Here is a 57,671-nt window from a genome sequence, read left to right as displayed (position 1 = left end):
GGCATTTTCTTCCTGCTCTCGGCGGTATTTGTCATTGCCAGCCAGACAGGGTCTTTTGTACAGATCGGGTTTGCCAGCGTTCTGGCGACGGTTCTGCTCGCGGCGCTGCTGATCAGCAGCGCGGTTCACCGCAATTACTTCGGCATTTTCGTTCCTCTGGCATTTCTTTATGTGATCTACCAGCAGCCGCTTCACTTCGTCCGGATTTCCCTCTGGCTTTTGATTCTGGCCGCCATTTTTGCCAGCACGGGCTTCAGCTTTCTCTTTCACAGGCACCCGAACAGCCACATGTGCTGGCACCATGGAGAGTCCATTCAGCCGACGACGGAAAACATCGACGACAACAACCCCTACGCAAAAGTGAACTTCGGCGCATCCAGCAAGTATCTGCACGGCGACAGCCTGAAAAGCGGACAGTTCTACGTCTCGTTCGGCGCGCTGGAGCTGTTCTTCGATCAGGCTCAGCTCAGTCCGGACGGCGCGGAGATTTTCCTTGACTGCAGCTTCGGCGCCATTAAGCTCTATGTTCCCCGCTCCTGGCAGGTCATTGACCATGTAAGCACCAGCCTTGGCGGCGTGGACAACGACATCCGTCTGGCACAGCCCGCGGAAAACGCCCCGCAGCTTACCCTGACGGGCAACGTACAGCTCGGCGGCATAGAGATCCATTATATCTGAGCCGGCTTTGCACCCTCACGAAAGAAGATGTTGACTTGTATTTTTATGGCGATACGTATTTTCCCGGGCCGGTTCTGAAAAATGTTTTTCAGATTTTACTGATCGCGGTATTGCTGATGGAAACGGCGATCCTGCTGCTGACCGCCCGGAACAATCAAAAGGGTGAAAAAAGGAACGGTGAGGACAGAGGGTCCATGCTGCTGATTATCGTCGGATTCTGGCTGTCCGTTCTTCTGAACCCGCTCTATATCCGACTTTTTCCGGTCGTGCTGCCTGTGCCCGTTTTCTGGCTGGGATTCGCGGCTGCCGTTTCCGGCATGATTCTTCGGCTGTATTCCGTCTGGACACTGAGAAAATTTTTTTCCATGGTGGTGCGGGTCGGTTCGGAACAGAAAATCGTACAGAATGGACCGTACAGGCTCATCCGCCATCCGGCGTATACCGGAAGCATCCTGACGCTGTTGGGAATCTCGCTGGCCTTCCGGTCCGTCCTTGGGATCCCGGCCACCCTGCTGATTGCCGCCGCCGTGTACGGCTACCGTATCCGCACGGAGGAAAAAGCGCTGGAAAAAAGCTTCGGCGCGGTTTACAGGGACTATGAACAGCGTACCTGGAGACTGGTTCCCCACGTCTGGTGACATTGAAAAAAGAAAATTTTGCTGTGCTTTTTTTCGGCTGCCTGAGCGGCAAAGCATAGACGCCGTCTGGCTGTCAATAATAGACCGGAAGGTGATAAAATGTACCCGGAACGCGTCTATTATGAGCCGGACGCTCTTTCCTATGAATTGGGGGAGCAGCTGCGGCAGAAATTCAATGAAGTGCCGTGGATACCGATCCGCAGCCATAACAATATCGAGGAGCTTCGTGGCAATTCCAACCGGGAATTCGGCCATATGAAGCGATACCTGATCGTCGGCGTCCGCAAAACGCACAAATATGTGGAAAACCATAAGATTTCCGATTTTCTGGTGCCCTATACCTCCTCCGGCTGCAGCGCGGCGTGCCTTTACTGCTATCTGGTCTGCAACTACAACAAATGCTCGTATTTGAGGCTGTTCGTCAACCGGGAGCAGATGCTCGGCAAGCTGATGAAAACGGCCGCCGCCGCGGACCGCGATCTGACCTTTGAAATCGGCAGCAACAGCGACCTTGTACTGGAAAACACCATTACGGGAAACCTCGTCTGGACGATCGAGCGCTTTGCAAAGAGCGAAAAGGGCTTTCTGACGTTCCCGACCAAGTTCGACATGGTGGACCCCCTGCTGAATCTGGAACACCGGGGCAGGACCATTTTCCGTATGAGCGTCAATCCTCAGGAAATCATCAGCAGGGTGGAATTCGGGACCTCTCCGTTAAAAAACAGGATACGGGCTTTGAATAAGATGTGCGAAGCCGGGTACCGGGTGGGGCTTTTGATTGCCCCGGTGGTTCTTCTGGGCGACTGGCGGGGGCTCTACGCGCAGCTGATTCAGCAGCTTGCCGACGAACTGTCTCCGAGGGCAAAGAAAGAGCTGACCATTGAGATCATCTTTATGACCTACAGCTATGTTCACCGGGCGATCAACAACGAAGCGTTTCCCAACGCGGCGGAGCTTTACGACGCTTCCCTGATGACGGTGAGAGGGCGCGGAAAGTACTGCTACCGCAACGAGCTGCGCGCGCAGGGGGAAGAACTGCTCCGGCGGGAGATCTCGGAAAAGCTCGGCGGCTGTTCCATCCTTTATGTCGTGTGATAAAATCCTGAATCCTTACCGCTTTTTCCGGCATATGATGGGGCGGAGGGATGAAAATGTACGAACCGAATTTCAGCGCGGAACTGACCGCTCAGAAGGTCGGGCGGGAATTCCAGTATGAGAATACCGTGATGATCACCATGACCGCCGAATTCCCGGAGGTAAGGCTCGGGGGAAACCGGGCGGCCGAAAGCCGGATCAACGGCATGATCCGGATGCAGACGGAAAATTTCTACCGCTATGTTGCAGGAACCCTGTACCGGCAGGCCGTTCAGGAATACCGCGATTCCCAGACAAACGGATTCCCGTTCCGGCCGTATGACGCCGTTTTGAAATATGAAACGGCCTACAACGAAAACTGTTTTCTGAGCCTTTACCGCGACCAGTACGAATATACGGGCGGGGCGCACGGCAACACCGTCCGGCGTTCCGACACGTGGAGCCTGCAAAACGGCAGGCGTTATCCGCTCGCGCGGTTCTTCGGGCCGCACAGCAATTACCGGTACCGGCTTCTGCAGAATATTTTGAAGCAGGCCGACCGGAATATGGCGGAAAATCCGGGGATCTATTTTGATGATTACCGCAAGCTGATCGCCCAGTACTTCAATGAGGAGCAGTATTACCTGACCCCGAAGGGCGTCGCGATCTATTATCAGCAGTATGAAATCGCGCCGTATTCCACAGGGATCGTCGTTTTTACCGTTCCGTATGACGTTTTGGGCTGGAAGCCGTCCTGTATGCTCCGCTGAAAAAATTCAATAAAAACACACGAAAAAGCTGCAGTCCGCGGCTTTTTTCTTTTTTCAATATTTTCTCCCCACCCCCAACCCCTCCCATTCTTATACAAAGCCCTTCCGACTGTGGGGTGACTATTCGACAAAACGATACAAACAACCGCAAAATCGGACAGGCTGCGGCGTCCGGCGGAAAAATGCTTTCCGGAGGATGCTAAAAAATGATACAAACAGGTTTTGTTATTGTAAAGACTTAAAAGGGAGGATGCACTACAATGGAAACGAAATAAGGGGGGCGATCCCCCGGAAGCGGAGGAGAAAAATTTGAAAAGAATACTTGCTGCAATTTTAACCGTATGCATCGCGGGCCTTGCGTTGGGCGGATGCGCCGGCACGCCTGCGGCGAACACCGCGTCGGCGGGTACACAGTCCGGCGCCGAAGTCGTTTCCAAGGCGGAGGGCAACAAAAAGCTGACGGTCGGCTTCGCGCAGATCGGACAGGAATCCGGCTGGCGCGACGCGGAAACGGCGTCCATTCAGTTCTATGCCGGACAGCATGTGGACACCATCGATTTCAAGTTTGCGGACGCACAGCAGAAGCAGGAAAATCAGATTAAGGCGATAAAATCCTTTATTGAAATGGGCGTTGACGTCATCGGCCTTGCCCCGGTTGTGGAAACGGGCTGGGACGCCGTGTTTACAGAGGCGAAGGACGCCGGGATCCCAATCGTTCTGCTCGACCGCAGGGCGAAGGTTTCCGATGACCTGTACGCCACGTTTATCGGCTCCGACTTCATCACGGAAGGGCAGAACGCCGCCGACGAGCTGGCAAAGCTGCTGAACAACAAGGGAAACGTCGTTGAACTGGAAGGAACCGTGGGCGCTTCCGCGGCGAATGACAGAAAGAAGGGCTTTGACGATCAGCTGGCCGCGAAATATCCGGATATGAAGGTTCTCGCTTCCCAGACGGGCGATTTTACAAGGGCCAAGGGCAAGGAAGTCATGGAATCCTTCCTGAAAACCTACGGCAACCAGATCAACGCGGTTTACGCGCATAACGACGACATGATGCTCGGCGCGATCGAGGCTATGAAAGAAGCGGGAATGAAGCCCGGCAAGGACATCAAGACCGTTTCCTGCGACGGCGTCAAGGGTATTTTCCAGGCCATGGTCGACGGGGAAGCGAATGTCACCGTAGAGTGCAACCCGCTGCTCGGTCCCCAGTTCTTTGAGACCTGCCAGAAGCTGAAGAACGGCGAGACGGTTGAAAAGTGGATCAAATCCGATGAAAGCGTTTTCCGCGCCGATACCGCCGCCAAAGACCTTCCCACCCGCGTTTATTAACCTTTTTCATACAATTCTCCGACTCTCTTTAAAATCCGCTCCGTCTTTGTTCGGCGGAGCGGATTTTGCTTCACGGCACACGGGAAAACAATATCACAAAGGAGGAGTCCGCTCATGAGCAGCGAAAATATGCTGATTCGGATGGAACATATTTCCAAGAGCTTTCCGGGGGTGGCGGCGCTGGACGATGTTCCCCTCGAGCTGAAAAGCGGAGAAATCCATGCCCTTCTGGGAGAAAACGGCGCGGGGAAGTCGACTTTGATCAAGGTCCTGACGGGCGTGGAGGAACGGGACGGAGGGTCCGTCCTGCTGGAAGGCGTCCCCATTTTTCCCCAGAGCCCGCAGGATGCGCAGAAGCTGGGCATCAGCACGGTCTATCAGGAAGTCAACCTCTGCCCCAACCTCTCGGTGGCGGAAAATATATACATAGGAAGGGAACCGAAAAAAAGAGGAAGCATCGACTGGAAAAAAATCAATCAGGACTCGCGCGACTTGCTGAAACGGTTCAATCTTACGATCGACGTGACGAAAAATCTGGATTTTTATTCGGTCGCGGTGCAGCAGATGGTGGCCATTGCGCGCGCGGTCGACATCTCCGCGAAGGTGCTCATCCTCGACGAGCCGACTTCCAGCCTGAGCAGCGTGGAGGTGGAAAAGCTTTTTGAAGTGATGAACATGCTGAAGGCGCAGGGAATGGGAATCCTTTTCGTCACGCATTTTCTGGATCAGGTGTATGCGGTTGCGGACACCATCACCGTGCTGCGCAACGGGCGTTACGTCGGCACCTACGCGGCCGCCGAGCTGCCGAAAACGCAGCTTGTCGGCAAAATGCTGGGCAAGGAGTACGCCGAGCTGGACCTTTCCTCCGAAAAGGAGGAGCTGACCGGCGGGGAGCTCAGCCTGCTGGAGATGAAGCGGGCCTGCGGGCCGGGGACCGTCAGCGGCGTCGACCTGAAAATCTACAGGGGGGAAGTGCTCGGCATTTCCGGGCTGCTCGGTTCGGGACGCTCGGAGATCGTCCGCCTGATTTTTGGAATCGATCCTCTGGAGCAGGGGGAGATCAGCCTGAACGGCCGGAAGCTGGCGGGGAAAGGGCCCCTTCCGGCGATTCGCCGCGGCGTTGCGTTCTGCCCCGAAAACCGGAAAACAGAAGGAATTATCGGGGACCTGAGCATCCGGGAAAACATCATTCTCGCCCTGCAGGCGAAGAAGGGCATGTTCAAGGCGATTTCCCGCGCGCAGGCCGAGCGCGTTGCCGACAAATACATCAAACTGCTGGACATCAAGACCCCGTCCCAGGAGCAGCGGGCGAAAAACCTGAGCGGCGGAAACCAGCAGAAGGTCATTCTGGCAAGATGGCTTGCCACGGACCCCCAGCTTCTGATGCTGGACGAACCCACCCGGGGCATCGACGTGGGGACCAAGGCGGAAATTCAGAAAATGATCGTCGGGCTGGCCGAGCAGGGGATGACGGTGGTCTTTATTTCATCCGAAATCGACGAAATGCTCCGCTGCTGCAGCCGCATGATCGTCCTGCGCGACAAAAAGAAGGTCGGCGAGCTCAGCGGGAAGGACATTGCCGAAAGCGCGGTCATGAGCTTAATTGCGGGAGGGGTTAAAAATGGAGAAGATCAAGAAGCTGTCTAAATACCAGGGGTTCTGGCCGGTCGCCGTGCTGCTCGCCATTCTGCTGATCAACGGGATTCTTTCGGGCGGAGCCTTTTTCGAGATCAAAATCGTGGATGCGCACCTGTACGGAAGGCTGATCGATATCCTGCGCAACGGCAGCAAGCTGATGCTTCTGGCGACCGGAATGACGTTCGTCCTCGCGACGGGCGGGACGGATATTTCCGTCGGCTCCGTCATGGCGATCAGCGGCGCCGTCGCGTGCAGCATTGTGGACGGCAGGATCCTGCCGGGCGCGGGGCAGAGTGTCCAGACGGCTATTTTGCTGGCGCTTCTGGGCGGCATGCTCTGCGGCGCGTGGAACGGCTTTCTGGTGTCCAAAGTCAAAATCCAGCCCATCGTCGCGACAATGATCCTGATGGTGGCGGGCAGAGGCATTGCCCAGCTGATTACCGACGGGAAAATCGTCACCGTCAATTCGGACGCGTATTACTTCATCAACGGCGGCTATATTCTGGGCCTTCCGTTCCCGCTTTTCATCGTGCTTTTCGCGGTGGCGCTGGCGCTGCTTTTCACCAAAAGGACGGCGTTCGGGCTTTTCCTGGAATCCACGGGGTGCAACCCGGTCGCCGGCCACTTCGCGGGCATTAACGTCAACGGCGTGAAATGGATGGTCTACACCTTCTGCGGCATCACGGCGGCGGTCGCCGGGCTGATCGAGAGCGCGGGTATCAAGGGCGCCGACTGCAACAACGCCGGGCTCTTTATGGAGCTGGACGCCATCCTCGCGGTGGCGATCGGCGGGACCTCGCTCAGCGGCGGGCGGTTCTCCGTTCCGGCCAGCCTTGCCGGCGCGCTGATCATCCAGAGCATTACGACCTCCGTCTACGCCATGGGGGTAGCGCCGGAAATCACCGCCGTGGTGAAAGCAATCATCGTCATCTGCATCTGCCTCTTCCAGTCGGCGGAATTCAAGGAGAAAATGCGAAAAAGATTCTCCGGTCATAAACAGGAAAGGACGGTGAAACCGGCATGAGCGAATCGGGAAAAACAACAAAAAGGTTCCGGATACGGAATGTGTCGCTGCTGGTCACTGCCCTGCTGTTTATCGGCCTTTTCACGGCGGGCTCGGTCGCTTACGACAGATTCCTTTCGCTGTCCACGTTCTGCAATCTGCTGAACGACGGCTCCTATATGATGATCGCCTCCATCGGCATCACGTTTGTTCTGCTGACGGGCGGCATCGACATCTCCATCTCGTCCACCATTGCGTTTACCTGCGTGTTCTCGGCGTTCCTGCTCAGAAGCGGGGTGCCAGCGGGCGCGGTGATTCCGCTGGTGCTGCTGATCGGCCTTCTGTTCGGCGCGCTGATGGGCTTTATGATCCACTCCTATCGGCTCCAGCCGTTCATCGTCACGCTGGCGGGGCAGTTTTTCCTGCGCGGCCTGTGCGCCGTCATCAGCACGGAATCCATTCCGATTACGGATGATTTCTATAAAAAAATGGCGCTGAACAAAATTGCCTTTGCGGGCGCGAAAATCTATTATTACGTCTTTATCGCCGCCGCGGTCCTGATCGGAGCGATGTTCGTGCTGAAATTCACCCGGTTCGGCAGGACCGTTTACGCGGTTGGCGGCAACGAGCTGTCCGCTTCGCTGATGGGCCTGCCCGTGGGGAGAACCAAGGTGGCGGTTTACGCGATCAGCGGCTTCTGCGCGGCGCTGGCGGGCGTGGTGTTCAGCTTTTATACGCTGGCGGGCTATTCGCTGCAGAACGTGGGGCTTGAGATGGACGCGATTTCCTCCGCGGTCATCGGCGGCACGCTGCTGACCGGCGGCGTCGGCACCGTGATTGGCACCACCGTGGGCGTGATGATCCAGGGCGTTATCCAGACCATTGTGACGTACCAGAACCTGAACACTTGGTGGACGAAGGTGTTCAGCGCTGCTCTGCTCTGCCTGTTCATCGTCATTCAGCGTATTCTGGCGGGCAGGTCGGAAAAAATCAAGGATGGAAAACTGGAAAAAACCGCATGAATATGGCAAAATAATTTGATATTTTTTCTTAAATATTATATAATATACACAACTCTTGATTCAAAAATCAGCAGCCGATGAGGTGAGCGTCTTGCGAAAGATATTGGACAAATTTTTGAACATCCGGTTCCGGAACAAAATGGTACTGTCCTATCTTTTTATGGCGCTCATTCCGTTTGCTGTTTTTTCCATTGTCAGCGGACTTGTGTTTGTCAACCAGGCGCAGCAGACCGCAATGGACCACACCGCCCAGACGATCAATCAGGTGTGCGACTCCATCGACGTATACATCGGGACGATTGAAAAAACCGCGAATTATATTTCGGTTGAGCTGAAAAACAACGAGTTCTGGAACCTTCAGTCGGAGGAAGATCCGAAGTGGAAAACGCAGACCGGCCAGATCAGGGAGCTTCTGCAGAATATCGCTTCTTCCCACGACGAGATCGCCGGAATCCTGATCGCCACCAGAAACGACCTCTATGTCAGTACCGGCATGTCCCGGATTTCCCGCGATTCGTTCCGGAACGAGTCCTGGTACCGTCAGGCGGAGCAGTCCCCGGAGGAAATCCGCCTCATCAGCGACGCGACGGGCAGGAACATCGTCACCAATCAGGACTACAGCGTGGACGACGTTTTTTCGCTTACCAAGGCGGTCAGGGACCCCAAAACCGGGGAAGTGCTGGGCGTGATCCTGTTCGATATCCGTCACGACATCATCAAGAAGTCCATCAACAGCGTCACCATCGGCGAAAAGGGCTTTGTGTTTGTCACGGATGTGGACAACAGCATTGTCTATGCTCCGGTCAACGACGTGGTGTACCGCGTCAGCCCGCTCTGGCTCGGCGGCAGCGGAAACGCGTTTGTCACCGCGAATATCCGGGGCGGGAACTACCAGATTCATTCCGAGAAATCGGAATACACCGGCTGGCGCACGGTGGGGGTGTTTTCCAACGACGAGGTCATGGCGGGCGTCAACACCATCGTTTATATCCTGCTCGGATGCGTCCTGTTTACGGTGCTGTTCGTGCTGTTTTCTTCCTTTGAGCTCGCCAAAACCATTACAAAACCCATTTTCAAGCTGCAGACCCTGATGAAGCAGGCGGAGGGCGGCGACCTTTCGGTGCGCTTCAACAGCAAATACAACGATGAGATCGGCGAACTGGGCCTGAGCTTCAACCATATGATCGACCAGATCGGGAACCTGATCCGCATGGTGTACGTCGAGCAGCAGAACAAGCGGTTTGCCGAGCTGAAATCCCTGCAGGAGCAGATCAAGCCGCATTTTCTGTACAATACGCTGGACACCATCAGCTGGATGGCGAGGGACTACGGGGCAGGCGACATCGTCCGGCTGGTCGACGCGCTGACCAGCATGTTCCGCATCGGGCTGAGCCACGGCAAGGATATGATCACCATCCGGGAGGAAATCACCCACGTGTCCAACTATCTGTATATTCAGAAAATCCGCTATAAGGATAAGCTGAATTACCGGATCGAGGTGAATGAAAAGCTCGCCGGCTGCAAGGTCCCCAAGCTGATTCTGCAGCCTCTGGTCGAAAACGCCATCTATCACGGCGTCAAGGAAAAGCGCGGGGGCGGCACCATTGCGGTGACCGCGCACAGGAAGGGGAATCTGGTGGTTTTCAGGGTGCACGACGACGGCGCGGGGATTCCCGCCGACCGGCTGGAGCTGCTGAACCATCAGCTGAACAACCATACGGAGCTGGACCAGAAACAGAGCTTCGGCCTCTTTTACATTCAGGAAAGGATCCAGCTGTGCTACGGAAAGGAGTACGGAATCTCCATAGAGAGCCGGGAGGGCGAGGAGACCACGGTGACGGTGATCCTTCCGGCGGATGACGGCGGCTGAGCGAAAGGAGAGGAGATATGTATAAGGTGCTGATCGCGGACGATGAAGAGATCATCCGCAGAGGGATCGCCGGCCTTTTGAAGCAGGACCGGGAAATGCAGGTGGTGGCGCAGGCGGAGGACGGGGAAACCGCGCTGGAGCTTGCGGGAAAATTCGCGCCCGACCTGCTGTTCGTCGATATCAACATGCCGTTTCTGAACGGCATCCAGTTTATTGAAAAGCTGAAGGGCGTTTTAGAGGACGCGCTCGTCGTCGTCATCACCGGGTACGACGATTTTCAGTATGTCCAGAGTGCGCTGCGGCTGGGCGTTTACGATTATCTGCTGAAGCCGATCATGGAGGATGTGTTTTATCGGTCGCTGGACCGCGCCAAGGAAGAACTGAAAAGGAGCCGGGAGCAGACGAAGTACCTGGAATGGGCGAAAGTGCTCCTTGAAAAAAACAAGGCGAAGCTGACGGAGAATTTTTTAAATGACTGGCTCGGCGGCCATTTCTGTGAAGAGGAAATCGACGAGCGGATCAGCTTTCTGAAATTGAAGTTCCCGGAAGCGTTCGGCGTCGTCGTCGCCGGGCTGGACTATAAAAACAATATGGAAATCGGCGGGGACTGGAACGACGACCTGCTTTATTACGCGGCGGAAAATATTGCGCGGGAGCTTTTCCAGCCGTTTTGCCCGGCCGCCCTTTTCCGCAATCCGGCGGGGAACCTGGTGATGATTTCCTCCTGCCAGCCGCAGGACGCCTGGCAGGACACGGTGAAGCAGCTTCGCAGCCTGCTGGAGCAGCATCTGCCCGTGCGGGCGACGCTGGCGCAGGCGGAGGGAACCGGACGGCGGGAAATTCCCGCGGAATATGAACGTGCCCTCGGTCGCTTTTACGAACTGATGGAGGTCCCCCAGCTGATCAAGGACGTTCAGAATTACATTGACGAAAATTATAAGAACGAGGAATTTTCGCTTCAGGACGCGGCCTGCGCGTTCCATGTGTCCCCCCAGCATCTGAGCCGCGTTTTCCGCCATTCCATGGGGATCACCTTTGTGGATTACGTGACCCGTGCCCGTATCCGCAAGGCGATCGAGTTGCTTTCCAACGAGGAAATGAAGATTTATGAAATCGCCGAGCTGACGGGGTATTCCAGCCAGCACTATTTCAGCAGCGCCTTTAAAAAGGTGCTCGGTGTTTCCCCGGCGGAGTACCGGAAGAACGGGCAGAGTAAAATGTCTGTGGCAATGTGAGGGTAAGGGAAATGAGAAAACGGATGCGAGGCTTTCTTGCGGCGCTGCTCTGCGCCGCGGTTCTGCTTTCCCTGTTCCCCGGCTGCAGCAGGCGGGAGCCGGAGAAGGTGGAGTACCTGATCGGGGTTTCCCAGGCGAACATGAGGGAATCGTGGAGGCTGGCGCTCATCAGGGAGCTGAAGGAGGAAGCCGGGAAGCATCCCGGAGTCCGGCTGATTTTTACGGACGCCACGCAGAACAGCGACAAGCAGATCGCGGATATCCGGCGGCTGCTCGCGTGCGGGGTCGATCTGCTGATCGTATCGCCCTGCGACGTGAAAAAGATCACCCCTGTGGTCAGCGGCGTGTACAAATCGATCCCGGTCATCGTGATGGACCGTGTGGTGGAGGGCTACGATTATTCCCTGTTTATCGGGCCGGACAACCGCAGCATCGGCAAACAGGCGGGGGAGTCCGTGCTGCGTATGCTGGACGGGATTCCGGGCGGCGTGCTGGAAATCTGCGGAAGCACGGGCTCCCAAACGAGCGCGGAGCGCAGCGAGGGCTTCCAGAGCTTTCTGAAACCGTACCGCCAGCTCGGCATCCGCAAAATTTCCATTGAGAACGAATCGCGCGACAGCACGGAGGACTATCTGCTGGCAAACAGGGAGAAGCTGAACGGGGTGCGGGTCATTTTTGCGCACAACGATTACATGGCCTTAGGCGCCTGCCGCGCCATTGAAAAGCTGGGGCTGAAAAATATCCGGATTATCGGGGTGGACGGCTTCACCGGGGAAAACGACGGGATCGGGCTGGTCAAAAAGGGCATGATCGACGAGACCATCACCTGCCCGACCGGCGGGCGGGAGGCGATCCGGTTTTCCCTGGATATCCTTCAGAATGTGGCCGGCGTGCCGAAGCAGGAAATCCTGCACAGCCATAAAGTGACGAAAGAAAACGTGGACGCGTTTGAGGAAAACCTGAACAAGCCGCAGATTCCTCCTCCGCAGACCATCCGCGTGGGCTACGCGCAGGTGGGGACGGAAAGCGCGTGGCGCCTTGCCAATACGGAATCCATTCAGTCCGCGGCAAAGGAATTCGGAATCCAACTCTTTTATGAGAACGCCGACCAGTCGCAGCAGCGGCAGATAGAGGCGCTCCGGAAATTTATCGCCATGAAGGTGGACGTGATCGTCCTTTCCCCGGTGATCGACAGCGGCTGGGACGAGGTGCTGCGGGAAGCGAAGGAGGCCGGCATCCCGGTGATTTTGTCCGACCGCGAAATCACGGTGAAGGACGACGGCATGTTCCTGACCTTTATCGGGGCCGATTTCGTGGAGGAGGGCCGCCGCGCCATGCGCTGGATCGCGCAGAACGTTCCCTCCGGCGGGAAAAAGGGCGGAGTCCGCATTATGGAGCTTCAGGGGACGGTGGGCGCGTCGCCCGCCGTGGAGCGGACCGTCGGCTTTGAGGAGATTTTAAGGGAATATTCCGGATATCGGATCGTTTATTCGCGCAGCGGGGACTTTACCTACGACGGCGGAAAGCGGATTGTGGAGGAGTACCTGAAAAACCGTAAATGGGATATCGACGTGGTTTACGCCCACAATGACGATATGGCGCTCGGCGCGGCGGAGGCGCTGGAGAAAAACGGGATCGCTCCCGGAAAGGACGTAAAGATCATTTCCATCGACGGCACAAAGAACGCGCTGAACGCCATTCTGAAAGGGAAAATGAACTGCGTGGTGGAGTGCAACCCCCTGCTCGGCCCGCAGCTGATGAAAGCGATTACCGACCTGATGTCCGGCAAGGAGCTTCCCCTGCGGATCATTACCGACGAAAAGGTCTTTACCAAAGAAAATACGGAGGAAACCATTCAGAGCAGGAAGTACTGAAACCGGTCTTTACAGGAATATAATATAAGCAGCGGTTCCGTTGTCGGCGGGGCTGCTGTTTTTACCATTTAAAGGATGTTAGGGGGAAATACTTGACAAATATGCGGGGGGAGCATACAATCAATTGTATTAACTGATTAGTACAGTTTGGAGAATCATTGAAATCGAGGGCTCCGCAAAGCGGAGAAAAGGAGAAAGGGAAAATGAACAAAAAGCAGATCGCGGGATTGGTTGCGGCGGCATTGGTCTTCGTCTTCGTATGCGGCGCCAATTTGCTGGTCAAAAACGCCGCGGAGAGCCAGAACAAAAAGGCGCTTGCCGAAAGCCTGCTGGATTCCGTCGGCTCAAAGGTGACGCTTCCGTTCGAGCCGTTTGTCGGGGTGGTCAAGGTGGACGGCACGATCATGAAGTCGTCCTCTTCGTCGTCTCTGTTCCCGACGGAAGGGTACGACCATGAAAAGACGCTCAGCCTGATCGACCAGTACCAGCAGTCCGGAGAAAACAGGGGCATCCTGCTCTATGTCAACACGCCGGGCGGAAGCGTGTACGAAACGGATGAGCTGTACCAGCGGCTGCTAAAGTACAAAAAGGACACCGGCCGCCCGGTCTGGACCTATATGGCCAACGAAGCCTGCTCAGGCGGATACTATGTTTCCATGGCTTCGGATAAAATCTATGCGAACCGGAACACCTGGACGGGTTCCATCGGCGTGATTCTGTCGCTGTCCAACTACAAGGGGCTGATGGATAAGCTCGGCGTGGACACCATCCTGTTTACCAGCGGGCCGAACAAATCCATGGGTAATCCGGGCGTGGACGTGACACAGGAGCAGAAGAAGATTTTTCAGAGTCTGGTGGACGAATCCTACGAGCAGTTTGTGGGGATCGTCGCGCAGGGCCGGAACATGAGCGCGGAGACGGTCAAGCCGATCGCGGACGGGCGCATCTATACGGCGCAGCAGGCGCTTGACCTCAAGCTGATCGACGGCATACAGAACTATGAGGATACGCAGTCCCGGATGGAAGAAGAACTTGGGGAAGACGTGGCTTTCTTCACACCGAAAAACAGCGAGCTTGCTTTGAGCTCCCTGTTTTCCATGGCGAAAAGCTACACCAGCACCGATGTGGATAAGGTGAAGGAATTCCTACAATCACAGGAGAGCGGGGTGCCGATGTATTATGCAGTCACAGGAAAATAACAACCCGGCCTGCGGCGGATTTTTCGTCCGCCTGGCGGCGTACCTCATCGATCTGCTGCTTGTGGGAACGATGCTGCTGATCGTGAAGATTCCCATGTTTTTCGTGCGGCTCAGTCACCCGGACAATTTCCTGACCAGCCCCCTGCTGTTCCGGTTCAGCCTGCTGGACATTCTGCTGTATCTGGCCGCTTCCGCCTATTTTGTGATTTTGACCTATCAGACGGGCGCTACCGTGGGAAAACGGCTGATGAACCTTCGGGTCGTTTCGGTTGACGGCGGGCCGCTCACCCTGCTGAACGTCCTTTACAGGGAAACCGTCGGGCGGTATCTGTCGTCCCTGCTGTTTGTCGGCTATATCCTGGTGGGATTAAACAATGAAAAACGAGGCCTGCACGACATGATCTGCGACACCAAAGTGGTTTATGTCTGCAAATGCATGCAGCTGCCCCCCAGGCGGGCGTATCAGCCCATGCCCGCGTATATGCCGTATTACGGGCAGCCCGTGGCCCCGGTGCCGCCGCAGCAGGTGCCGGCCGCGCCGGAACGGAACCCCGCGGATGACGGGAGCGCGGACAGCGGGCAGGAGGGTGCCGACGGCCCAGCCGATGGCCCGCAGGAATGATGCGGTCCCTTTCTGTGATAAATTTTCAAAATGGAATGACATTCCGGGGATTTTGCCTTATAATAAAACCATACAGACATCGGTCTTTTTGAGTACAACGGCAATGCGGTCGCTACGGCGGCCGCATTTTGCTTTTCAGGAGGTAGTGAGATGAGTATCAGATGGGTTCCCAACCGGATTCCCAAAACGGACGACCGTTATCTGCGGGTCATGTCCCTGCAGAATGTGGAAAAGGCCGCCGCCTTCCACAGGAGCTTTCCGCAGTATGCCCCAACGCCGCTTTTGCCGCTTACCCATATGGCCCGGCTGCTTGGGCTGGGCGGAATTTATGTCAAGGATGAATCCCGCCGCTTCGGCTTAAACGCCTTTAAGGTGCTGGGCGGCTCCTACGCCATAGGGCGGTTTATCGCGCAGAGGCTGAAAAGGGATGTTTCGGAGCTGCCGTATGAGGTGCTGATTTCCCAAAAGCTGAAGGAGGAATTCGGAAGCTTTACCTTCTTTACCGCCACCGACGGGAATCACGGGCGCGGCGTGGCCTGGTCGGCCAATCGGCTCGGCCAAAAGGCGGTTGTGTTTATGCCGAAGGGGTCCTCTCCGGTCCGGCTGGAAAACATCCGCAAAGAGGGCGCCGCGGCGACGATAGAGGACGCGAACTACGACGAATGCGTCCGCATCGCGGCCGCGCAGAGCGCAAAGACGCCGAACAGCGTGGTAATTCAGGACACCGCGTGGGAAGGCTACGAGGAAATTCCGACTTGGATTATGCAGGGGTACGGCACCATGGCTTCGGAAGCGGACGCGCAGCTGAAAGGGTTCGGTGTGGAACACCCGACCCACATTTTCATTCAGGCCGGGGTAGGGTCCCTTGCCGCCGCCGTGCAGGGATATTTTGCAAACCTGTTTCCGGGGCATTGCCCGGTTACGGTGATTGTGGAACCGGACGCCGCCGACTGCATTTACCGCTCCGCCGCCGTGGGCGACGGACAGATCCGCGCTGTCCGGGGGGACATGAAGACCATCATGGCGGGGCTCGCCTGCGGCGAACCCAACACCATCGGCTGGGATATCCTGAAAAACCACAGTGCTTATTTCGTTTCCTGCTCCGATGAAATCACGGCGAAGGGGATGCGCACTCTGGGCGCGCCGCTCAGAGGGGACCCCCAGGTGATTTCGGGGGAATCCGGCGCGGTGACCATGGGCCTGCTTTGCGCGGCTATGGAGCGCGAGACGCTGAAGGATCTTCGGAGGGCCCTCGGGCTGGATGAAAATTCACGGGTGCTGCTGTTTTCCACCGAGGGGGACACGGACCCGGAAAAATACCGCAGGATTGTCCACGACGGGGAATACCCGTCGTTCCTGTGACGGCTGCGGGGAACGCATACCAAACGACCAATTCAACCACAGGAGGGAACGGATATGATACCGGACTATCGGGAGATTCGCCGCAGGGCACAGGGCTATGAGGCCGCGATGACCGCATTTCTGCGCGATCTGATCGCAATCCCGGGGGAAAGCGGAAAAGAAAAGCAGGTGATTGCGCGCATTGTCCGTGAGATGCGCGCGCTGGAATTTGACCGGGTCGACGTCGACCCGATGGGAAACGTTCTGGGCCGCATGGGCGCGGGGGAAAAGCTGATCGCCTATGACGCGCACATCGATACCGTGGGGACCGGCGACCGGAGCAACTGGAGCTTTGACCCGTATGAGGGCTATGAAACCGATACGGAGATAGGCGGGCTCGGCGCCTCCGACCAGCTGGGCGGGATGGTCAGCGCGGTCTACGGGGCGAAAATCATGAAGGACATGGGCCTTCTTTCCGAAAAATACACCGTGCTGGTGACCGGCACGGTGCAGGAGGAGGACTGCGACGGGCTCTGCTGGCAGTATCTCCATCAGGAGGACAAAATCACCCCGGAGTTTGTCGTCAGCACCGAGCCGACCGGCGGCATCCTCTGCCGCGGGCAGCGCGGGCGGATGGAAATCCGGGTGGAGGTAAAGGGCGTGTCCTGCCACGGCTCCGCCCCGGAGCGCGGGGACAACGCCATCTACAAGATGGCCGACATCCTTCAGGACATCCGCGGGCTGAATGAACGGCTTCCCGCCGACCCGTTCCTCGGGAAGGGGACCGTCACCGTTTCGGAAATTTTCTTTAACTCCCCGTCCCGCTGCGCGGTCGCGGATTTCTGCGCCGTTTCGCTCGACCGCCGCCTCACCGGCGGAGAAACGTATGAAACGGCGCTGGAGGAGGTGCGCGGCCTGGAGTCCTGCCAAAAGTACGGGGCGTCCGTCACGGTGTATACCTATGAGCGCCCCAGCTACACCGGCCTGACGTATCCCACCGACTGCTACTTTCCGGCCTGGGTGCTCCCGGAGGACGCGCCCGCCCTGCGGGCCGCGGTGGAAGCGCACAGGGGCCTTTACGGAGAGCCGGAGGTCGGAAAATGGACGTTTTCCACGAACGGCGTTTCCATCATGGGCCGCTATGGCATCCCCTGCGTCGGCTTCGGCCCCGGGAAAGAGAAAGAGGCCCATTCTCCCGACGAGAAGACCTGGAAGCAGGACCTTGTCCGGTGCGCCGCCGTCTACGCGGCGATCCCTTCCGTTTACTGCGGATAACCGCGCCCTGTTTGTACGATCAAAAGTCCTGTCCGGCTGAAATCGCCGCGTCAAAAACACCCGGAGTACATAGTACTCCGGGTGTTTTTTTTACCGGGGACAATGCTGTCCACGACAGTTTCTCCAAACAGGCCCGAAGACCTGTTGATTTTTGTCGAAGGTATGCTATGATAGAAATATCACGACGCAGGCGGGTCCCTCCGCCCTCCGCTGGAGACGGGGAGGGAGCTTGCCGCAGAAACGGAAGGACAGTATGATCGATATTCAGATAGGCTCCTTTAAGGAAGCACAGATATTATTTCTCTATGAGGACGCGGACCACACCTCGCTGCCGGTCCAAAAAATGTTCCGGGCGGAATTTCTCGAAAGCTTTCCGTTCTGTCAGGATTCCCGCCTGACCCTCTATATCGGGCTGGGGAAACGCGGGGAACTGAGCGCCCGCAGAATGACGGACGCCGTCGCCAAGGGTGCCCGGGAGCTCCGGAGGCTTCATCAGTACGAGGCGGAAATCAATCTGTCCGCAATGGTGCCCGTCTGCGGGCTGGATTGTATCCGCAGCGCGGTTTTGGGCGTCAAGCTGGGTCTGTATGATTACGCCCCGTACCGGGCGGACAGCCGGGAGGATTCCTTCCGCTTCTTTCTGCACGGGATTCCGCAGCGCCTGACGGAAACGGCGGAGGAATACCTGGAAAAGGCCGTCAATCTGGCGGACAGCGTGGTGCTGGCCCGCAACCTTGTCAACGCCCCCGCCAATCGGATGACCCCGTCCATCATGGCGGACACCCTGAGACGGGAAGCGGGAAAATGCGGGGTGCAGGCCGAGATCCTGGACGAAAAGGAGTCCGGGCGGCTGGGAATGTCCGCGTTTTTGACGGTCGGCAGCAGCAGCGCGAACCCGCCGCGCCTGATTGTTCTGCGCTATCTTGCGGATCCCCAGTCCCCGCTGAGGACCGCGCTGGTGGGAAAGGGAGTTACCTGCGACACGGGCGGATACTGCCTGAAAAGCAAGGACTCCATGCTGGGCATCAAGGGGGATATGGCCGGCGGCGCGGCGGTGGCGGGCGCGATTTTCGCCCTTGCGCGAAATCAGGTGAAAACGAACGCCGTGGCTGTGATCCCGGCCTGTGAAAACCGTATTTCCAGACAGAGCTTCCTTCCGGGGGACGTCGTTCGGTCCATGTCCGGCAAGACGATCGAAATCCGGAACACGGACGCGGAAGGCAGGCTGATTCTGGCGGACGCCGTTACATACGCCATCCGTGCGGAGGGTACGACCAGGGTGCTGGATATCGCTACGCTGACGGGCGCGGTTGTGGGCGCGCTCGGCTTTACCACGGCGGGCGTCCTGACGGACAGCGACCAGCTGTGGGACGACCTGTCCGCGGCGGCGCGCGTTTCCGGCGAACAGTACTGGCGGCTGCCTATTTTCCCGGAGTATGAGGAAATGGTGAAAAGCAGGATTGCCGACGTCAAAAATATGGGCGAGCATTATTGCGGGACGATTTCCGCCGGTTTATTTATCCGGGAGTTTACGGAGCATCTGCCGTGGATCCATCTGGACATTGCCGGAACGGCGTGGGTGGACAAGCCGGTTTTCGAGCATCAGTCGGCCGGCGCCACCGGCGCGGGAGTCACCACGCTTTACGACCTGCTCAATACGGAAGGACAGTGCAGCGGGCAGAAAATATAAAAAGAACAGGAGCCGCACCAGTTGGCGCGGTTCCTGTTTTCGGGGACTCTATCAAAATAAGGGAATATTCAAAACTTTGCGGCATTCAGCCGTTTGGAAAAATCTCGCGGATTTTCTGTTCGATCAGCTCCGCCATCTTCCGGTGGCCCGCCTGCGTGTAATGGATGCCGTCTTCCGGGCCGACTTCCACGCTTCGGCCCGGATTCAGAAAATGCACGCGGTTCCGTTTTGCGGTCTGCTCATACTCTTCCGCCAGCAGAAGGCTGTTTTTCATTCCTTCGCCGAACATCAGGCGCCAGGCGCGGATCCCCACGTCGGCGATGGGGACCGGCGCGACCAGAAGCACCTGCGGGGCGCCTCCTTCGCTGCCGGACTCCGATTTTAAAATCGTCCGGATCAGATTTTCCATACCCGACGCAATGTCGCACACGGGCAGGGAAAAACGCTTTTTCAGATCGTTTGTGCCCAGCATGATGACAACCAGGTCCAGCGGCTTGTGGCTTTCCAGACAGGGGAGAAGGTAAGTTTTGCCGTTTTTATATTCCTCAATCGGGTCGTCCCAGACGGTCGTTCTGCCGCCCAGCCCTTCTTCGATCACATCGTACCCGCCGCCAAGCAGCTTTTGCAGCAGGCCGGTCCAGCGGACGTCCCGCGCGTATCTGCCCGTCATGCCGGGTTTCATCCCGTAGGTATTGGAATCGCCGTAGCAAAGAATATTTCTCATTTCTTCAGCCCCTGTTTGCAGTATTGGCCGACGATTTTGGCCATAACGCCCCACTGCCGGTCCATTTCCTCCACCAGCCGGAACTGGGTCCGGGCGCGGTCAAGGTTGTGGCTCCCGCGGCTGATCTTGAAATAGGTGTCGCCGGCAAGATAATCCGCCAGAAAGCGGATACCGCATTCCAGCGTCATCATCTTCGCGCCGTCGGGCAGCCTTCTGATTTCCTCGTCGGTCAGCACCTTTCCCGCGACTTCCAGAAAGCCTTTGGTATACGCTTCAAACAGCCCGAGGTCAAAATGTACCTTGGACAGATCCCGTTCGTCCTCCGCCGCCGTGCTCGCCCCGAAGCGGATGGAGTCGCCGAAATCGTACAGGGAAAGGCCGGGCATCACTGTGTCCAGGTCAATGACGCATACGCCTTTTCCGGTTTCGCTGTCGACCAGCACGTTGTTCAGCTTGGTGTCGTTGTGGGTGACCCGCAGGGGAAGCTCCCCCCGCGCCTGCATATCCACCAGAAGACGGGTGTAGTCCTCCTGCCCGAGCACGAAAGCAATTTCCTCTTTCACACCGGCCGCTCTGCCTTTTACGTCCGCGGCGAGCGCCTCTTTAAACTGGAGGATGCGGTTCGGCGTGTCGTGGAACAGCGGGATGGTTTCGTGGAGCGTAGCCGCCGGATAGTCGGCTAAAAGCAGCTGGAACCGGCCGAAGGCCCGGGCGGTGTTGTAAAATTCCTCTTTGGTCCTTGTCTGCTGAAGGGTCACGGTGTTCTCGATAAAATAATAGGAGCGCCAGTAGCCGCCGTCCCCGTCGACATAATAGTACGCGCCGTCCCGTGTGGGAATCAGGTTCAGCGTTTCGCGGTAAGGGTCGCCGCCGGCAGCGGCGATGGCTTTGTGCAGGTAACGGGTAACGCCTATCACGTTTTCCATCAGCTCCGCCGGCTTGCGGAACACGTTGGTGTTGATCCGCTGAAGGATGTATCTGCGGGTTTGTTCCTCAAGCTGGAAAAAGACGGAAAAGGTGTCGTTGATATGTCCGCTTCCATAGGGCAGGATTCCCACATACTGGCCCTCGAACTGAAATTTCTCCGCGATCGCGGGAAGAAGCTCCTTTTTCACCGGTTTCATGTATTGCCCTCCCAAAGCTTATCAGGATAGATCCCCTGTTTTCTCATTTTACGGATTGCTTCCGCCACCACCGGTTTGTCCTCGCGGTAGGTGACCCCGTACCATTTGTCCGGGGACCGCAGCACTTTTACGCTGGCTTTTTTGCCCTTGAGCAGCTCATCCACCACGGTGGGCAGGAAGAACTCTGCTTTCAGCGGGTCCTTTTCTAAAGCGCTGTCCAGAAACGCGGGAAACCTTGCCGCGATTTCCCCAAGGATCGATTCGGAAAAGCCCCACAGATTCATGGAGACGACGCTTCCCCCGGGGATGGTTACCCACGTGTTTCCGCCGTCCTCGGTGTACTGGGCCGCGTTTCCCCGCTTTTCAATGTGGGTGCGTTCGTGGATATCCTCCAGAAATCCGTCCGGGGTGGCGACGCAGACGCCCCTTGCCACATGGCCGTGGTCCGTCAGCGTGTTTTTTAGCGTGTAGCCCACCATCGCGTAACGGTACAGCCCGTCGTCCCGGCTGTGGAGAAGAGTATCGTAAATCAGGCGGAACGCGTTTTTTCCGTAATAATCGTCGGCGTTGATCACCGCGAAGGGCCCGTCGATCGCGTCGCGGCAGCAGAGCACCGCGTGCGCGGTGCCCCAGGGCTTCCCGCGCCCGGGCGGCACCCGGTACCCCTCGGGCAGTACGCCGACCTCCTGATACGCGTATTTTACCTCTATGATTTTGGACATTCTGTCCCCGATAATTTCTTTAAAATCCGCCTCAATGGATTTCTTGATCAAAAAAACAACCTTTTTGAAGCCGGCCTTTACCGCGTCGTAAAGCGAAAAATCGATGATGATCTCCCCGTTGTCCCCCACGGGGTCAATCTGCTTCGGACCGCCGTATCTGCTGCCCATTCCCGCCGCCATGACAACGAGTACAGGTTCCTTCATGCTGCATTCTCCTTTGTACATTTGCTTTTTTACACTCTCTGCCCTTATTTTAGAGGATGATTGCTTTAAAATAAATATCTTATCCATCACAAAATTTGCACAAAAAATCATTTTTGCACAAAAAGAATCCGCCCGGGATTCCCGGACGGGCCGTATTTTCTGCTGTTCTGTTATGGATCGGCATCACTCAAAATGGGGCGGGCGGCCTTTTTGGCTGTCGGTCCGCAGCTTGACGGAGGAAGAGTACTCCGAGGGGGTCATCCCGGTCACCTTTTTGAAATGGCGGGAGAAGTAATGGATGGACGAGTACCCGAGGTCGTTCGCGATTTCGGTGAAATTCTTCGTCCCCTCGCGGATGGACTGCTTGGCGCTGTCCACCTTCATTTTCCCGAAGTATTCCATCACGCCGCCGCCGGTTTTTTCGCGGAACACCTTCTGGAGGAAGGAACAGCCGCACATGTTGTCCCGGCACACGTCGCTCAGGGTGACCTTGCTGTGTATGTTCTGGTTCAGGTACGCCACGATCCGGGAAAAGGTGTCCTGACCCGATTTTTCCTTAATGGAGGAGGAAACGCGTTCCTCGCCGACCCCGCCTTTCCGGATCAGGCTGATGAGCATCAGCTCCAGACAGAGCTTGATGACCTGTTCCGAAGCAAAAGCGCCTTTGCCGCTGCGCACCAGCTCCTTCATATCCACATCGTCCAGCGGGGAGGAAAAGGCGTCGAAGGATTCCTCGATCACGCGGCCGAGCAGGTCGCGTTCAAAATCGCCCACCTTCAGAATCTTGTTGTCGAAGAAATGCATGGCGGGGGAGTCGCATTTGAACGTGATGACCACAAGGTTCGGCGCGATCACGCCGTTGGCCCACAGGCTGTGAAATTCATAGGGCTTGTGGAAAATGATGTCGCCCTTTTTCAGCACATAGTTGGTGTTTCCGGCGGTCACGTCCACCTGCCCCTTGTCCACGTACAGGAATTCCCAGAAATTGTGGGTTTCGCCCGGAAAATAGAAATCGCTGTTGTACTCAAAATAATGGACGGTGATCAGTTCGTTGATTACGATTTCCTGATTCAAAAAGGTGCTTACAAATTGCGTCATCAGTCTCAGCTCCTTACCTGCGTCAAGCCTTTTATAATATTTAATCATAACATTCCTTTTCTCTGTAAATATTTCAATACGGAAATATCCGGGATGGGAACCACCGCCCGGGGAAGGTTTGTCATTCTGCGCATAAAATTTGTACAATGTCCGTTTTCCGGTGCTTTTAGCCGTTTTGCGAATTGACAAATGAAATGGCCGTGCTATAATACGAGCAACACAAGGCAAAGGCGCTGCGTTCGGCTGAACGGGGCGTTTTTTTTGTTTCCGGGGAGTAAGCTGATACGGAATTTGTCGCGGGCCGGGGTCCGCCCGCAAGACAGGAGAAAATCGCCGCCTGTGAAAGCAAAAGACCTTTTGTGCAACTTAAATGGATTGTGCAAATTTAATGCAAAAAATTCTAAATCAATATTGGTGAAAACACCGTAAAATAGGGATGTTGAACGGCGAATTGGATAAAAATGAAACATTGAAATCCGATTTATTGGTCAATATGCAATTAGTAGGTGTGCCTCAAATTCAAAACATAAAACTTAGGAGGTCTGAAAATGAAAAAGAAATTATGTTCTCTTATGGCCATCGTTTTAATCTGCGCCATGGCGCTCGGCGGCTGCGGCGGAGCTGCTCAGTCATCGGCCCCGGCTGCTTCCGGCGAAGCGCCGGCCGGAGACGCGAAGAGCGACGTAACCGTTACTTATTACTCCATGTGGAACGAAACCGAGCCGCAGGGACAGACCATTGCGGAAGCGGCGGAAGCCTTCAAGGAGAAGACGGGCATCACCGTCGACATCAACTGGCAGGGCCGCGATATCCGCAAGACCCTTCAGCCCGCGCTGGACGCCGGACAGGAAGTCGACCTTTTTGACGAGGACCTCGAGCGTGTAAACGGCACATGGGGCAAATATCTGCTCAATGTGGAGGATCTGGCCGCCAAGTCCTACGACACTACGGACGGCAAACCGCTGACCGACGTGATCAACAAGAAGCTGGTCGACCTTGCCCGGTCCCTCGGGCCGGACGGAAAGCTTTCCACCATCCCTTACCAGCCGTCCACCTTCCTTGTCATGTACAACAAGGACATCTTCAAGACAGCCGGAATTACGGCGGTTCCGAAGACCTGGGAAGAGTGGCTCGACGCCTGCGCCAAGATCAAGGCGGCCGGCAAAACCCCGATTACCGTGGACGACGCGTATATGGCTTCTTTGTTCGGCTACCATATGGCCCGCCTGATCGGCAAGGATAAGACGCTTGCCATGGTGGAAAACAAGAAGATCGACGATCCCGCCGTTCAGACCTTCGGCGAGCAGTGGAAGGAAATGTACGACAAGGGCTACATATCCAAGAACGCGGCCGGCAATATCTATCCCGCGGGCCAGCAGGAAGTCGCAAGCGGAGACGTGGCCATGTATCTGAACGGGACCTGGCTCCCGAATGAAATCAAAAATTCCGCTCCGGCGGACTTCAACTGGGGAACCTTCGCGTATCCGGCGGTCGGCAAGGACGGCGACGGCCCGGAGGCCAACCAGTACGGCGCGCAGTGCTTCGGCATCAATAAGGACAGCAAGCACGCGGAGGAGGCCTTCCAATTCATCGTCTTTATGACCACCGGCGAATGGGACAACAAGCTTGCGGCGGAGTCCATCGGCGTTCCGATGGCGAACGACGCAACGTGGCCGACGCAGCTTGCGGACGCCAAGGCGGTTCTGGACGCGACCACCACCCGGTATCCCTGGGCGGTCGGCATGGAAAACGACGCGGACATCAACGCGAAGATCAAGACCAATTTCGCCCTGCTTGTCAGCGGCAAGCTTGACGCGAAGGGCTTTGCGGACGCAATGAAGAAATAATTCAATCACACAACGGCGGGGAAAGGGCGGCATCGTGTTTACGCTGCCGCCCTTTTGTCCATGGAATTCTCGGGAGGTTCTTATGAAAACAAAAAATAAATCAATGATTGTTATTTTTCTGGCACCCGCGATTTTTCTGTACACCATGGTTTTCCTGTACCCTACCATAAGGACCGTCATTATGAGCTTCTTTAAAGTAGAGGGCGTTACGGACGCCGTCTCGGCATGGAAGTTTAACGGGCTGGGGAATTTCAGGACCCTTTTCCATACGCCCCTTTTTATGAGCGCGCTGCAGAATATCAGCCTGATCTGGCTTGTGGGCGGCGTCGGCGTCATGCTGGTCTCGCTGCTTTTCGGGGTGATCCTCACCAGCGGAGTCCACGGGAAAAGCTTTTTCCGCTCCGTGATCTACCTGCCGAACGTCATTTCGGCGGTCGCCATGGGGACCATGTGGATCAACTATGTTTACAATCCCAATTTCGGCCTTCTCAGCTCGATCCTGAAGACCCTCGGCTTTTCGGAAGCGGCCGCCACGCAGTGGACCGGCCCGGAAATGGTGTTCTGGAGCATGCTCGTCGCCTACTGCTTCGGCATGGTGGGGTACCATATGCTGATCTGGATGAGCGGGATCGAGCGGATCCCGGTGGATTTTTACGAGGCCGCCACCATCGAGGGGGCCAACGTGTTCCAGCGGTTTTCAAAAATTACGCTTCCCCTTCTGAAGGGGGTCTGCCGCACGAATATCGTGCTCTGGACCGTCAGCACCATGGCTTTCTTTGTATGGAGCCAGCTGTTTTCGCCCGTGAATCTGAGCGCGAGCACCGTCACGCCGATGTCCTATATGTATGAGCTGGTGTTCGGCGCAAGCAACTCGGCCATTACGGTGCGCGATTCCGGAGCGGGCGCGGCGATCGGCGTTATCCTGACCATTGTGGTCGTGATCGTCTTTCTGTTTACGCAGCTCATTGTCCGTCACGACGACGTTGAGCTTTAAGGGGGAATGAACAATGGCTAATAAAAAAATCAGGCAGAAAACAAATTGGAAAAAAGAACTGGCCCTTGCTCCGGGCTATCTGATCGTCGGAATCTGGGTCGTTTTTACCTTTGTGCTGATCGGCTGGATTATCCTGGCGTCATTCTCCACTACCAGAGAGATTTTTGACGGCAACCTGTTCAAATTCGCAACCGGGCTGCACCCGGAAAACTACGTGAAGGCGTGGAAAACGCATAAGGTATCCAGCTATTTTATGAATTCCCTTGTCTACACGCTGATTTCCTGCACGGTTGTCATTATCGTTGCCGCGCCGGCTGCCTATGTGCTCAGCCGCTTCAAGTTCCGCGGCAACGGGTTTCTCCAGAACTTATTCGCGACCGCGCTGGGGATTCCCGCGATCATGATTATCATGCCCCTGTTCGCGCTGTTCAGCCAGATGCATGTCAACCAGTCCAGGGGGCTGCTGATTTTCCTTTACATAGCGATCAACGTCCCGTTTACCGTCTTCTTCCTGAATACCTTTTTCCACAATCTTTCGGTTACGTTTGAGGAGGCCGCGGCCATCGACGGCTGTTCGCCCATGAAAACGTTCTGGATGATCATGCTGCCGCTGGCGCAGCCCGGTATCATCACGGTGACGATCTTCAACTTCATCACCATCTGGAACGAGTATTTTATTTCCCTGATTTTCGCCAATACGGCAAAGACCCGCCCGGTCGCCGTCGGCCTGTACTCCATGATCCAGTCCATGCGCTATACGGGGGACTGGGGCGGCATGTTCGCGGCGGTGGTCATTGTGTTCCTGCCGACGTTCATTCTGTATATCTTCCTTTCGGAAAAGATCATTGCCAGCGTGACCGGCGGAGCCATCAAAGGGTAAGTCCGGCATTGCGGTCAATAAAACAAGGGAGGACGTTTTGATTGAAAATTTATCCGTCGCTGCTGAAAATACCCGGCGCCGCGCTGAAAAACGGCAATCCTCTGCCGCGCTTTCGCGACCGCGCGCAGGAGAAGCCCCTGATCGACGCGGGCCTGCTGGAAAGCGAGAAAAAGGGCTTCGCCTACCAGACCGGTTTCCGCGAGCTGCCCTATACGGTTCAGGACAGCTTTCACCGAGACCTGAAGCCGCGGGAGCTGAAAACCGTCGTTATGGAGAACGATTTTCTGCGCGCTGTCTTCCTTGCCGATTTCGGCGGGCGGCTGTGGTCGCTTTTCGACAAAAAGGCGGGACACGAGCTCCTGTTTTCCAACCCGGTTTTCCGCCTTGCCAACCTTGCGATCCGCAACGCGTGGTTTTCCGGCGGCATCGAGTGGAATCTGGGGCAGTTCGGCCACACCTGCCTGACCTGCGAGCCGATGTTTTTCGCCCGATGCACGGGAAAGGACGGGGAGCCGTTTCTGCGCATGTACGAGTACGAGCGGCAGAAATGCTTCTTCCTGCAGATCGATTTCCACCTGCCGGAGGATTCCGACCGGCTGTTCGCCCATGTGAAAATCCTCAATACGCAGCCCCGTGCGGTGCCGCTTTACTGGTGGACCAATATCGCGGTGCGCGAGGAACGGAATGTCCGCGTCCTGTCGCAGAGCGACGGGGTCATCTGCATCCGGCCGGAAACCATGGGCTCGCAGAATTCCGCCCACGGCTTTGCCCACGACACCATGCCGTATCTGAAAAGCCTGAACGGGCTGGACGCGAGCTATCCGCAGAACCTCACGTATTCCAGCGAATATTTCTTCCAGAACCGGCACGCTCTGTCCGACGCGTGGGAGGCGGCGGTGTACGACGACGGCTCCGCGTTCTGGGAACGCTCCACCGCGGCGCTGTGCTACCGGAAAATGTTCTGCTGGGGCATGCAGCGCGGGGGCTGCCACTGGAAGGACTTCCTTTCGCGGGACGGGGAAGGGAACTACCTTGAGATTCAGGCGGGCTTATCCCCTTCGCAGGTGCACGGCGGGGACATCGGGCCGAACGGCTGTGTGCGGTTCACACAGGTTTTCGGCGGGATGGAGGCCGACACACAGAAAGCCTTTGGTGACTGGGAAGCCTCCAAGCAGTATATTCACGGCCTGATCGACAGCCGCCTGAGCGGGGAAGAGCTGCTGCGGACGGACAGCCTCTGCGAAGCGCTGGAGGATACCCCGCCGGACGAGGTGCTGCATTTCGGCAGCGGCTGGGGCGCGCTGGAAGCTGCCCGCGATCCGGAGATGATTCCGAAGGGCCTCGTTTTCCCAAAGGAGACGCTCGGCGAAAAGCAGGCGCCGTGGCTCGCCCTGCTGCAGACGGGCCGGATGCCCGAACAGGAAAAGGGACTGCCCGTCTCCTGGATGACGGATTCCCGCTGGACGGCGCTTCTGGCCGCTTCTCTAAAAAAAGAGGAAAACAGAAGCGCACAGGCGCTGCTTCACCTGGGGCTGATGCTTTACGAGAGCGGCAAATGGCGGGAGGGAATCGGCGCGATGGAGCAGTCCCTTGCCATTTGTCCCACCGCGATTTGCTGCCGGAATCTGGCGCAGGCCATGGTGCAGGACAACCGGCTGGAAGCGGCCTGCTCCTATATGGAACAGGCGCTGGCTCTGGGCGGCGCCGAACAGTCCGAGGTCATGGCGCAGGACGCGATCGACATCTTCACAAAGGCCGGACGCTGGCAGAAGGCGTGGGACTGCTACTGCGCGCTTCCGGATTCGCTGAAGGCCGGGGAGCGGGTGCGGCTGAACACCATGCGCGCCGCCTTTGAGCTGGAGAAGTGGGATTTTCTAAAGGAACAGTTTGCTTTTCCTTTCGCCGTGATGCGGGAGGGGGAGACCATGCTGCTCGACACCTGGTTCATGACGCAGGCCGTGCGGCTGGCGCGGCAGAGGGGGGAGTCGGACTGGAGAACGCTTCTGGACGAAGCGCGGGCCACGCTCGACCCGCCCTACAATCTGGATTTCCGTATGACGCTGCCTTCACGCTGAAAAAGCGCGTTCTTTACAGGGCGCCGCAGGGGTTTGCTGAATCCCCGCGGCGCCCTGATTTTTTTAATAAAAGTCCGGGCATAATTCTTATAAATTTTTTTACTATTGACTTAGAGCGTACTTGAAGGTTTAACATAAAATCAGTAAAAAATCATCAGAGAAGGAGAACGTTGTTATGGAAAGGTTTGACTATTATATTCCCACGCGCATTCTGTTCGGCAGAGGGCAGCTGAACCGTTTAAGCCGGCAGGTCCTGCCGGGGAAAAAAGCGCTGATCGTCACTTCCGGCGGGACTTCCGTCAAAAAGTTCGGCTATCTGCAGAGGCTGGAGGAACAGCTTGACAAGGCCAGTGTGGAGCACAGGCTGTTTGATAAGATCCTTCCCAACCCGATCAGGGAGCATGTGATGGAAGGCGCCCGCACGGCGCGGGAAAACGGCTGTGATTTTGTCATCGGTCTGGGAGGCGGAAGCAGCATAGACGCGGCCAAAGCCATCGCGGTCATGGCGGTCAACGAGGGCGATTATTGGGACTATGTGTCCGGCGGAAGCGGAAAGGGGCTGCCCGTCCCGAACGACCCGCTGCCCGTGGTGGCGATCACCACAACCGCGGGAACCGGTACGGAGGCGGACCCGTGGACGGTCACGACCAAGACGGACACCAATGAAAAGATCGGCTTCGGCTATGACAAGACTTTTCCCGTCCTGTCCATTGTCGATTCCGAACTGATGATGAGCGTTCCCGCGCACCTGACGGCCTATCAGGGATTCGACGCGCTGTTCCACAGCACGGAGGGATACCTGAACAAAACGGCGAACGCCATGAGCGACATTTACGCGCTGAAGGCGATTGAGCTGATCGGCAGAAGCCTTGCGGCGGCGGTCAGAAACGGGGACGATGCGGCGGCAAGGGACGACGTCGCGCTCGCGAACACGCTGTCCGGCATGGTGGAGTCGACCTCCGGCTGTACCTCCGAGCATTCGCTGGAGCACGCGCTAAGCGCGTTCCATCCGAACCTTCCGCACGGCGCGGGCCTGATTATGATCAGCCGGGAGTACTATACGCATTTTGCCGGATGCCCGGCCTGCGCGGAGCGCATGACCGCCATGGCCAGGGCGCTGGGGAAAACGGATGCTTCCAGGCCGACGGACTTTGTCGAAGCGCTGGCCGCGCTGCAGCAGGCCTGCGGCGTCGGCGGCCTGAAGATGAGCGATTACGGAATCAAGCCGGAGGATCTGGAAAAATACGAGGCGAACGCGAGAGAGACCATGGGCGGCCTTTTCGAGGTCGACCCGGTGCCGCTTTCCAGGGACGACAGCCTTGCGATACTGAAAAACTCCTACAGATAGCCGTCCCGGACCGGCGAAAAAACCGCGCGGGGCCGGAGCCTCCCTCCGTGAGGGAGGTGGCGTGTTTGGCGCGCCGGAGGGAGTGACGACTCTCTCAAAGAGGAAGCCAAAAAGCAAAAAGCGACTTTATCGACAAGCTGACGCGCCGAGCTTTGCCCGGCGCGCTTTTCGTAACATAATTGATACTGTTCATTTTTGGTATATAATGATATAATAAATAATCAATATAAAAAAGAAAGGCGTGGTGAAATGAAGCTGAGAGCCGTTGCGATGGCGCTTGTAATGGCGGTGACCCTGTCGGGCTGCTCCTTTATCGGCCTTGACGCCCAGACGCTGATGCACCCGCCGAAACCGACCGGGGAAAAAGCGGATATTCACGCGCTGCTGGAAAGCAAAACCGACGGGAAGATGACGCTGAAATATCCGAAAAGCGGGGACTACCGCTCCGCGATTATCACGCACGACCTGTGCGGCGATAAAAACGACGAGGCCATGGCGATTTACCAGAAGGAAGACGAGACCTCCGGAACCAACATCATGTTCATGAAAAAGGACGGAAAATGGGTGGATATGGGCTTCTTCAGCAATCCCGCCGCCCAGGTGGACAAAGTCTGCTTCGGCGACCTTGACGGCGATGGAAAGAGCGAGGCCGTCGTGGGCTGGGGCAGCAGCCTGAACAATACCAGCACCATCTGCGTCTATTATTATAAAAACGGGAAAATGAACGAGCTGAAGCTGGAACAGACCTATACCGAGCTTGCGGTAATGGATTTTGACGGCGACGGCAGGGACGAGATTTTCACCGCCAACACCAGCGTGGGCGACCAGCCCGCGCTTGCCCGGCTGTTCCGGGTCAAGGACGGCGCCGTGGAGGTAATGGGCTCCTGCCGTATGGACGGCGGCGTCACGAAATACGCCTCCGTGAAGGCCGGGCTGATCAACGAGCGTCAGAACGGCATTGTTCTGGACGGGATCAAAAACGAGGGCTCCCTCGTGACGGAGCTCCTATACTGGGACCAGAAGACAAAGCGCCTGAAATCCCCGTTTTACGACGTGAAAACGCAGACGGCCAATTATACGATGCGCAATACGTCCGTTGTTTCAAAGGATATCAACGGCGATAAAATCATAGAAGTTCCGATCGTCAGCCTGATGCCGGGCCACAACGGTGAGAAAACGGATGACGCGGACTATATTACCAACTGGCACCGTTACGACACCCAGACCAACACGTTTGTCCGGGTGATGAGCATGGTCCTGAATTATTCCGACGGCTACTGGTTTCTGGTACCGGACATGTGGCGCGGCAAAGTGACCACCAAAACGGATACCGTGACGCGTATGATTACGTTTTACCGGTGGAATGCGAAGGGGAAAAATTCGGGGACCCTCGGCCCGGCGCTTCTGAAAATTCAGGCGTTTTCTCAGAAGGAATGGGACAGCGGCACAGGAACGGCCGGCTTTTACAAGTTGCTTGACTCTGACAATCTGGTATTTGCAGCCAGCTCCCCGTCGCCGGACGACGCGCTTTCCCTCAGCATCGGCGACGTGAAAAACAGCTTTGAGCTGATCAGCCAGGATTAAATCAGGATAATGGAGGAACGGGTATGAAAAATATCCTTGTTGCCGAAGACGAACAGGCAATCCGGGAATTTGTAGTAATCAATCTGAAACGGGCCGGCTACAATGCTTTTGAAGCGGCCAGCGGGGACGAGGCGCTCGCGGTTTACGACCGGGAAGCGGGCAATATCGACGTGGCGGTGCTGGACATCATGATGCCCGGCAACAGGGACGGCCTTGCCGTCTGTAAGGAGCTGCGGCAGAAAAGCGGCTCCATCGGCATCATCCTTCTGACCGCGCGCACACAGGAAATGGATAAGGTCAGCGGCCTGATGATGGGCGCCGACGACTATGTGACAAAACCGTTCAGCCCCAGCGAGCTCGTCGCCAGGGTGGACGCGGTGTACCGCCGCGTCGCGCTGGAGCAGATGAGGAACGAAAACAACTTCAAGGAGGAAATCCGCTCCGGGGAATTCGCGCTCAACCTGCGCAACCGCACCCTGATGAAGAAGGGCGTGCCGATCGAGCTGACGCAGGTGGAGTTTCAGATCATGGAGTATTTCTTTTCCAATCCGGCCACCGCGCTCGACCGCTCCGATATTTTAAAGCATGTGTGGGGGGACGCGTATTTCGGCGAGGAGAAGATTGTGGACGTGAACATCCGCCGCCTGCGCATGAAGGTGGAGGACGAACCCTCCAACCCCAAGCACATCGTCACGGTCTGGGGGCTGGGGTACAAGTGGGAGGCATAGCCTTCCCGGGGCAGACTAACGATCGTTAAGGAAAGGGGAAATCGGCATGAGAACGAACGGCATTACCAGGCGCTGGCTCTTAAACAGTCTGGGTGTCATTCTGCTCATTCTGGTTACCTTGATTCTCGTCCTTTCCTATGTTGTGCGCGGCTATGTGTACAACGGAATCCAGACGGCGCTGAGCAGCCGCTCCGACGAGCTGACCAACGTGTTCGCGGACTACGGGAGGAAATCGCCGCAGGAATTCAGCACCGCCGCCCGCAATTATGTGGAAAACTTCCCCAATAAAGAGAGCATGGAGCTGATGGTGTTCAACTCCAACGGAAAGATCATCATTACCTCGGTGGGCTTTGCGCCGGACGAAAGCCAGCCCATGCCGGACTATAAGCTGGCGCTGGAAAGCACGGGAGGCTACGGCACCTGGACGGGCAGCCTGACCAGCGGGGAAAAGGTGATGGCCGTTACGCGCGTCATGCGCAACAACGAGGGCGGCTTTGTGGGCGCCATCCGCTATGTGGTTTCGCTGGAGGAAGCCGACAAGCAGGTCGCCATTATTCTGGGGTCCCTGATCCTCGCGGGGCTTCTGATCATTCTGTTCGTGATTGTTTCGAGTTATTATTTTATGAATTCGATTATTACGCCGATCAAGGAAATCGGCGCGACCGCCAAGCGGATCGCGCAGGGTGACTTTAAGGCCAGAATAGAAAAAAGCAACGACGACGAAATCGGTCAGCTCTGCGACACCATCAACGACATGGCCGATGAGCTGGGCGCCGCCGAAAAAATGAAAAACGACTTCATCTCCTCGGTATCCCACGAGCTGCGCACGCCGCTGACCGCCATCAAGGGCTGGGCGGAAACCATGCAGGGCGGCGGGAACGACAAGGAGACGCTGGACCGCGGCATGGGCATCATTATCCGCGAATCGGAGCGCCTGTCCGGGATCGTGGAGGAGCTTCTGGACTTCTCCCGGATGCAGAGCGGGCGCATGACGCTGACCATGGATAAGATCGACATTCTCGCCGAGCTGGGCGAAGCGGTCTATATGTTCAGCGAACGCGCCAATATGGAACATAAATTCCTGCTTTACGAGGAACCCGCCATGCTTTCGCCCGTTCTGGGCGACATCAACCGCCTGCGGCAGGTGTTTGTCAATATCATTGACAACGCCCTGAAATATACTGAAGAGGGCGGCACCATCAGCGTGACCACGACGGAGTCCGGCGGGTTTATCCGCGTCGTGATCAGCGACAACGGCTGCGGGATTCCGGCGGAGCATCTTCCAAAGGTGAAAAAGAAATTCTACAAGGCGAATCAGACCATACGCGGTTCCGGAATCGGCCTTGCGCTTGCCGACGAGATCATGAAGCTCCACTCCGGCAGCCTGGAGATCGAGAGCCATGAAAACGTGGGGACCGCCGTCACCATCTTTATACCGACCTTAAAACAGCTGGAAACCCAGCCGCAGACCGACGAGACAATGAACGAAGAAAGGAATTCCGAAAAGAATGGGTAGAGAAAAGACGAAATGCATCACGTCCATCGGAGGACAGGCGCTGGTGGAGGGAATCATGATGCGCGGTCCGAAAAAAACGGTGGCCTCCGTGCGCGTGAGCGACGGTTCCATCTCCACGCAGGAAATGAGCGCCAGCCTGATGCGGGATAAATATTCCATCCTGCGCCTGCCGCTGCTGCGCGGAATCGCGGGTTTTATCGATTCGCTTTCCGTGGGGTACAAGGCGCTTTCTTATTCCGTGGACAAGGCAGGTCTGGAAGAGGACGAGGAACCGTCCAAGTTTGACAAATGGGTCGAAAAGACCTTCGGCGATAAAATGATGAACGCGATTATGGTGGCGAGCACCGTGCTGGGCCTTCTGCTGGCGGTGGGGCTGTTCTTCTTTCTGCCGACGATCCTTTTCAATCTGGTCCGCGACTACGCGGCCGGCCCGTCCATAGCGCCGTGGCGCTCCCTTGCCGAGGGCGTCATGCGCATTGCGATTTTTATCGGATACGTTTATTTCTGCTCCCGCATGCCGGAAATCCACCGGCTTTTCCAGTATCACGGCGCGGAGCATAAAACCATCTTTTGCTATGAGAACGACGAGGAGCTCACCGTCGAAAACGTGCGTAAGCACAGCCGGTTCCACCCGCGCTGCGGGACAAGCTTTCTGGTCATTATGCTGCTCCTGAGCATTATCGTGGGATTCTTCATTCCGTTCGGCAACCCGTTTGTCAGGACGGTGGTCAAGCTTTTGTGCGTCCCGCTCATCGTCGGCGTCGGCTACGAATTTATCCGCCTGTGCGGCCGTCACGACAACGCCTTCACGCGCGTCATTGCCGCCCCGGGGCTGTGGGTACAGCGGATTACCACCAAGGAACCGGACGACAGCATGATCGAGGTGGCGATCGAAGCCATGAAACAGGTCATTCCGGAAAACGGCGAGGACAAAATCAAGATCGGCGAATAAAGGACAAAGCGGGTGCGGACAGCTTGACACTGGGCGAAACATACCGGATGGGAAAAAACATACTGGCCGGCGCGGGGATTGAAAGCCCCGCGTTCGACGCTTCCTGCCTGTTTGAGAAGGTGTTCGGCCTTGACCGCCAGAAGAGAATCGTCCATGCCGCCGAACCGGCCGAAGAACAGAAGGCGGAGGAATATCTCCGCCTTTCGCGCGAACGCGCGGGCGGCAGGCCGCTGCAGTATATTCTGGGCAGCTGGCCCTTTCTGGGGCTTACGCTTGCGGTCGGCGAAGGCGTGCTGATTCCTCGGGAGGAAACCGAGCTTCTGGTCCAGACGGCGGCGGAGCTGCTCCGCGGCGGGGAAAGCCCGGAAATTATCGACCTCTGCTCCGGAAGCGGCGCGGTGGCGCTGGGGCTTGCATCCCTCTTTCCGGGCGCGTCCGTACTCGCGGCGGAGCTTTACGGCGAGGCGCTTTCCTATCTTGATCTCAATATCAGAAATACGGGGTTCCGACAGGTGAAATCCGTACAAACGGATGTTTTAAATCCAGAAAGCGCGGCGCGGTTCGCTTCCTTTGACTGTATCGTATCCAATCCTCCCTACGTGGCTGCCGGCGAACTGCGGACGCTCCAGGCCGAGGTGCGGCGGGAACCGCGCACGGCGCTTTTGGGGGGAGAGGACGGCCTGCTGTTTTACCGCGCGATCGCCTCGCTCTGGCTGCCGAAGCTGAAGCCGGGCGGCGCGGCGGCGGTGGAGATCGGCGAGGGGCAGGCCGAACCGGTGGCCCGCCTTTTCCAAAACGCCGGCCTGTCTGAAATCCGGGTGGTCAAAGACTTTAACGGCTTTGACCGGGTCGTCGCGGGTATCCGGAAAAGCAATTAAACATTTGTTCGAATTTTTCTTTCCCTGTCTTGATTTTCGGCAGGAAATACGATATAATTTTCTTAGATGATAAAAAATTTGAGGCCGCACGGCGGGGAAATCCGCACAGCCGCGGCCTGTCATAAACCGGAGGGAAAAATGGCGACAACAGATAAAAACGCGGCGCTTGAAACGGCACTGGCACAGATTGAAAAGCAGTTCGGAAAGGGCGCGGTCATGCGTCTGGGCCAGAATGAGGCCATGCATGTGGAAGCCATCCCGACCGGCTCCCTGTCGCTGGACCTTGCGCTGGGGATCGGCGGCCTTCCGCGCGGCCGTATCGCCGAGATTTACGGACCGGAAAGCTCCGGTAAAACCACGCTTGCCCTCCACTGTATCGCACAGGGGCAGAAAAACGGCGGCAACGCGGCGTTTATCGATGTGGAACACGCGCTGGACCCCGTGTACGCCCGCGCTTTGGGTGTCGACGTGGATTCCCTGCTGGTTTCGCAGCCGGACACCGGCGAACAGGCGCTTGAAATTACGGAGGCGCTTGTGCGCTCCGGCGCGATCGATGTGATCGTCATCGACTCTGTTGCGGCTCTGGTGCCGCGCGCCGAAATCGAGGGCGAAATGGGCGACAGCCACGTCGGCCTGCAAGCCCGCCTGATGAGCCAGGCCCTGCGCAAGCTGGCGGGCGCGATTTCCAAATCGAGCTGCGTCGCCATTTTTATCAATCAGCTGCGTGAAAAGGTCGGCGTGATGTACGGCAGCCCGGAAGTGACCCCCGGCGGCCGTGCGCTGAAATTTTACGCTTCCGTAAGAATCGATATCCGCAAAATCGAAACGCTGAAAAACGGCACCGAGATGATCGGCTCGCGCACCCGCGCAAAGGTCGTAAAAAATAAGATCGCCCCGCCGTTCCGCGAGGCGGAGTTTGACGTGATGTACGGCAGGGGAATTTCCCGCGAAGGCGAGCTGCTGGACCTTGCGGTCAAGCTGGAGGTCATCCAGAAGAGCGGCGCGTGGTTCTCCTACAAGGAAACGCGGCTGGGACAGGGCCGCGACAACGCGAAAGCGTTTTTGGCGGAAAACGCCGATATTGCAAATGAAGTGGAAGCCCTTGTCAAGGAGAACGTGGGGAAGCTTTACACGAAGACCGCTCCGGCGGCCCCCGCCGTCAGGCCGGTGGAGGTCGCGCCCCCCGCGCCCGCGAAAACGAGCAGCCGGGGCCGTTCCGCGAACATTGACATCTCCGCGGACGACTGATGCTGATTACAGCGGTGGAACCGCGCAGGAAGGGGCTTTCCGCGCTGTTTCTGGACGGAGAATTCGCTGCGAATATCGACACGGAAACGCTTCTGAGGTCGGGGCTTCGGCCCGGCCGCGAAATCGACGACGATCAGCTGCACGGGCTGATTCTGGAGAGCGACAACCGGCGCGCCGGGGAAAAGGCGCTTTCTCTGCTGGAACACCGGAGCCATTCGCAGAAAGAGCTTGCCGATAAGATCAGCCGGATCACCACCCGGGAAGCCGCCGAGGCGGCGGCCCGGCATATGGCGGAACTGGGCCTTGTCAACGATGGGGAATACGCGCGGGACCTGGCGGCCGACCTCTTTCGCCGCAAAGGCTATTCCGCTTCGCGCGTGCGGCGGGAATTGCTGCAAAAAGGGATTGAAGAAGAGCTTGTACAGCAGATCTTGGAAGAAAAAGCCCCCGATCCCGTGGAGAAGATCCGGGAACTGCTCGATAAAAAGTACGGGCGGCTTCTGGGTGACGAAAAGGGGCGCCGCAGGAGCATTGCCGCGCTGCAAAGACTCGGCTACGGCTGGGACGATATCCGCGCCGCGATCAATCAATTTGAAAATGAGGACGAATAGATGGCATATAGTGTAGGACTGGTGAGCCTTGGCTGCGCCAAAAATCAGGTGGACGGCGAAATGATGATGGCCGCACTGCAGAAGGCGGGCTATGAAATCCGCGACGACGCCGCTCTTGCGGACGCCGCAATCGTAAACACCTGCGGGTTTATCGACGCGGCGAAAAAGGAATCCATCGAAGAGATTCTGGAGCTTGCCAGGCTGAAGGCGGAGGGAAAAATCAGGGCGATCGTCGTTACCGGCTGTATGGCCGAGCGCTACCGGGAGGAAATCCTGAAGGAGCTGCCGGAGGTGGACGCCGTCGCCGGCATCGGCGCGGACGGCGACATTGCCGCGGTGATTGAAAAAGCCCTCGGCGGCGTCAAGGTGGAAAGCTTTCCGGAAAAGACGCTTCTGCCGCTCAGCGGCGAACGCCGGCTGTCCACGCCGGGATATTTCGCTTACCTAAAAATCGCGGAAGGGTGCGACAACCGCTGCGCCTACTGCGCGATTCCGTTCATCCGCGGGCCCTACCGCTCCCGGACGGAGGAGGATCTTTTGAGCGAGGCGAGGGACCTTGTCCGCGGCGGCGCAAAGGAACTGATTCTGATCGCGCAGGACACCACCCGTTACGGCTGGGACCTTTACGGGGAGCTCCGGCTGCCGAAGCTGCTGCGGGAGCTGTGCAAGATCGGCGGCCTTTCCTGGATCCGCGTGCTGTACTGTTATCCCGACTATATCACCGACGAGCTTCTCACCACCATTGCGCAGGAAGAGAAAATCGTGAACTATATGGACCTGCCGCTCCAGCACTGCAGCGAAAGGCTTTTAAAGGCGATGCGCCGCACGGGAAGCCGCGCGGCGCTGACCGCCCTGATCCGCAGAATGCGGGAGAAAATTCCCGGCCTGGTGCTGCGCACCACGCTGATTACGGGTTTTCCCGGCGAGACCGAGGAGGACTTTACCGAGCTTGCGGAATTCGTCCGCGAAATCCGGTTTGAACGGCTGGGCTGTTTCACCTATTCGCAGGAGGAGGGCACCGCCGCGGCGGAAATGCCCGGCCAGATCGACGAGGACGTGAAAAGCCGCCGGATGGAACGGATTATGGAAGACCAGATGAACATCATGCAGGAGTGGGGCGAAAAGCAGGTCGGAAAGACTTACCGCGTGCTGGTGGAAGGGTTCGACCGCTGCGCCGGGTGCTGGTTCGGCCGCTCGTACGCCGATTCTCCCGACATAGACGGAAAAATATTCTTTACCGCAAAGGGTGCGAGGCCGAAAACCGGAAGCTTTGCGGATGTGAAAATAACCGAATGCGTCGACTGTGACCTGACCGGAGAAATCATACTTGAGGAGGAGAGAAAATGAACCTGCCGAATAAACTGACCGTTCTGCGCATTGTTCTGGTTCCTTTTTTTGTAGCGGTGCTTTTGATCCCCCGGATTCCGCACCATTATCTTTGGGCGGCGATTCTGTTTTCCGGCGCGGCGTTGACCGACCACTACGACGGAAAGCTGGCCCGCAAGAACAACCAGATTACGAATTTCGGGAAATTCCTCGACCCGCTCGCCGATAAGATCCTTGTGGTGTCTGCGCTCGTCTGTTTTGTCGACCTCAGGCTGGCCGCTTCCTGGTGCGTGATCCTGATTATCGCGAGGGAATTTATGGTGACCTCCATCCGGCTGGTCGCGGTGGACAGCGGTGTTGTGATCGCCGCCAATAACTGGGGCAAGACAAAGACGGTCAGCCAGATCATCGCGATCGTCGCCATTCTGGTTTTCCAGTACGCGGAGGAGCTGGTTTCCATGGGATGGATTCCCGCCTTTACCTTCGGCGGGGTGCCGGGCGCTGCGGTTTTTGACGGTGTGGGCTACGCCCTGATCCTGATCGCGACCTTCTTCGCGCTGCTTTCCGGCGTGATTTATATTGTGCAGAATATCGGGGTCATCAATACGACAAAATAAGCTCCCCGAAAAGGGATATGATAAAGCATGGCATTGACGGGGGTTTACTTCACTAATATTTTGGTATATACTATTGTCACATTCTTTGAAAATCGTGCTATATTATCAGTACGATTGAAATGCGTTGAGCGGAAGAAGTAACCGCAGTGCGGGCATCAGAGAGAAAGCGCCGGGGCTGGAAGCGCTTTTTGCAGGGCAGGCGGCGAAATGCATCCGTGAGCAGGCGGGGGGAAATCAGTATCTCCGCACGGCCGGCGCCGTTAACCGCTGATATAGTGATAAAACGGAGTGGAACCGCGGTACAATGACCGCCTCCGTCCCTTTTTGGGGACGTGGGCGGCTTTTTTATTGGAGGCAGGTATGTTTAACAATCTGAAAGAAGAACTTGATTCGGTGATGGACCGCGACCCGGCGGCAAGGTCGCGGCTGGAAGTGTATTTCCTTTATTCCGGCTTCAAGGCGGTCCGTGCCTACCGCAGGGCGCACTGGTTTTACCAGCGTAACATGAAATTCATCGCGCGGTATTTATCGCAGCGGGCGCGGCATAAAACCGGGATCGAGATCCACCCCGGCGCGCAGATCGGAAAAGGGCTGTTCATCGACCACGGCATGGGCGTGGTGATCGGCGAAACCACCGTCATCGGCGACAACTGCACACTGTACCAGGGCGTGACGCTCGGCGGCACCGGCAAGGACCACGGCAAGCGCCATCCCACCCTCGGCGACAACGTGATGGTCGGTTCGGGCGCGAAGGTGCTCGGCCCGTTCCGCGTAGGGAACAACGCCCGTGTGGCGGCGGGCGCGGTGGTGCTGGACGAGGTGCCGGACAACGCCACGGCGGTGGGCGTACCGGCGCGGATTGTACGCCTGAACGGCGTCAGGCCGTGCAATCTGGACCAGATCCATGTTGCGGACCCGGTTGCGCAGGAGCTTTGCCAGATGGAAGTAAGATTGAAGAACATACAAAATCTGCTTGAAGAAGCGCTCGGAAAAAGAGAGGAAAAAGAAGATGAAAATTTATAACACGCTGACGCGACAGAAAGAAGAGTTCGTTCCGCTTACTGTGGGGGAAGTCAAAATTTACGCGTGCGGCCCTACGGTGTACAATTACATCCATATCGGCAACGCGCGGCCGATTTGTGTGTTTGACGTGCTGCGCCGTTATTTTGAGTACCGCGGCATGAAGGTGATTTTCGTCCAGAACTTTACCGACATCGACGACAAGATCATCAACAAGGCAAAGGATGAGGGCACGGACTACCTGACGGTTTCCGAACGGTATATCGAGGAGTATAAGACCGACGCGAAGGGGCTGAACGTCCGCCCCGCGACCATCCATCCGCTCGCGACCCAGAATATCGACGAGATTATCAGCATTATTTCCGATCTGATCGAAAAGGGCTACGCTTATCCCGCTGAAAACGGCGACGTGTATTTCCGCACCAAAAAGGACGCGGGCTACGGCAAGCTTTCCCACCAGCCGCTGGAGGACCTGCAGGCCGGCGCGCGCATCGCCACCGGGGAAATCAAAGAGGACGCCATGGACTTTGCCCTCTGGAAGGGCTCCAAGCCGGGCGAACCCAGCTGGCTTTCTCCCTGGGGAAAGGGCAGGCCCGGCTGGCACATCGAGTGCTCCGCCATGGCGCGCCGCTATCTGGGCAAAACCATCGATATCCACTGCGGCGGTCAGGACCTGATCTTCCCTCACCACGAGAACGAGATTGCGCAGAGCGAATGTTGTAACAATGCGCCTTTCGCCAATTATTGGATGCACAACGGCTACATCAATGTGGACAACCGCAAGATGAGCAAGAGCCTCAACAATTTCTTTACGGTGCGCGACGTTGCCGAGCGGTACGGCTATGAGCCGATCCGCTACCTGATGGTCGCCTCGCATTACCGCACGCCCATCAACTACAGCACGGAGGTTATCGAACAGTGCCAGGCGGCGCTGGAACGGCTTTACAACTGCCGCGACAACCTGAAATTCCTGATGGAGCACGCGCCCTCCGGCGAAAAGCAGGGCGAGCACGACGTCCGCCGCAGGCTGAGCGAGTATGAGGACCACTTCATCGAAGCGATGGAGGACGACCTGAACACCGCCGACGCGCTTTCCGCTTTGTTCGATCTGGCGCGCGACATCAATTCCAGCCTGAACGTTTCCACCGCGCCGTCAAAGGAGCTGTGCCGTTTCGCGCTGAACCTGTTCCAGGAGCTTGCCGACGTGCTCGGCCTGCTCTATGTCAAAAACGAATCTGCGCTCGATGAGGAAATTGAAAAGCTGATTGCGGAACGCACAGAGGCCCGAAAGAACAAGGACTGGGCGACCGCGGACAAAATCCGCGACGAGCTGAAGGCCCGCCATGTGGTTCTGGAGGATACTCCGCAGGGAATCAAATGGAAAATAGAGCAGTAATTCCGTTACGGCGGCGAAAGGCAGATTGAGAATGGCAAAGGACAACAATAAAACGAATGTCATGCGGATTCTGGATCAGGCAAAAATTTCGTACAACCACTATTTTTACGACCATGAGGACGGAAAGATCGACGGCGTTTCCGTGGCGCACAAGCTGGGGCAAGACGTGGAACGGGTCTTTAAAACGCTGGTGACCCGCGGGGCCAGCCGGGAATATTTCGTGTTTGTCATCCCCGTCGCGCAGGAGCTGAATCTGAAAGCGGCCGCCAAAAGCGTGGACGAAAAATCGGTGGAAATGATCCATGTGGACGAAATCAACAAGGTGACCGGGTACATCCGCGGCGGCTGTTCGCCCGTCGGGATGAAAAAGCAGTTCCAAACGGTGATTGACAGCAGCTGCGAACAGCTGCCGGCCATCATCGTCAGCGCGGGAAAAATCGGCGCGCAGGTGGAAGTCGCGCCGCGGGAGCTGCTTCGGTTTATCGGCGGAAAGACGGCCGCGCTCACCTTGTAGGGATACCGCAGAAAAGGACATGCGCCTTTCGGGAAAAGCCGCGGATACCGCTTGTGTCCGCGGCTTTTTTGTATGAGAAATTCCCCCTGGCGTGGGTCCGGTGAAGCCTTACCGGAGCCCCTCCTTTCCTTAGACATATTCCCCTGTTTGTCGAAAAACAGGACAAAACCTGAAACTGTCTATTTTATTCCGCGGGGATCCATTCTATAGTGGTACTACCGGCACTTTCTTTCGGGAGCGAAACTTTTATCCGGAGCCGGCGGATGCCGTAAAAATATCGGTTTGCAAACGGAGCGTAAAAAATGGAATACAGACATAAGATGATGCGTACCGCCGTGGGCGCGGTCATAGAAAAAGCAATCCGGGATATCCGGTCCGACCCCCGGCGCAGTATCCGCAATCTGGCGGATATGGGCGACAATTTTTCAAAAACGGTGGCTCAAAAGCATTTTTTTGAAATTGCTCATGAGGTTTTAAAAAATCCCGATAATCCGTACTATGAGCTGATTTTGAATATGATCCGGAATGTTGACGCGGAGACGGTCAAAACCGTCAGCCTGAATTTCGGGTACAGCTGCCTGAATTACGGGGCGGAGATCCTTCGGACGAAGGAAGCCGCCGTAAAGCGAAAACTCCCGTGGCTGCTGCGGTTTGAATGCGGTCCGGACCATGCGGATTCGCTGGGGCTGCGCCGGGTGGACGAAATCGTTTCAGACGCCGTTTCCCTCGGCATCTATACCTATGTTTTTCAGATTGGGGATTCCACTGAACGGCTGGGGCAGATTCTGGAGCTTTGCCAAAATCATGAAGAATGCTGCTTTTTTGCGGCGGTGACGCCCAACTTTATCTTTGACCGGAATAAGGAACAGCTGATGAGAACGCCGAACCTGATTCTGTCCGTCGATATGTCTGCGGGCTGTGGGGAGGATGAAGCAAACTGTGCGCTGCGGCAGCTGCACGCGGGAAAATGCTTCTACGGTTTCCACGTCGGATATACCGGCGAGAATGCGCAGCGGCTGACCTCCGAGGAATTCCGGCAGCGGATGATTGACTGCGGCTGTATTTTCGGCTGCTATGTCAGCGCCGGGCGCGGCGACGGGGAACTGGAGGACAGGATTTACAAATACGTCTGTTCCAAACGCGGGAAGAAGGGCGGGCCGCTGTTCGTTTTTGATCTGGACCGGGATGAACGGTATATCGGAAACACCATCCTGTGCGGAACGGATCTGTTTGTCGGCGCGGACGGAAGGGCCCGGCTGGCCGACGGACGCCTGGCTGACCTGCACAGCACGACGGTTTCTGAGCTGGCCGCCATGCCGGAAGTACGCTTTGCTTAAAAAGTTTACGGTTTATTTAGATATTTTTCATCCTCATGAGCTATAATCATAGTATTGAGGTACGCTGGGAATCCTGCCGGACGTACCATGAAGGAAGAGGATTGCCCGATGGATTGGTTCAGAAGAATGATGATGGGAAGGTACGGCACCGACCAGTTTTCCGTTGCGCTGGCGGTGTTCTATGTGCTGCTGTCCCTGATCGCGCAGCTTTTCAGGCTGCCGGTTTTGCTGCTGTTGGCCTATGTTCCTCTTGTGTTTTGCTTTTACAGAATGTTTTCAAAAAATATCAGCAGTCGGTATCAGGAAAACACCCGTTTTCTGAAATGGTGGGGCCCCGTTCAGGAACGCTTTCGCCGCACGTTTTACCGGCTGCGGAACCGGATGCATAACACCGCGTACAGGATGAGGGACAGAAAGACCCACCGGTACTATAAATGTCCCCATTGCTCCAATATCCTGCGCGTTCCGAAAGGGAAGGGAAAAATCAGCATCACCTGTCCCGTGTGCCGGACGGAATTTGTTAAAAAAACCTGATCGGTGGCGGCCTTTCCTGTTCCGAAAGAAACCGCAGCCATTGCCGTACATCCCGCGGGCTTTACCGCGGGATATTTTTTTATAAATTTTAGTAAATCATTTTCAAAATATTTCCAAAAGGCATTGATAAACAGAATGCAATTTAATATAATTTGAATGAATATGTAGAAAACGCTTTCATTCAATCCCATGGCGCAGATGGTCAGATATTTCTGCACAGACAGTTTAAAAAACGGAGGGTTCTCAAATGGAGAACAGTCAAAGCACAGTCACAAAAGAATATTCCGATCTGATAGACAAGCTGCCGGGCGTAATCAAATCCAGTATTGTCCAGTCCGGTGACGCGATCACTGAAATTCATGTGCTTTCCGATATGAGCCGCTCGCCAAAACAGATCGCGCGTGACATACAGTCCGCCATCCTGGTACAGTTCAATACGACGATTGACCATAAGCTGATCAGTATCGCTCAGATTCCATCGGAAAACAGCCAGAAAATAAAGGACAGGCTCGTCTTCGAAGAGATCAGCATTGCAAAGAGCAAGAACCGTTCTACGGCTGCCGTTTCCCTTTGCGACGGAGAGTCCACCTTCAGCGGGGAAGCCTCCGCCTTAAATGACAGTGTGGACGTCAATAAAATGATCTGCCAGGCGACTTTGAATGCGGTTACTAACTTTATAGAGCCGGATATGTCGCTTTCCCCTATAGATGTAAAGCTGTTTGACCTTACCGAAGGGAAAGCGGTTGCCGTTTGTATTGCGGTCAAATTCAGAAACAGCGTAGAGCGCTATCTGGGCAGCTCCTTTGTCGGCGACGATGCCGGTTATGCGGTCGTAAAAGCCACTCTTGACGCGCTGAACCGCAGAATTTCCAGCATTTAGCGCATTTCATTTGGAAAAAATCAGGTTTGCAGCCAGATCCATTAGCGTAGCGGATATAGCCTGTTTATTCAGCGGAGAACAGAGATTGTTTTACGGAGGGCTATATTCAATGAAAAAAGTTCTGTTTGCATTACTGTCTGTATTGTCTGTAATCGCAACTGCTGGCGCAGGTTTTTCCTGGGCGTAATAGTTAATACATAACTTTGCAAACCTGATTTTTTTATAAAAAAGGAGGTACATATGAGCCGCTCTTCAAAAATATATGCTTACATAGTTTCAGCAATCGGTATTTCACTTGGCTCATACTGTGTTTATATTTATTTTTACAGCATTTTCAGCGGCGTTGATATTAAACAAAAATTAGCACAATTTTTTGTATTGTCTTTTTTGTATATTATCTGCCGCTGCCTTCCTATTTATATTCGCGATGATTATACCATTGATATGTCATTTGTCTGTAATCTGGCCTCGATTTTTTGCTTTGGCCCTATATTTTCTACCGCGATGGTTATGATCAGTATGCCTTTTATTGTTACGCCCAAAAACACTGGTGAGAAGGCTTACATTCATATTTTTAACCGCGCGCCGATTAAAACGGCGTTTAATGCCGGAAATTATGCAATTTCAGTTTTCACTGCGGGCGTTTTGTATCAAAAGGCAGGAGGTGTTGTCGGGGATTTTTCTCTGCCGCAAATTCTATTGCCTTCAGTGGCGGCAGCTTTTTCATTTATACTTTTAAATTGCGGCCTTTTATTGATGCTGTTTTCCCTAAACGGACAGGGGCCTTTTTTTCCCTCCCTTTTAAAAAATTTATGGGAATTTTTGCCTAACCTTGCAGCGTCTGAGCCCATCGCATACTTTATTGCAAGAATTCTCGGAATGGAGAACGGAGTATATCTGGTTCTTTTTATTATGCTGCCTCTGCTTCTTGCACGCTACAGCTTTGTCCTTTATCTTGACGCGAAGGCGAACTATTACAATATGGTCAAAACCCTGACGGCCGCGCTGGAGGCAAAGGACAAGTATACCGAAGGCCACGCGCACCGCGTGGAGGAATATGCGGAAATGATCGCCCGGAAAATGCACTATCATCCGGGCGATATCGACGACATTAAGGTGGCTGCCCTTCTGCATGACGTGGGCAAAATCGGTATCGACGAAAAAATACTGAATAAGCCCGGCCCGCTTACGCCGGAGGAACGCGCCGTTATTATGACGCATCCGCAGATCAGCGCGTCCATTCTGAAAAATGTAAAGCTGAACGACGCGATCCGCGAAGCGATTCTCCACCATCACGAGCGGTATGACGGCGGCGGCTACCCGGACCATACAAAAGGCGGGGAGATTTCCACCGCGGTCTATATTATCGGCGTGGCGGACGCTTACGACGCCATGACCAGCGACCGCCCCTACTGCGCCAGCATGCCGGTGGAGCGGGTGGTGGAAATTCTAAAAGAGGAAAGCGGAAAACAGTTCCACCCGAAGGTGGTTTGCGCTTTTCTGGAGGTCCTCCGCGAGCAGGGCGTCATTTCATAGAACCGGAGATTAAGAATGGTATTATTTGTTTTTGTGCTGGCGGGTTTTCTGATTGCGACTGCCGTCAACCATATAAGGGGCGTAAAAAATCAATACGGCAATCTTTCCTTCGTCCGCGGCCTGTGGCTTCCTGTGGCCGGCCTGCTGGCGGAACTTCCGTTTTCCCGGTTCCCCGACTTTGCCGCGAAGGTTCCGTGGCTTTTTACGGGGATCAGCTATCTGTGTATTATTGTCTTTCTGATTCTGAATCGGCGCCGGCTGACCGCGGTGATCCTTGCCGGAGCCGGCACGCTCTGCAACCTGCTTGTCATTGTGTGCAACAATTTCCGCATGCCGGTATCTCCTTCGGCGCTTGCGATGTTCCCCGGTATGACCCCGGAAGCCGTCTACGCGAAAAAAGCCAACTATTTTGTCGCCACCGGCGGAGCGAGGCTCTATTTTCTGGGCGACGTGATCCCCGTGCCGGTCCCCTGTATCGGCAGCTTTATCAGCGTGGGGGATATTCTGCTGGGATTGGGGATCGCCTGCCTGATTGTTTCCGTCCTGACAGAAAGCACAAGCCCGCGCCGCCTTGTGCGGAAATAAGCCTGCGGGCAGCCGGGCCCGGTTTCCTCCATGGCAAAATTACTCTTGAATCATAATCGTGTTATATAGTATAATATACATTATGGATGAGTGTTTGTTTTATCTATTTTGCTAAAATGGCTGAATGTTAAAATGGAGGAAAAAACATGGAATATGCATCGCAAACCAAACAGCAGCTTGCAAATTCTTTGAAGGACCTGATGAGCCGGACCCCATTCAACAAAATCACCGTCCAGAATGTAACCAGTAATTGCGGATTGAACCGTCAGACGTTTTATTACCATTTCAAAGATATGTACGAGCTGTTGAGCTGGATTTACCGGAACGATATCTTCGGCCAGATGGGGGAAGAACAGGACGTGCAGTGGGAGGAGGCGGTCGTGCAGGCTATGAGATACTGCAAAGCCAACCGCGCGTTCTGCAGAAATACCATCCGCTCCATCAAAAAAGAATATATGGAAGGTTTTTTACAGCCCGTTGTGCACTCCTGGGTGGAAAAGCTGGGAATTGATCTTGAAAACTGCAAATACATAAGCAAGGAAGATGCGGATTTTCTGGTCGATTTTTTTACCACCGCGTTTGTAAATTACGGCATCCAGTGGGTCAGCCGGGGAATGCAGGAGGACGAGGATTTTGTCATCAAAAAAATCAAAGCTCTGCTCCGGATGATTTACCACGGCACGGAAAAACAAAAAAAAATTGCGATATGATTTTGGTCCCCGTACATTCCGTACGGGGATTTTTTATTATACGGAAATATGGTGTATCCATTTTTGCTAAATAGCATGAATCTATTATAGAAAAATTAAATAATTCAAGTAGCACCATATACAAGAATAACCAAAAAAAATAATTGAATCATATGATATTTATCAAATCTAAACAAAAAACGTGAATTGTCTAAATACAAAATTCCTTTTCAGTGCTATGATATGAACATAGATGGTAATACGGCGCAAGCCGGAAAACCAAAGTTATGGGAAGGTGCCTTAGGGCAAACAAAGATACAATTTATTGTATCGGAAAAACATTTTAGGGGAGGTTTTTTTATGGCCAAGTATGTCATGGCGCTGGATGCCGGCACAACGAGTTCCCGCTGTATTCTTTTCAATGAGAAGGGTGAAATGTGCAGCGTGGCACAGAAAGAGTTCACACAGTATTTTCCGAAGCCGGGCTGGGTTGAGCATGATGCGATGGAAATTTGGTCCACCCAGATCGGTGTTGCTCAGGAAGCAATGCTGAAGATTGGCGCGGTTGCGGCGGATATAGCGGCAATCGGTATTACCAATCAGCGTGAAACAACCGTTGTGTGGGATAAAAAAACAGGCGAACCTGTTTACCACGCCATCGTTTGGCAGTGCAGACGTACATCACAGTACTGCGACACCTTAAAAGCGAAGGGTTTAACAGAAATCTACAGGAAAAAGACAGGTTTAATGATCGATGCTTACTTCTCGGGCACAAAAGTAAAATGGATCCTTGACAATGTTCCGGGCGTAAGGCAAAGAGCAGAAGCCGGCGATTTACTGTTCGGCACCATTGAAACATGGCTGATCTGGAACCTGACAAAGGGCAAGGTTCATGTAACCGATTATTCCAATGCTTCCAGAACCATGCTGTTCAACATTACGGAACTCAAATGGGACAAAGAGATCCTTGCAGAGCTCAATATCCCCGAGAGCATGCTCCCGACTGCGAAACCGTCCAGCTGTGTATACGGCGAATCCGATCCGTCCTTCTTCGGCGGGGCGATTCCGATTGCCGGCGCCGCGGGTGACCAGCAGGCAGCCTTGTTCGGCCAGACCTGCTACACTCCGGGTGAAGCGAAGAATACATACGGCACAGGCTGCTTCATGCTGATGAACACAGGCGAAAAACCGGTTTATTCAAAGAACGGCCTGGTCACCACCATTGCATGGGGCCTTGACGGAAAAGTCAATTATGCGCTCGAAGGTTCCATCTTCGTAGCCGGCGCCGCAATCCAGTGGCTGCGCGACGAGATGCGTCTGGTTGACACATCGCCCGATTCCGAGTATCTGGCGACAAAGGTCAGCGATACAAACGGCTGCTACGTTGTTCCCGCGTTTACGGGCCTTGGCGCTCCGCACTGGGATCAGTACGCGAGAGGCACCGTCGTCGGTATCACCAGAGGCGTCAACAAGTATCATTTTGTCAGAGCTACGCTCGAGTCCCTTGCCTATCAGACTTATGACGTGCTGAAAGCGATGCAGGAAGATTCCGGCATTACGCTGAACGCCCTGAAAGTCGACGGCGGCGCGTGCGCCAACAACTTCCTGATGCAGTTCCAGGCCGACGTGATCAACGCACCTGTACACAGACCGGTGTGCATTGAAACAACGGCAATGGGAGCCGCTTATCTGGCCGGCCTTGCGGTTGGCTACTGGGCAAGCAAGGAAGACGTTATTAAGAACTGGCAGATTTCCAAGATCTTTGAGCCTTCCATGGAGGCCGCTCATCGTGAAGAAATCATCAAAGGCTGGAGCAAGGCTGTTAAGTGCTCCTTCGGCTGGGCCAAGGAAGACTGATTCTTCTGTTTTGCATTACGGTTAGCGAGTAAACGATTAAAATTCAGGCCGGCCCCTCGGCAGGGGAAACCTCCTATCGAAAGGGGCCGGTATTTAAAAAAGATTGAGGTGTATTGTTAATGTTACCATATCTTGCGGAATTTTTGGGAACAATGATGCTGATCATGCTGGGCGACGGCGTTGTCGCCAACGTTACACTGAATAAATCCGGAATGAAGGGTGCGGGCTCGATTCAGATCACTTTGGCTTGGGGCCTTGCGGTTATGGTCCCTGCGTGCATTTTCGGCGCAGCTTCCGGCGCAAGCTTCAACCCTGCTTTGACCATAGCGCTTGCCGCGATCGGCAAATTCAGCTGGGCCATGGTCCCCGGTTATATCATTGCTCAGATAGCCGGCGGCTGTGTAGGCGGTATTATTGTCTATCTGATGTTTAAGGATCAGTTCGACGCGACGGAAGAAGCCGGACCGAAACTCGGCGTTTTCTCAACCGGTCCTTCTATCCGTAATATCCCCCGCAACCTTTTCTGCGAAGCGGTTGCAACCTTTGTGCTGGTATTTGCCCTGCTCGGCTTCGGAAATGTAGCCGGCGCCGGCACAGTGGGCGTTTCCAACCTGTTTGTATTCGGAATCATCGTCTCTATCGGCATGTCCTTCGGCGGGCTGACCGGTTACGCTTTGAACCCTGCCCGTGACCTCGGACCCCGTATCGCCCACGCCATCCTCCCCATTAAGGGCAAAGGCGATTCCAACTGGAGCTACGGTCTTGTCGTTCCGATTTTTGGGCCCATCATCGGCGGTTTGGCCGGCGCGCTTTTGTATGCCGCAATTCCGTGGTAATTCATGGTTGTATTTAGGTTATATTAAAGAGTTAATATGCCTTGTAAGTACATAGCGATGAATTGATAAAATATTTGCAGGGGCGAATAAAATTTGCCCCTGCATTATTTTAAAAAATTCCAAATAAATTAAAGAGTGGTGTTCACAAAATGGTAGATGTAATCATCATCGGCGGAGGTGTCGTGGGTTGCGCGGTGGCCAGAGAATTGTCAAGATACAGCCTGAACATTGCCTTGCTGGAAAAAACCGATGATATCAGCAACGGCCAAAGTAAGGCAAATACCGCGATTATTCACGGCGGCTATGATGCGCATCCCGGTACCCAAAAAGCAAAGTTCAACGTGCTCGGCAACAAAATGTATGATCAGATCTGCGAAGAGCTGGATGTTCCGCATAAATGGAATACCTCCCTGGTTGTTTCTTTCAGCCCGGAAGATCATGAAAGCTTGGAAGCTTTAAAAAGGCAGGGGATAGAAAACGGAGTCCCCGGACTCAGCATTATCGGACAAGATGAACTTAGAAAAAGAGAACCGAACATTGGCAGCACGGCGTACGAGGCGCTCCTGGTCACCAACGGCGGAATCGTCTGCCCCTATGAACTGACCGAAGCCTTTGCTGAAAACGCTGCGATGAACGGTGTTAATTTCTACCGTGAAGCAGAAGTTACTGCGATTGAAAAAGAAAAAGACGGATGGAAAGTTATAAGCAAGGCTGGTACCTTTACAGCAAAAGCGGTCGTGAACTGTGCCGGACTTTATTCCGACGTAATCAACAATATGGTTTCCGAGGATAAAATCACCATTGTTCCCCGCAGAGGCGAGTATTACATCGTCGACAAGAAATTCTGCGATGCCTTCCACGCGTCGATTTTCCAGCTGCCGACCAAAATGGGCAAGGGAATCCTGGTGACCCCCACCGTGGACGGAACCATCCTGATCGGGCCGACCGCAGAGGATATCGATGATAAGACGGACACCAGGACCACCCCCGAAGGACTTGCCAAGGTCCTGAAATTCGCTGCCCTTACCTGGGAGCACATTCCCGCCAGAAACTATATCACTACCTTCTCCGGGCTGCGCGCGCACTGCGACAGAAATGAATTTGTCCTCGGCGAAGCGCCGGACGCGCCGATGTTCTTCAACGCGGCGGGCGTGGAATCCCCGGGACTGACCTCGTCTCCGGCGATTGCCGTGTATCTGGCGGATATGATCACCGACAAGCTCGGCGCGAAGAAAAAGGATGATTTCAATCCGATCAGAAAAGGGATACCGAAGTTCAGGGAGATGACGGACGAAGAAAGGGCAATGGCAATTTCCATCAACCCGGATTACGCAAAGGTCGTCTGCAGATGTGAAACCGTGACGGAAGCTGAAATCAGGGAAGCAATCCGCAGGCCGGTCGGGGCGAGATCGGTCGACGGCATCAAGAGAAGGACAAGAGCCGGAATGGGCCGTTGCCAGGCGGGTTTCTGTACCCCAAGAACCCTGGAAATATTGTGTGAAGAGCTTCATATATCCCCGCTGGAAGTGACAAAGTTCGGAGGGAACTCCAAATATCTGGACAGTTACCTTTTTGAGAAAGGGGATCATGAAGATGCGTAATGTAGACATTTTGATCATCGGCGGTGGACCTGCCGGCCTGGCGGCTGCGGTTTCCGCCTATGAAGCGGGTGCGAGGAACATTCTGATTCTCGAAAGAGAAGAAAACCTCGGCGGTATTCTGAAGCAGTGTATCCACAACGGCTTCGGGCTCCACACCTTTAAGGAAGAGCTCACCGGCCCCGAATACGCGCAGAGATATATCGACAAGGTGCTGGAGTATGGCATCCCCTCCCAGTGCGACACCATGGTCATCAACATCACCCCGGACAAGGTGGTGACCGCGGTCAGCAGGGGCGCGGGCCTGGAGCATTTCAAAGCGAAATCCATCATCCTTGCCATGGGCTGCCGCGAGCGCCCCAGAGGATCCCTCGCCACACCGGGCTGGAGATGCTCCGGCATCTACACGGCGGGCACCGCACAGAAATTTACGAATCTGAAGGGCCTGATGCCCGGCAGGCGCGTCCTCATTCTCGGTTCCGGAGATATCGGGCTGATTATGGCGCGCAGAATGACTTTCCTGGGCGCAAAGGTTCTGGCGTGCGTGGAACTGATGCCTTTCTCCGCGGGACTGAAAAGAAATATCGTGCAGTGTCTTGACGATTACGATATTCCGCTTCTGCTCAGCCATACGGTGGTCGATATTGCCGGAAGGGAACGCTTAGAAGGCGTAACGGTTGCAAAGGTCGATCCCAAAACGCTTAAGCCCATTCCCGGGACGGAAGAGTATTACGAGTGCGATACCCTGCTGCTCTCCGTCGGCCTGATTCCTGAAAACGAGCTGTCCACCATGGCCGGCGTAAAGATTTCCCCGGCGACAAACGGCGCGGAGGTGAACGAAAATCTCCAGACCTCCGTGGATGGGATTTTCTCCTGCGGAAACGTGCTGCACGTGCATGATCTGGTCGACTTCGTATCCGAGGAATCCGCCAAAGCCGGCGTCAACGCCTACAAATATGTACAGGGCCAGCTGGCGAAGGACGAAGAGACGCTGGAAGTGGTCAACGGCTTCGGCGTATCCGGCGCGGTTCCCCAGCATATCTCAAAAAAGCTGGATGAGCCGATCACCATTATGTTCCGTCCGAGGGGCGTTTACAAGGATGCAAAGGTTTGTATCGATGTCGGAGACGTTCAGGCAGCCGAGAAAAAGAGCCGGATTTTGACCCCCGGCGAAATGGTGACGCTGAAATTCACTCCGGAATATCTGCGGAAAAATGCCAATGCTGACAAAATCACTGTAAGAGTGGAGGCGCAGCAGTCATGATAAAAGAAATTACCTGCATCGGCTGCCCGATGGGCTGCCGGATTACCGCGGAGGTGGACGGCGATCGGATTTTATCCATCGAGGGCTATACCTGCAATATCGGTAAAAAATATGCACAGGAGGAGCTGACGCTTCCGACCAGAATGGTGACCGCCCTGATGAAGGTGTACGGAACCACTCAGCCGCTTTCCGTCAAAACCTCCCGGCCGATCGAAAAGAGTAAAATTTTTGATTGCCTGAAAGAGATTTCCCACCACACGGTCATGCGTCCGATCCATATCGGGGAAGTCCTTATTAAAAATGTATGCGGTACGCCGGTCGATATTATAGCGACGAAAGAGCTGGAATAAGATCGGAGCGCTGCCGTAATGATCTATTAAAATAAATGACAGGAGGCGTTTTTTGTGAAGAAGTTAATTAACAGCGTGGACAATGTGGAACAGGAAATGATTGTCGGCATGGTAAAAGCGTATCCTAATCACGTCAGGAAACTGGACTGCGGCAACGTGGTCGTCAGGGCTCACAAAAAAGAAGGCAAGGTGGCGCTTATCAGCGGCGGCGGCAGCGGCCATGAGCCTGCGCACGGCGGTTATGTCGGCGAGGGAATGCTTGACTGCGCCGTAGCGGGGGCGGTGTTCACTTCTCCCACTCCTGATCAGATTTATGAGGGCATCAAAGCCATCGCTACGGATAAGGGCGTGCTGATGGTAGTGAAAAACTACACGGGCGACGTCATGAACTTCGAGATGGCGGCGGAAATGGCCGAAGCGGACGGGGTCAGCGTAAAATACGTGGTGACCAACGACGACGTGGCGGTCAAGGACAGCCTTTACACGACCGGGCGCCGCGGCGTTGCCGGAACCGTGTTTGTCCATAAGATTGCGGGCGCGAAGGCCGAAACCGGGGCGGACCTGGACGAGGTCCACCGCGTGGCGCAGAAGGTCGTGGACAATGTCAGGACAATGGGCATGGCCCTTACGCCCTGTACCGTTCCCGCGGCCGGCAAGCCCGGTTTCGAGCTCGGCGAGGACGAAATGGAAATCGGAATCGGCATCCACGGCGAGCCGGGCACCCACAGGGAGAAAATCAGGAGCGCGGATGAAATTGTCACCATGCTTCTGGATAAGATCGTAGCGGACATTGATTACAGCGGCAAAGAAGTTGCGGTTATGATCAACGGTTCCGGCGCGACGCCCCTGATGGAGCTCTTCATTGCCAACAATAAGGTCCATGATTACCTGACGGAAAAAGGAATCAAAATTTATAAGACGTTCGTCGGCAATTACATGACCTCCATTGAAATGGCGGGCTTCTCCATTTCCCTGCTCCGTCTTGACGAAGAGCTCAAGGAGCTTCTCGATGCAAAGGCCGATACCCCTGCGTTTAAACAATAAAGGTTTGCTGTGTGCGGCGGGGCGCACCGTTCCGCCGCATAATTTTCATCTGGTTGCATATCTATCATTTATTATTGAATGATATGGATATATCTTTTGAGAAAGGGAAATCATTATGACGGACAGCAGTAAAGTAATAGAAATACTGAAACAGATCGGCGAGCAAATTCAGATGGAAAAAGATTTTTTAACGGAACTGGACAATGTCATTGGTGACGGTGACCATGGAATCAATATGGCCAGAGGATTCAAAGAGGTAGAAAAGAAACTGGCCGATCTCTCCGGGAAGGATATCGGGTCTATTCTGAAAACGGTCGGCATGTCGCTGGTTTCCACCGTGGGGGGCGCTTCGGGCCCGCTTTACGGAACCGCGTTTATGAGGGCCGGCGTCGCGGTCGGCGCGAAAACCGAAATAGACGGCAGCGACTTTATTGCCGCGCTGGAAGCCGCCATCGGCGGAATCGAAATGAGGGGAAAGGCGCACGAAGGCGAAAAGACGATGCTGGACGCCCTGATTCCCGCGCTGAATGCCATTAAAAAAAGCTATGCGGAAAATAACGACTTTAAGGCTGCGCTCGCCCAGGGGGTGGAAGCCGCTGAAAAGGGCGTTGAATATACCAAAACCATTATTGCAACAAAGGGAAGGGCCAGCTACCTTGGGGAAAGAAGCCTTGGGCATCAGGACCCGGGAGCAACCTCCGCCTGCTTAATGCTGAAAGTAATCGACAGAATGTTATAAAGTTGTCAGGAAAGGTTCAATATGGTAGGAATTATTATTGTATCCCACAGTCAAAAGCTTGCCGAAGGCGTTGCCGAACTGGCAAAGATGATGGCGGCCGACGCGCCGGTTGTTCCGGCCGGGGGCCTTGACGACGGTACCTTTGGCACCAGCTTTGAAAAAATCAGTACAGCCATAGACTCCGTGTATACCGATGACGGCGTAGTGATCCTGATGGATATGGGCAGCGCGGTCATGACGGCGGAGATGGTGATTGAAAATATGCCCGAACGAAAAATACGGATGCTCGACTGCCCCCTGGTAGAGGGTGCGGTAGTAGCCGCGGTCGGCTCCAGCGCCAACCAGAGTCTGGAGGAGATCGCCGAGTCCGTACAGGATGCCGCTTCAGAGAAAAAGCTCTGAAATTAATTTTTGATTACTCCTTTACTTATTCCATGTTTCGACACACACCATAGCAGCAGGCACATCGTTTCGTATGACATGAAACGGTGTGCTTGTTGTTTTCCGGCACATTTTTTCGGCTCTGCGTGAACGGCTTTTCTGAAAGGGCGGTATAACGCCATCCGCTTTGGGAATAGTAAAAATGTCCCCAATGCTATGGAAAAGAGGAGAAACTCATGAGTAAGAAATACAGTATTACGAATATGAACGGCGATACCGAGAATGATGAGAAAAAATGTGGCCTCACCGATATGAACTGCCTCGGCCAGGATGTCAACAGCGCTTATCCCAAAAAGGACGATAAAACATCGTCTGACGAATGGAAAACCAGCGGATCATCGGCCGGAAAAGGAAAAGATTCTGTCGAAGCCACACCTGGCGACAATATTCCGGACAACAACAGATAGCAAAAAATAAGCCCTCCCATTTTTTCGGGAGGGCCTCCATTATGTGGTTTCGCGGACGGCCTCGTCGTCTCTGAACAGCAGTGAAATACACCAGATCGCGGCGATTGCAACCAGTACATAAATGATCCGGCTGAACATTCCGGACTGACCGCCGCCGATCCATGAAACAAAGTCAAACTGGAAAATACCGATGGACCCCCAGTTCAGACCGCCGATGATAACCAAGAGCAATGCGATTTTATCTAACATCTTTTTCACTCCTTCTTTTTTATTATAATCGTTTTTTCACCTGTTTATTCACTCCGGAGCCCGGCCAGGACAACGATGTATCTACAGCATTTCCGGAGTTGACTCTGCAACAAGGTTACGTTCCTCCCCCGCCGAAGGCGGGGGAGGAACGTGTTCTGTCTTGCAAACTGAAATGGAATTGCCATCATTCAGAAATCATATCTGCTTGACATTTTTAAAATGCAGGGTAAAATTGACAATAGGAAATATAACAGGAGGATCAATATGGAAACGATTGATGTCACGCCGGAAGAGGAAGAAAAAATATTAAATAATGTTTTCATTTCGTTAGAACCCTTAAAACTAAAGGTGATTTCTTCCAAAGCGAAGAAAAAAGCGGTTATTTTTAAAAAAATAGCGGGCCAGTTTGAAAAGGGAAAACACTATACGGAAATGGATGTCAACGGAATTCTAAAGGGGATTTATCCGGAAGACTATTCCACCCTGCGCCGCAGTCTGATTGATCTGGGATATATGGACAGAAAAAGCGACGGAAGCGAGTATTGGCTCAAATAAAAAACCTTTAAGGCCGGTTTTGCTGCAACTGGAAGGGCGGCACATACTTTTGGAAGGGATGAGCGTATGAGAAAGGCAGCGGGTGTTCTGATGCTGTGGGCGGTGG

General features: G+C 55.2%; 55 protein-coding genes and 1 other annotated feature (2 of these 56 cut by a window edge). Of the genes, 50 read left to right on the top strand and 5 right to left on the bottom strand.

What is annotated here, in order from left to right; translation table 11 throughout:
* The 16 genes from ACRQV7_RS14440 to ACRQV7_RS14365 all read left to right on the top strand — a co-directional run.
* On the top strand, window positions 1–678 hold the 3' portion of the coding sequence (locus ACRQV7_RS14440; RefSeq protein WP_444658780.1) for a LiaF transmembrane domain-containing protein. 24 nt of this gene lie to the left of the window's left edge; only the last 678 of its 702 coding nucleotides appear in the window; the start codon falls outside the window, past its left edge; its stop codon occupies window positions 676–678.
* Between the two features lie 35 nt (window positions 679–713).
* Window positions 714–1,316 (top strand): methyltransferase family protein, encoded by a 603-nt coding sequence (locus ACRQV7_RS14435; protein ID WP_444658779.1) that lies wholly within the window; start codon window positions 714–716, stop codon window positions 1,314–1,316.
* Between the two features lie 99 nt (window positions 1,317–1,415).
* Window positions 1,416–2,411 (top strand): SPL family radical SAM protein, encoded by a 996-nt coding sequence (locus ACRQV7_RS14430; RefSeq protein ID WP_444658778.1) that lies wholly within the window; start codon window positions 1,416–1,418, stop codon window positions 2,409–2,411.
* Between the two features lie 56 nt (window positions 2,412–2,467).
* Entirely contained in the window at window positions 2,468–3,160 is a 693-nt protein-coding gene (locus ACRQV7_RS14425; RefSeq protein WP_444658777.1) for a DUF3298 and DUF4163 domain-containing protein, read from the top strand.
* 309 nt (window positions 3,161–3,469) lie between these two features.
* Window positions 3,470–4,489 (top strand): ABC transporter substrate-binding protein, encoded by a 1,020-nt coding sequence (locus ACRQV7_RS14420; RefSeq protein WP_444658776.1) that lies wholly within the window; start codon window positions 3,470–3,472, stop codon window positions 4,487–4,489.
* Window positions 4,490–4,603: 114 nt separating this feature from the next.
* Window positions 4,604–6,136, top strand: coding sequence for a sugar ABC transporter ATP-binding protein (locus ACRQV7_RS14415; protein ID WP_444658775.1), 1,533 nt, complete (start codon window positions 4,604–4,606; stop codon window positions 6,134–6,136).
* Window positions 6,111–7,151, top strand: a complete 1,041-nt coding sequence (locus tag ACRQV7_RS14410; protein ID WP_444658774.1) for an ABC transporter permease — start codon at window positions 6,111–6,113, stop codon at window positions 7,149–7,151. Before ACRQV7_RS14415 ends, ACRQV7_RS14410 begins: the two co-directional genes overlap by 26 nt.
* The gene (gene yjfF, locus ACRQV7_RS14405) at window positions 7,148–8,152 is read left to right on the top strand and encodes a galactofuranose ABC transporter, permease protein YjfF (RefSeq protein ID WP_444658773.1); all 1,005 of its coding nucleotides are present in this window, start codon (window positions 7,148–7,150) and stop codon (window positions 8,150–8,152) included. The genes ACRQV7_RS14410 and yjfF overlap by 4 nt, the downstream gene beginning before the upstream one ends.
* A gap of 91 nt (window positions 8,153–8,243) precedes the next feature.
* Window positions 8,244–10,022, top strand: coding sequence for a cache domain-containing sensor histidine kinase (locus tag ACRQV7_RS14400; protein ID WP_444658772.1), 1,779 nt, complete (start codon window positions 8,244–8,246; stop codon window positions 10,020–10,022).
* 17 nt (window positions 10,023–10,039) lie between these two features.
* Window positions 10,040–11,257 carry a response regulator transcription factor gene (locus tag ACRQV7_RS14395; RefSeq protein WP_444658771.1) on the top strand — a complete coding sequence of 406 codons (1,218 nt, stop codon included), beginning with the start codon at window positions 10,040–10,042 and terminating at the stop codon, window positions 11,255–11,257.
* An 11-nt stretch (window positions 11,258–11,268) separates the two neighbouring features.
* Window positions 11,269–13,131 carry a substrate-binding domain-containing protein gene (locus ACRQV7_RS14390; RefSeq protein ID WP_444658770.1) on the top strand — a complete coding sequence of 621 codons (1,863 nt, stop codon included), beginning with the start codon at window positions 11,269–11,271 and terminating at the stop codon, window positions 13,129–13,131.
* Between the two features lie 203 nt (window positions 13,132–13,334).
* Window positions 13,335–14,330: a signal peptide peptidase SppA gene (gene sppA / locus ACRQV7_RS14385; RefSeq protein ID WP_444658768.1), complete on the top strand. Its 996-nt coding sequence runs from the start codon at window positions 13,335–13,337 to the stop codon at window positions 14,328–14,330.
* Complete coding sequence (locus ACRQV7_RS14380) at window positions 14,311–14,952, top strand: RDD family protein (RefSeq protein ID WP_444658766.1); 642 nt, start codon at window positions 14,311–14,313, stop codon at window positions 14,950–14,952. The genes sppA and ACRQV7_RS14380 overlap by 20 nt, the downstream gene beginning before the upstream one ends.
* A 150-nt stretch (window positions 14,953–15,102) precedes the next feature.
* On the top strand, window positions 15,103–16,314 hold the full coding sequence (gene dpaL / locus ACRQV7_RS14375) for a diaminopropionate ammonia-lyase (protein WP_444658764.1): 1,212 nt from the start codon (window positions 15,103–15,105) through the stop codon (window positions 16,312–16,314).
* Window positions 16,315–16,368: 54 nt separating this feature from the next.
* The gene (locus tag ACRQV7_RS14370) at window positions 16,369–17,568 is read left to right on the top strand and encodes a YgeY family selenium metabolism-linked hydrolase (protein WP_444658762.1); all 1,200 of its coding nucleotides are present in this window, start codon (window positions 16,369–16,371) and stop codon (window positions 17,566–17,568) included.
* A 229-nt stretch (window positions 17,569–17,797) separates the two neighbouring features.
* On the top strand, window positions 17,798–19,258 hold the full coding sequence (locus tag ACRQV7_RS14365) for a leucyl aminopeptidase (protein ID WP_444658760.1): 1,461 nt from the start codon (window positions 17,798–17,800) through the stop codon (window positions 19,256–19,258).
* A gap of 85 nt (window positions 19,259–19,343) precedes the next feature.
* On the opposite strand, the gene ACRQV7_RS14360 is transcribed toward ACRQV7_RS14365, so the two are convergent.
* The 4 genes from ACRQV7_RS14360 to ACRQV7_RS14345 form a co-directional block, all read right to left on the bottom strand.
* Window positions 19,344–19,982, bottom strand: a complete 639-nt coding sequence (locus tag ACRQV7_RS14360; RefSeq protein WP_275713270.1) for an SGNH/GDSL hydrolase family protein — start codon at window positions 19,980–19,982, stop codon at window positions 19,344–19,346.
* The gene (locus ACRQV7_RS14355; protein WP_444658758.1) at window positions 19,979–21,106 is read right to left on the bottom strand and encodes a phosphotransferase enzyme family protein; all 1,128 of its coding nucleotides are present in this window, start codon (window positions 21,104–21,106) and stop codon (window positions 19,979–19,981) included. The genes ACRQV7_RS14360 and ACRQV7_RS14355 overlap by 4 nt, the downstream gene beginning before the upstream one ends.
* Window positions 21,103–22,032, bottom strand: coding sequence for a sugar phosphate nucleotidyltransferase (locus ACRQV7_RS14350; RefSeq protein WP_444658756.1), 930 nt, complete (start codon window positions 22,030–22,032; stop codon window positions 21,103–21,105). The genes ACRQV7_RS14355 and ACRQV7_RS14350 overlap by 4 nt, the downstream gene beginning before the upstream one ends.
* A gap of 183 nt (window positions 22,033–22,215) precedes the next feature.
* Window positions 22,216–23,130, bottom strand: coding sequence for an AraC family transcriptional regulator (locus ACRQV7_RS14345; protein WP_444658753.1), 915 nt, complete (start codon window positions 23,128–23,130; stop codon window positions 22,216–22,218).
* Window positions 23,131–23,678: 548 nt separating this feature from the next.
* Between ACRQV7_RS14345 and ACRQV7_RS14340 the strand changes: the two genes are divergently transcribed.
* From ACRQV7_RS14340 to ACRQV7_RS14185, 32 genes are all read left to right on the top strand, one after another.
* Window positions 23,679–24,977, top strand: coding sequence for an ABC transporter substrate-binding protein (locus ACRQV7_RS14340; protein WP_275713278.1), 1,299 nt, complete (start codon window positions 23,679–23,681; stop codon window positions 24,975–24,977).
* A gap of 82 nt (window positions 24,978–25,059) precedes the next feature.
* Window positions 25,060–25,971, top strand: coding sequence for a carbohydrate ABC transporter permease (locus ACRQV7_RS14335; protein ID WP_275713279.1), 912 nt, complete (start codon window positions 25,060–25,062; stop codon window positions 25,969–25,971).
* Between the two features lie 13 nt (window positions 25,972–25,984).
* Window positions 25,985–26,851 (top strand): carbohydrate ABC transporter permease, encoded by an 867-nt coding sequence (locus ACRQV7_RS14330; RefSeq protein WP_275713281.1) that lies wholly within the window; start codon window positions 25,985–25,987, stop codon window positions 26,849–26,851.
* Between the two features lie 41 nt (window positions 26,852–26,892).
* On the top strand, window positions 26,893–28,926 hold the full coding sequence (locus ACRQV7_RS14325; RefSeq protein WP_444658750.1) for a DUF5107 domain-containing protein: 2,034 nt from the start codon (window positions 26,893–26,895) through the stop codon (window positions 28,924–28,926).
* Window positions 28,927–29,101: 175 nt separating this feature from the next.
* Window positions 29,102–30,274, top strand: a complete 1,173-nt coding sequence (locus ACRQV7_RS14320; RefSeq protein ID WP_444658748.1) for an iron-containing alcohol dehydrogenase — start codon at window positions 29,102–29,104, stop codon at window positions 30,272–30,274.
* 249 nt (window positions 30,275–30,523) lie between these two features.
* Window positions 30,524–31,858: an FG-GAP repeat domain-containing protein gene (locus ACRQV7_RS14315; protein ID WP_444658746.1), complete on the top strand. Its 1,335-nt coding sequence runs from the start codon at window positions 30,524–30,526 to the stop codon at window positions 31,856–31,858.
* A 23-nt stretch (window positions 31,859–31,881) separates the two neighbouring features.
* A complete protein-coding gene (locus tag ACRQV7_RS14310) occupies window positions 31,882–32,586 on the top strand; it encodes a response regulator transcription factor (RefSeq protein WP_275713287.1) in 705 nt (234 codons plus the stop codon).
* Between the two features lie 46 nt (window positions 32,587–32,632).
* The gene (locus ACRQV7_RS14305) at window positions 32,633–34,102 is read left to right on the top strand and encodes an ATP-binding protein (RefSeq protein WP_444658743.1); all 1,470 of its coding nucleotides are present in this window, start codon (window positions 32,633–32,635) and stop codon (window positions 34,100–34,102) included.
* A complete protein-coding gene (locus tag ACRQV7_RS14300) occupies window positions 34,095–35,054 on the top strand; it encodes a DUF1385 domain-containing protein (protein WP_444658741.1) in 960 nt (319 codons plus the stop codon). Before ACRQV7_RS14305 ends, ACRQV7_RS14300 begins: the two co-directional genes overlap by 8 nt.
* A 47-nt stretch (window positions 35,055–35,101) precedes the next feature.
* Window positions 35,102–35,932: a peptide chain release factor N(5)-glutamine methyltransferase gene (gene prmC, locus ACRQV7_RS14295; protein ID WP_444658739.1), complete on the top strand. Its 831-nt coding sequence runs from the start codon at window positions 35,102–35,104 to the stop codon at window positions 35,930–35,932.
* A 138-nt stretch (window positions 35,933–36,070) separates the two neighbouring features.
* Window positions 36,071–37,180, top strand: coding sequence for a recombinase RecA (recA, locus tag ACRQV7_RS14290; protein ID WP_444658737.1), 1,110 nt, complete (start codon window positions 36,071–36,073; stop codon window positions 37,178–37,180).
* Complete coding sequence (locus ACRQV7_RS14285) at window positions 37,180–37,791, top strand: regulatory protein RecX (protein ID WP_444658735.1); 612 nt, start codon at window positions 37,180–37,182, stop codon at window positions 37,789–37,791. The genes recA and ACRQV7_RS14285 overlap by 1 nt, the downstream gene beginning before the upstream one ends.
* Entirely contained in the window at window positions 37,792–39,138 is a 1,347-nt protein-coding gene (gene rimO / locus ACRQV7_RS14280) for a 30S ribosomal protein S12 methylthiotransferase RimO (RefSeq protein ID WP_444658733.1), read from the top strand.
* A complete protein-coding gene (pgsA, locus tag ACRQV7_RS14275) occupies window positions 39,135–39,734 on the top strand; it encodes a CDP-diacylglycerol--glycerol-3-phosphate 3-phosphatidyltransferase (protein WP_444658731.1) in 600 nt (199 codons plus the stop codon). Before rimO ends, pgsA begins: the two co-directional genes overlap by 4 nt.
* Before the next feature lie 115 nt (window positions 39,735–39,849).
* Window positions 39,850–40,053: a binding site (T-box leader), on the top strand.
* Between the two features lie 41 nt (window positions 40,054–40,094).
* Entirely contained in the window at window positions 40,095–40,757 is a 663-nt protein-coding gene (gene cysE, locus ACRQV7_RS14270) for a serine O-acetyltransferase (RefSeq protein WP_038325983.1), read from the top strand.
* A complete protein-coding gene (gene cysS / locus ACRQV7_RS14265; RefSeq protein ID WP_444658729.1) occupies window positions 40,744–42,150 on the top strand; it encodes a cysteine--tRNA ligase in 1,407 nt (468 codons plus the stop codon). Before cysE ends, cysS begins: the two co-directional genes overlap by 14 nt.
* Before the next feature lie 31 nt (window positions 42,151–42,181).
* The gene (ybaK, locus tag ACRQV7_RS14260) at window positions 42,182–42,664 is read left to right on the top strand and encodes a Cys-tRNA(Pro) deacylase (RefSeq protein WP_444658727.1); all 483 of its coding nucleotides are present in this window, start codon (window positions 42,182–42,184) and stop codon (window positions 42,662–42,664) included.
* Between the two features lie 302 nt (window positions 42,665–42,966).
* Window positions 42,967–44,001: a hypothetical protein gene (locus ACRQV7_RS14255; RefSeq protein WP_444658725.1), complete on the top strand. Its 1,035-nt coding sequence runs from the start codon at window positions 42,967–42,969 to the stop codon at window positions 43,999–44,001.
* Between the two features lie 108 nt (window positions 44,002–44,109).
* Entirely contained in the window at window positions 44,110–44,535 is a 426-nt protein-coding gene (locus ACRQV7_RS14250; protein WP_444658723.1) for a hypothetical protein, read from the top strand.
* Window positions 44,536–44,782: 247 nt separating this feature from the next.
* Window positions 44,783–45,415 carry a hypothetical protein gene (locus tag ACRQV7_RS14245; RefSeq protein ID WP_275713307.1) on the top strand — a complete coding sequence of 211 codons (633 nt, stop codon included), beginning with the start codon at window positions 44,783–44,785 and terminating at the stop codon, window positions 45,413–45,415.
* Window positions 45,416–46,294: 879 nt separating this feature from the next.
* Window positions 46,295–46,951: an HD-GYP domain-containing protein gene (locus ACRQV7_RS14240; protein ID WP_444658721.1), complete on the top strand. Its 657-nt coding sequence runs from the start codon at window positions 46,295–46,297 to the stop codon at window positions 46,949–46,951.
* A gap of 15 nt (window positions 46,952–46,966) precedes the next feature.
* Complete coding sequence (locus ACRQV7_RS14235) at window positions 46,967–47,536, top strand: DUF5317 domain-containing protein (RefSeq protein WP_444658719.1); 570 nt, start codon at window positions 46,967–46,969, stop codon at window positions 47,534–47,536.
* A gap of 146 nt (window positions 47,537–47,682) precedes the next feature.
* Window positions 47,683–48,246, top strand: coding sequence for a TetR/AcrR family transcriptional regulator C-terminal domain-containing protein (locus ACRQV7_RS14230; protein ID WP_275713313.1), 564 nt, complete (start codon window positions 47,683–47,685; stop codon window positions 48,244–48,246).
* Window positions 48,247–48,585: 339 nt separating this feature from the next.
* On the top strand, window positions 48,586–50,082 hold the full coding sequence (gene glpK, locus ACRQV7_RS14225; protein WP_444658717.1) for a glycerol kinase GlpK: 1,497 nt from the start codon (window positions 48,586–48,588) through the stop codon (window positions 50,080–50,082).
* A gap of 119 nt (window positions 50,083–50,201) precedes the next feature.
* Window positions 50,202–50,918, top strand: a complete 717-nt coding sequence (locus ACRQV7_RS14220; RefSeq protein ID WP_444658715.1) for an MIP/aquaporin family protein — start codon at window positions 50,202–50,204, stop codon at window positions 50,916–50,918.
* Window positions 50,919–51,067: 149 nt separating this feature from the next.
* Window positions 51,068–52,519 (top strand): NAD(P)/FAD-dependent oxidoreductase, encoded by a 1,452-nt coding sequence (locus tag ACRQV7_RS14215; RefSeq protein ID WP_444658714.1) that lies wholly within the window; start codon window positions 51,068–51,070, stop codon window positions 52,517–52,519.
* Window positions 52,512–53,780: an NAD(P)/FAD-dependent oxidoreductase gene (locus tag ACRQV7_RS14210; protein ID WP_444658712.1), complete on the top strand. Its 1,269-nt coding sequence runs from the start codon at window positions 52,512–52,514 to the stop codon at window positions 53,778–53,780. Before ACRQV7_RS14215 ends, ACRQV7_RS14210 begins: the two co-directional genes overlap by 8 nt.
* Entirely contained in the window at window positions 53,777–54,130 is a 354-nt protein-coding gene (locus ACRQV7_RS14205) for a DUF1667 domain-containing protein (protein WP_444658710.1), read from the top strand. Before ACRQV7_RS14210 ends, ACRQV7_RS14205 begins: the two co-directional genes overlap by 4 nt.
* A gap of 54 nt (window positions 54,131–54,184) precedes the next feature.
* On the top strand, window positions 54,185–55,174 hold the full coding sequence (dhaK, locus tag ACRQV7_RS14200; protein WP_275713324.1) for a dihydroxyacetone kinase subunit DhaK: 990 nt from the start codon (window positions 54,185–54,187) through the stop codon (window positions 55,172–55,174).
* A gap of 115 nt (window positions 55,175–55,289) precedes the next feature.
* Window positions 55,290–55,913: a dihydroxyacetone kinase subunit DhaL gene (gene dhaL, locus ACRQV7_RS14195; RefSeq protein ID WP_275713326.1), complete on the top strand. Its 624-nt coding sequence runs from the start codon at window positions 55,290–55,292 to the stop codon at window positions 55,911–55,913.
* Between the two features lie 21 nt (window positions 55,914–55,934).
* On the top strand, window positions 55,935–56,315 hold the full coding sequence (gene dhaM / locus ACRQV7_RS14190) for a dihydroxyacetone kinase phosphoryl donor subunit DhaM (RefSeq protein WP_275713328.1): 381 nt from the start codon (window positions 55,935–55,937) through the stop codon (window positions 56,313–56,315).
* 215 nt (window positions 56,316–56,530) lie between these two features.
* Entirely contained in the window at window positions 56,531–56,761 is a 231-nt protein-coding gene (locus tag ACRQV7_RS14185; protein WP_444658708.1) for a hypothetical protein, read from the top strand.
* Window positions 56,762–56,800: 39 nt separating this feature from the next.
* On the opposite strand, the gene ACRQV7_RS14180 is transcribed toward ACRQV7_RS14185, so the two are convergent.
* Window positions 56,801–57,010 carry a DUF378 domain-containing protein gene (locus ACRQV7_RS14180; RefSeq protein WP_038325962.1) on the bottom strand — a complete coding sequence of 70 codons (210 nt, stop codon included), beginning with the start codon at window positions 57,008–57,010 and terminating at the stop codon, window positions 56,801–56,803.
* A gap of 264 nt (window positions 57,011–57,274) precedes the next feature.
* Between ACRQV7_RS14180 and ACRQV7_RS14175 the strand changes: the two genes are divergently transcribed.
* A complete protein-coding gene (locus tag ACRQV7_RS14175) occupies window positions 57,275–57,565 on the top strand; it encodes a DUF2087 domain-containing protein (RefSeq protein ID WP_444658706.1) in 291 nt (96 codons plus the stop codon).
* Between the two features lie 66 nt (window positions 57,566–57,631).
* A protein-coding gene (locus tag ACRQV7_RS14170) for a hypothetical protein (protein ID WP_444658705.1) crosses the window boundary here: on the top strand, window positions 57,632–57,671 show its beginning. The gene runs 221 nt beyond the window's last position; only the first 40 of its 261 coding nucleotides appear in the window; the start codon lies at window positions 57,632–57,634; its stop codon lies beyond the right edge, outside the window.

Origin of the sequence: Caproiciproducens lactatisolvens, from assembly GCF_052443335.1 — a bacterium.
Lineage (GTDB): Bacteria > Bacillota > Clostridia > Oscillospirales > Acutalibacteraceae > Caproiciproducens.
Note: the sequence above shows the minus strand (reverse complement) of the source record. Positions and strands in the feature narration are given on the sequence as shown.

Coding starts and splice junctions, on each gene's coding strand:
- ACRQV7_RS14430 (WP_444658778.1), top strand. CDS start 1,416: ATGTACCCGGAACGCGTCTATTATGAGCCGGACGCTCTTTCCTATGAA.
- ACRQV7_RS14425 (WP_444658777.1), top strand. CDS start 2,468: ATGTACGAACCGAATTTCAGCGCGGAACTGACCGCTCAGAAGGTCGGG.
- ACRQV7_RS14415 (WP_444658775.1), top strand. CDS start 4,604: ATGAGCAGCGAAAATATGCTGATTCGGATGGAACATATTTCCAAGAGC.
- ACRQV7_RS14410 (WP_444658774.1), top strand. CDS start 6,111: ATGGAGAAGATCAAGAAGCTGTCTAAATACCAGGGGTTCTGGCCGGTC.
- yjfF (WP_444658773.1), top strand. CDS start 7,148: ATGAGCGAATCGGGAAAAACAACAAAAAGGTTCCGGATACGGAATGTG.
- ACRQV7_RS14395 (WP_444658771.1), top strand. CDS start 10,040: ATGTATAAGGTGCTGATCGCGGACGATGAAGAGATCATCCGCAGAGGG.
- ACRQV7_RS14390 (WP_444658770.1), top strand. CDS start 11,269: ATGAGAAAACGGATGCGAGGCTTTCTTGCGGCGCTGCTCTGCGCCGCG.
- sppA (WP_444658768.1), top strand. CDS start 13,335: ATGAACAAAAAGCAGATCGCGGGATTGGTTGCGGCGGCATTGGTCTTC.
- ACRQV7_RS14380 (WP_444658766.1), top strand. CDS start 14,311: ATGCAGTCACAGGAAAATAACAACCCGGCCTGCGGCGGATTTTTCGTC.
- dpaL (WP_444658764.1), top strand. CDS start 15,103: ATGAGTATCAGATGGGTTCCCAACCGGATTCCCAAAACGGACGACCGT.
- ACRQV7_RS14370 (WP_444658762.1), top strand. CDS start 16,369: ATGATACCGGACTATCGGGAGATTCGCCGCAGGGCACAGGGCTATGAG.
- ACRQV7_RS14360 (WP_275713270.1), bottom strand. CDS start 19,982: ATGAGAAATATTCTTTGCTACGGCGATTCCAATACCTACGGGATGAAA.
- ACRQV7_RS14355 (WP_444658758.1), bottom strand. CDS start 21,106: ATGAAACCGGTGAAAAAGGAGCTTCTTCCCGCGATCGCGGAGAAATTT.
- ACRQV7_RS14350 (WP_444658756.1), bottom strand. CDS start 22,032: ATGAAGGAACCTGTACTCGTTGTCATGGCGGCGGGAATGGGCAGCAGA.
- ACRQV7_RS14345 (WP_444658753.1), bottom strand. CDS start 23,130: ATGACGCAATTTGTAAGCACCTTTTTGAATCAGGAAATCGTAATCAAC.
- ACRQV7_RS14340 (WP_275713278.1), top strand. CDS start 23,679: ATGAAAAAGAAATTATGTTCTCTTATGGCCATCGTTTTAATCTGCGCC.
- ACRQV7_RS14335 (WP_275713279.1), top strand. CDS start 25,060: ATGAAAACAAAAAATAAATCAATGATTGTTATTTTTCTGGCACCCGCG.
- ACRQV7_RS14330 (WP_275713281.1), top strand. CDS start 25,985: ATGGCTAATAAAAAAATCAGGCAGAAAACAAATTGGAAAAAAGAACTG.
- ACRQV7_RS14320 (WP_444658748.1), top strand. CDS start 29,102: ATGGAAAGGTTTGACTATTATATTCCCACGCGCATTCTGTTCGGCAGA.
- ACRQV7_RS14315 (WP_444658746.1), top strand. CDS start 30,524: ATGAAGCTGAGAGCCGTTGCGATGGCGCTTGTAATGGCGGTGACCCTG.
- ACRQV7_RS14310 (WP_275713287.1), top strand. CDS start 31,882: ATGAAAAATATCCTTGTTGCCGAAGACGAACAGGCAATCCGGGAATTT.
- ACRQV7_RS14305 (WP_444658743.1), top strand. CDS start 32,633: ATGAGAACGAACGGCATTACCAGGCGCTGGCTCTTAAACAGTCTGGGT.
- ACRQV7_RS14300 (WP_444658741.1), top strand. CDS start 34,095: ATGGGTAGAGAAAAGACGAAATGCATCACGTCCATCGGAGGACAGGCG.
- prmC (WP_444658739.1), top strand. CDS start 35,102: ATGGGAAAAAACATACTGGCCGGCGCGGGGATTGAAAGCCCCGCGTTC.
- recA (WP_444658737.1), top strand. CDS start 36,071: ATGGCGACAACAGATAAAAACGCGGCGCTTGAAACGGCACTGGCACAG.
- ACRQV7_RS14285 (WP_444658735.1), top strand. CDS start 37,180: ATGCTGATTACAGCGGTGGAACCGCGCAGGAAGGGGCTTTCCGCGCTG.
- rimO (WP_444658733.1), top strand. CDS start 37,792: ATGGCATATAGTGTAGGACTGGTGAGCCTTGGCTGCGCCAAAAATCAG.
- pgsA (WP_444658731.1), top strand. CDS start 39,135: ATGAACCTGCCGAATAAACTGACCGTTCTGCGCATTGTTCTGGTTCCT.
- cysE (WP_038325983.1), top strand. CDS start 40,095: ATGTTTAACAATCTGAAAGAAGAACTTGATTCGGTGATGGACCGCGAC.
- cysS (WP_444658729.1), top strand. CDS start 40,744: ATGAAAATTTATAACACGCTGACGCGACAGAAAGAAGAGTTCGTTCCG.
- ybaK (WP_444658727.1), top strand. CDS start 42,182: ATGGCAAAGGACAACAATAAAACGAATGTCATGCGGATTCTGGATCAG.
- ACRQV7_RS14255 (WP_444658725.1), top strand. CDS start 42,967: ATGGAATACAGACATAAGATGATGCGTACCGCCGTGGGCGCGGTCATA.
- ACRQV7_RS14250 (WP_444658723.1), top strand. CDS start 44,110: ATGGATTGGTTCAGAAGAATGATGATGGGAAGGTACGGCACCGACCAG.
- ACRQV7_RS14245 (WP_275713307.1), top strand. CDS start 44,783: ATGGAGAACAGTCAAAGCACAGTCACAAAAGAATATTCCGATCTGATA.
- ACRQV7_RS14240 (WP_444658721.1), top strand. CDS start 46,295: ATGGAGAACGGAGTATATCTGGTTCTTTTTATTATGCTGCCTCTGCTT.
- ACRQV7_RS14235 (WP_444658719.1), top strand. CDS start 46,967: ATGGTATTATTTGTTTTTGTGCTGGCGGGTTTTCTGATTGCGACTGCC.
- ACRQV7_RS14230 (WP_275713313.1), top strand. CDS start 47,683: ATGGAATATGCATCGCAAACCAAACAGCAGCTTGCAAATTCTTTGAAG.
- glpK (WP_444658717.1), top strand. CDS start 48,586: ATGGCCAAGTATGTCATGGCGCTGGATGCCGGCACAACGAGTTCCCGC.
- ACRQV7_RS14220 (WP_444658715.1), top strand. CDS start 50,202: ATGTTACCATATCTTGCGGAATTTTTGGGAACAATGATGCTGATCATG.
- ACRQV7_RS14215 (WP_444658714.1), top strand. CDS start 51,068: ATGGTAGATGTAATCATCATCGGCGGAGGTGTCGTGGGTTGCGCGGTG.
- ACRQV7_RS14210 (WP_444658712.1), top strand. CDS start 52,512: ATGCGTAATGTAGACATTTTGATCATCGGCGGTGGACCTGCCGGCCTG.
- ACRQV7_RS14205 (WP_444658710.1), top strand. CDS start 53,777: ATGATAAAAGAAATTACCTGCATCGGCTGCCCGATGGGCTGCCGGATT.
- dhaL (WP_275713326.1), top strand. CDS start 55,290: ATGACGGACAGCAGTAAAGTAATAGAAATACTGAAACAGATCGGCGAG.
- dhaM (WP_275713328.1), top strand. CDS start 55,935: ATGGTAGGAATTATTATTGTATCCCACAGTCAAAAGCTTGCCGAAGGC.
- ACRQV7_RS14185 (WP_444658708.1), top strand. CDS start 56,531: ATGAGTAAGAAATACAGTATTACGAATATGAACGGCGATACCGAGAAT.
- ACRQV7_RS14180 (WP_038325962.1), bottom strand. CDS start 57,010: ATGTTAGATAAAATCGCATTGCTCTTGGTTATCATCGGCGGTCTGAAC.
- ACRQV7_RS14175 (WP_444658706.1), top strand. CDS start 57,275: ATGGAAACGATTGATGTCACGCCGGAAGAGGAAGAAAAAATATTAAAT.